The organism is Mycobacterium sp. NGS15, assembly GCF_059813245.1.
In genome coordinates this window covers 342,699-397,499 of sequence record NZ_JCALEF010000004.1, presented here as the reverse complement: position 1 = coordinate 397,499, position 54,801 = coordinate 342,699, and the positions used below count along the sequence as shown (strand labels likewise).

Genomic DNA, 54,801 nt, shown 5'->3' with positions numbered 1-54,801 from the left:
GATATCGGCATCGTGCTGGCTGACGGTTTGTCTCCGCGCGCCCTTGATGACCACGGTGTTCCGCTATTGCAGGCGCTACACCAGCGCCTTCGCGGATATTCGCTCGCACCGCTCGTCATCGCGACACAGGCGCGGGTGGCCCTGGGTGACCACATCGGTGCCGCGCTCGGTGTGGACACGGTCCTGATGCTCATCGGGGAACGTCCCGGCCTGTCCGTCGCCGACAGCGTAGGGATATACCTCACGCACAATCCTGTTGTCGGATGCAGTGACGCACAACGTAATTGCGTGTCCAACATCCATCCGCCGGAAGGGTTGGGCTACGACCAGGCGGCACAGGTCGTCGCTGCGCTGGTGGCGGGCGCACGTGAGATCGGTCGATCAGGCGTCGCCCTCAAGGACATGACGGGCGCGGGTAGTCAGATCGAGGGGTCCGGGCCCGCTCTCACCACGTAGCGGGATGGCCTTTCCGGGGCCAACCGGGTGGTTGGTTACCATCGGTTAATGGCCCTCGACCCTCGCACGCCGGTTCTCGTCGGTACCGGACAGGTCAACCAGCGGACGGACGCCGATACTGCGTTCTCGGAGATCCCCGAGCCCATCGATCTCATGGAGCGAGCGGGCCGGCTGGCGGCCGAGGATGCGGGGGCGGTTGAGCTGCTCACGGCCATAGACACGGTGTCGGTGGCGAACATCTTCTCGTGGAAGTACCGCGACCCCGGCGCGCTGCTCGGTGAACGTCTGGGTTCGGCGCCCAAGCGCACGTTCTACACCGGGCCCAGCGGCAACTCGCCGCAGCTGTTGGTCAACCATGCGGCCGCGGACATTCTGGCCGGGGATGCCGACGTGGTGCTCATCGGCGGGGCGGAGATGTGGCGGTCGCGCAACAAGATGATGGCCACCGGTGTGCAGCCCACGTGGACCACCCAAGACGAATCCATCACCGAACCAGCCATTCTCGGCGGTCGCATGGATCAAGTGGGCGGCGCCGAGACCACCATTGGCCTGATCTCTCCCGGTCATGTGTACCCGCTGTTCGAGCAGGCGATTCGGGTCGCCAATGGTGTATCCGTCGCCGACCATCGCGCTGCGATTTCTCAGTTGTGGCAGCGCTTCAACGCCGTGGCCGTGAACAACGTGCATGCCTGGTCCAACGATGCGTACACCGCCGAGCAGATCGCTACGCCCGGTCCCGACAATCGGTGGATCAGCTCGCCGTACACCAAGCTGATGAACTCCAACAACATGGTCGAACAGGGGGCGGTGCTGCTGCTCACCTCGCTAGAAACCGCGCAACGGCTCCGAATCTCCAAGGATCGCTGGATATTTCCGCTCGCCGGCAGCCAGGCCAACGACACCTTTGCGCTCAGTGAACGTAACGAGCTGCACCGGTCGCCGGCTATCCGTCTTGCGGGCAAGCGTGCGTTCGACATCGCCGGTTTGGGAACCGATGACGTGGACCTGATCGACATCTACTCGTGTTTCCCCTCGGCGGTGCAGGTCGCGGCGACCGAGCTGGGGTTGGCGCTCGATGACCCGGCGCGGCCGCTCACCGTCACCGGTGGACTCACGTTCGCCGGCGGCCCCTGGTGTAACTACGTCACCCACTCCATCGCCACCATGGCCGAGCGGCTGCGTGAGCGTCCCGGTGCGAAGGGGCTGATCACAGCCAATGGCGGATACCTCACCAAGCACGCATTCGGAATCTACGGAACCGAGCCGCCCACATCCGGTTTCAGGTACGAGGATGTGCAGCCCGCCGTCGATCGAGAGCCCAGAACCGCGGCGGCCGATGGCTATTCGGGTGCGGCCGCCGTCGAGGCCTGGACCGTCAACTATGGGCGAGACGGATCGCCGTTCCAGACGTTCGTGAGCGTACGTACCCCGACCGGGGCGCGCACCTTCGCCAAGCTCGACGACCGCGCTGTGGCGGCGCAGATCGGGGGCACAGATATCGCCGGTGCGTCAATCGAAGTCGCGGCGGATGGTTCCGCGCGGCTCGCTTGATCGCCGCCGTCACCGCAAGGAGTAGCGGATCGGCAGGTGTTTGATACCGCCGACGAATATGGTCGACGTCCGCTCGACGTTCCCGTCGATCTCGATGGACTCCAGCCGGGGGAGCAGTGCCGAGAAGAAGCTGTTGACCTCCATCCGGGCCAGTGCCGCTCCCAGGCAGAAGTGCACACCAAACCCGAATGCCAAGTGTTTGTTGGGGTCTCGTGCCACGTCGAAGGTGAACGGGTTGGCAAAGGTGTCTTCGTCGCGGTTCCCCGACGGGTAGGACAGCAGCACCGAGTCGCCTTGGGCGATGGATACTTTGCGAATCTCGGTGTCCGCGGTCGCTGTTCGCATGAACTCCTTGACCGGTGTCACCCAGCGGATCATCTCGTCGACCGCCAAAGGCATGAGGTCGGGGTTCTCGCGTAGGCGCGAGAGCTGGTCCGGATGCGCCAGAAGCGCTTCCAGGCCACCGGCAATCGTGGCGCTGGTGGTGTCGTGTCCGGCGGTGGCGATGATCGTGTAGTACGACGCGATGTCGACATCGGAGAGTGGCTCGCCATCGACCGTGGCATTCGCGATGGTCGAGGCCAGGTCGCCGGTGGGGTTTTCGCGCCGGGAGGCGGTGAGCCCACTGAAGTATCCGAAGAAGTCCAGCAGCGCCAGCAGCTGCTCCTCCGGAGTCGCGCCGCGCTGGAATTCGGTGTCGTCGCCGCCGAAGAGTTCCTGGGTGAGCTTGAGCATGCGGTCGAAATCCGATTCGGGAATGCCGAGCAGCGACATGATGACGTACAGGGGAAAGTGCACGGCCACGTCCTGGGCGAAGTCGCAGGTTCCACCGGCCTCCATCAGCTTGTTCACGTATCTGGCGGCCAGCTCGTCGGTGCGGATTTTCATGTCCCGCATGGCTTTTGGCCGGAACCAGTCGGCTCCGATGGCGCGCAGAACGCGGTGTTTGGGGTCGTCGATATGGACAAGGGTTTTGAGCTCGATGCCCATGGCCGCCTGCCGGTCCAGCTCGGCCTCCTGCTCGAGGTTCATCAGCAACGGACGCGGTTCGTTGATCCAGAGTGCGTTATCGCGCTCAACGTCCATGATGTCGTCGTGCTTGGTGATCGCCCAGAACGGCCGGTAGTTGTCGGTAACGACCTTCGCCACGGGCTGTTCGCGCCGTAGCAGGGTCAGTGCTTCGTGCAGACGGGGCTCGTCTGCGTACGCGGTCGGATCGGCCAAGAGTCGGCCGGCGTCTTCGATTTCGGATAGTGCAGTGGCCATAGCCGGAGTGTGCGCGCGGCGCACCATAGATTTGACCGTAACGGCTGAATTTTTGACCGCCGGATGCGGGCGATGCTGGCTAGGCGGGGGTCACCCAGGTGGTGATCTCTGCTTTCACCACTTCCTTGCCGTCACGGTCGGTGATGCTGATCGGCACCACGACATCGGTGCCCTCGGTGATCGAGGCGAAGTCGAGGCCTTCCAGTTTGGCGACCGCGCGCAGCGAGGTGGTGGCCTTGCCGAGGTACTGCACATTCATCGCCTTGGGGATCCAGCGATGCGAGGACGGGGTGGTGGCCTCCATCAGCATCCCCATCGCGACCTCGGCCAGGTTGCACGCGGCGATCGCGTGGAAGGTCTTGAGGTGGTTGTAGACGAAGTACCACTTGGGGGCGGTCACCTCGCAGTAGCCCGGTTCCATCCGGTGCACGTGCGGCACCACCGAGGCGAAGTAGGGGACGCGGGCCATCATGGCGGCGGAGAACAGGGCGGAGCCGCCCGGCTTGTTCTGCAGACGCTGCCAGATCTTGTAGGTCGGAGATGCACTCACGCCACGTACCTTACTCGAAAGTAAGGTACCTCCGGTCACGGGTGCTGATGGGAGCGAAAGGGCCGGAGAACCCGCGCGGCGTGAGGGTATTGAGGTCGGGGACATCATCGAACCCGCCACGGGTACCGCGCACCTGGTCGATGGCTGCCCCACATGCGAGGCCCGCCGTCACGGTGAGCCGCTCGACACCGACGACAACGACCCGAGCCTCCTGTGCGTCACCACCGACCGCGACTACGCCCGCATCTATGCCGCCGGATACCCGCGCGGCGCCCTGTACGTCGTCGAGCCGATCGGCGAGCTCGTCGACCGCTCCGAGCACGACCCGGTGCCGTCCTGGGGCTGCCCCTCGGCCCGCGTCGCCAGCGTCTACGACCCGCTGGTCAATCTGACCGACAAGCAGATCCGCCAACTGTTCCGGCGGTGGTGGCGGTGAGCGATTTCGAGGAAGACACCGGCCGCCGCGACAAACCAGGCCCGTACGACGTGAACGATCGGCAACGTCAGGGCCGCAGGAGCCCAGCAACGATTGAATGACGCCGCCCGGCTGTTTGGTGAAGCGGGCAGCAAGGTGGCGAACGAATTTCGCCATGAAATGCAGTCCCCCAAGGGATTTGGCGGTCTGATGTGAATCGGGCGCTAGTGGCATTGACGCCGAATTCGACGTATTGACGAAAGCCGATGCGGCGCAGCTGCGCCAGGACGCCGCAGAAGCCCCTGACGGCACCCGGATGGACCACGCACCCGGAACACCCGCGCCACCCCTGCCGCCAGAGCTGCGCGACGAGGTGTAACCAGCTACGGCCGTGTCCCGCTAGGCTGCTTACTGCCCCCGCGCTCACCTCACCCCCCGATGGTTCGAGTGCGGGGGCGTCTCTGTCGTTTCTCAGCGCGCCAACCACCGCGGCCATCCTGCTGCTCGCTGAACACCGATGGCCGTTGCTGGGCGCCGCTGTCGCGTTGGCTGGCCAGATAGTTCTGGATGTGATCACTTTCGGATTCCGCGACCGTTGGCACGTGGTGGGACCGCGCATAGCCCTGCTCGATGCCGCAGTGCTGGCGCGTCCGCCGGATTCTCCTGGTGCTGCTGGGTCCTGGCTTCTCGCCGCATCCCGCGTTAGCAGCTAGTCGAGGCCAGAAAGCGCGGAGAACTTAACGGGATAGATCACATTTACACTGGTAAAAGCGAAATTTATTGTTGCTGTATGAGTTGACGAGTTCGCTGTGTGTGCAGTAGTTTCTCTAGTCGGAGGAGATGCACGCCGACGTTTGGCGTCAGGTGATGGTCGGGGAAGGATGTGGTCGGGCCCATGGCACAGCCGGTGCAGGTGAGGAACTGCCGCGTGCTGGGAGACCGCCGCCTGCTGCCGGGAGCGCCGCGGTCCGGTCTGTCCATTCGCCGTCGCGTCGCAATGACAGCAGCCGCGTTACTCTTTGCCCTTGGTGCCGCGGATGCTGGGCAGGCATGCGCCGATCCACAGCCTGCTCCGCCGCCTGCTCCGCCGCCGTTAGCGGTCCCGCAGCCCGATAATCTCCCCCGCGCAGTCAACATTGGTGGGGCGCAAGCTAAAACGAATGTTCCGCAGGGCATGGGTGACGGAACGGGTCGGCCGCTGGCAGAGGCCCGGGAGCGCAATCTAGCTGCAGTGCCGCCGATCGTGACAGACGGTGTGCACGCCGCGACGGCCTGGCCGGGAAAACAGATCGTCATCCACTTACCGAACGAACGTGAACTGACCGCCGCTAACTGGGGCGAAGGCGGTGCGGCCGCCTACGGCTCGGGCCCGGTCGATTATGTGGTGATACCCGACGCAGGTGGCGGCGCTGATATCCGTATGGTCCGCAAGTCCTTCATTTCCCCGAGCGACTTTTCTCTGGGTATCCGCTATCCAGAAGGAACCCACCTGCGTCAAGCAGGCCAAGCCGTGGTGGTCGAGACCGACGCGTCTCCGGGCAAGCCTGCGGCGATTATCGGAGCGTTCAGCATCCCTGACGCACGTGACGGCGCCGGGAATCTAATCTCGGTCGCGCCGTCGCTGGGCGGCAGCTATCGCTATCAGCAATCGGGGCTGGACCTGAACGTCGGCGACGTGGGGCTGCTGAATTTTCCAGTGACCATCACGGTGGCCTACCGCGCCACCACCACCATGCCCGCAGTCGCCCAGGGCGACCCAGCCCCCAAAGCACCAGCCAACACTGCAGACGGGGACGGCGGCCGTTGTGTGTCCGGCCCACCACAGTTCCGTGGTGGCGAAAACCCGGGCAAGACAGCTGATTTCGCGGCGTCGTGCGGCAAGTTGGCCACATGCATGACGGCGGTACCTGCCCGCACCAGCGCACTGACGTGTGAGAACACCTTCCTGGCCGATCTGTCGAACGCCTGCGTCACTGCGTTCGGGCATGACGGCCCTGACTACGAGGGCTGCCTGTCCGTGGCTAACGGGCACACCCGCTGGGCCAAAGAGAACATGGCACCCGGCCCGCCTGCGGCAGGGTCCTGACATGGCAACCGTCACAACATCTTTTGCAGCAGCATTCTTCGGAGAAGAGGGGTAGCCGATGGCCAACACGACCACGGGAGGCGTCGGTGACGATGCGCCCACGCAGACCCTGCCCACAGCTGCCCCGTTACAGGTGCCGGAACTGACGGGTTTTGCAGCCGGTGCCACCGGCGCAGTGTTGGCTGTTGCTGGCGTGTGGGGTTTGCATGTGCTGACCCGCGGCGATGGTGTGGCCGCCTCGGTGGGGTGGGCGATCTTGCTGCTGGCGGCATTTACTGCTCTGGGCAAGGGCATCACCTTGCTACGCCGCGCACTGGCCCCGCTGTCCGTGGTGGTGTCAGCGTCGGTGGCCGGTATCCCGCCACTGGCGCGTGCAGTCACCGGGATTGGTGTCGGCGCAGCCGGGATCTGGTGGGTAATGCGCGGGCACGCCAACACATGGTGGGCCCAGATCACCGGGACCGGCACGGGGTGGACGCTGACCTCGGGGCTGGTGCAGGTGGCGATCATTGCGGTGGCCGGTGCCTTGCTGTTCGATGGCGGTAAAACCCTCGCTGCCCTGATTTTCGCCAATTCCGGTACCCGACAACATAAGCAGGAAAGCAGTCCAGACCGCTGGAGCCTGTGGTGGTCGAGCCACGCGGGCCTGGGTTTGACACTTTTGGCCGGCGGCACCGCTTTGGTGCTGCTGTCCGGTTACATCGTGCCGCGGGTGAGCGCATGGCTGACCGGCGTTGATCCGATGGCAGCCCTGGCCTCCATCGTTGCCGTCCTGACCGTCGCGTTCCTGGCCAACACCTGGTGGTGGCGTGCCCTGTCTGGGTGGTGGACGTGGGTGCACACCCCGCACACCCCGGGCGGTGGTGCTACCCCTATGGGGCAGATCTACGCCGGAGCCGGAATCGTTGCACTGCTGTTCTTCTCGGCTACTGCGTTCGGGCTCGCTACTCCCGATTCCTACACAGGCCCGGGCGCCGCGCCCCTGGCACGAGCTGCCTGCCCGCCCGATTGTGGCGGCGGCGGTAATGACGGCAGCCCGCAAGACGGCGGCGCTCAGTTCAGACCCCCGAACATGCCCGCCCAACAGCCCGACTACCAAGGCGGCTTCAACCAGGCTCCCCTGGATCAAAACGGCGGAATCTCCATCAACAACGGCAACAGCCCTCAACCGGCCCAACAGGCCCCGCAGACGTTAGGTCCGCAGATGCCCGGCCAGCGTGCCGCACACGGCGAACCCCTGCCCAACTACGGGCCCTGGCAACCCGACGCACAACCCCCAGCCCAAGCACCCGTACAACAGGCGCCACAGCCGGTCCAGCAGGCACCCGCACAGCCACCCGCGCAACAGGCACCCCAAGTTCCGCAGCAGCCAGCCCAAGCACCACAGAACCCTGCCGGCCAACAGCCACCCCAGCAGCCGGTGCAGCAAGCACCTCAACAACCGGGTCCGCAGCAGCCCCAGGGGCAGCCTGGTCAGCAACCGGGACAATCTGGTGAGCCAAATCAAGGACCGGTTCAGCAGCAGCCGCAGAACGACCCCGGGCTGCCGAATAGGGACAACAGCCCGATGAACCCCACGGACCTGGCGTCCGCGGCAACTCGTCGTGGATCACAGCAAGCAGGCGAGCAGGCTGCGCAACAGGGCACGCAACAAGCAGCTCAGCAGGCACCAAAATCTCCCACGCAGATTAACCAGGCACCGCAAACTACGTCGCAGCAAGCGCCGCAAACTCCAACGCAGACTAACCAGGGACCGCAAACACCGCAAACTCCAACGCAGACCAACCAGGGACCGCAAACACCGCAAACTCCAACGCAGGCCAACCAGGGACCGCAGACACCGCAAACTACGCAACAGTCGCAGCAAGCGCCGCAAACTCCAACGCAGACTAACCAGGGACCGCAAACTACGCAACAGTCCCAGCAGGCGCCTAAGAAAATCCAGAGTGCCGGTAAAGGGGAACCGCAAATCCAGAGTGCCGGTAAAGGGGAACAACCCTGGGATATCACCGGCGAATTGAAAACTATTAACAAGAGTTTCCCGGACGGTAGTCAGAAAATTGGGCTGGAGGGTCGGCACGGCCTGCAAAACCCGGATCCCATCGAAATCGGCAAAACTACTGTAGGTGAATACACCTTTGGTAGCACGTTCCAGCAAAAATTGGGTGGTGAGGTAGAGGCGTCAGCGGTGCTGAATGCACAAAGCCCCCAGGCTATGTCGAACTCACCCTCAGTGCTACCTAAAGCAGAAGCATTTGCAGGCTATAACCTTGAGAACAAGACCTTTATATCGGGCCCTGCAGTACAGGGAACTCTCACAAACACGCTGAAAATCGGCCCCAGCGCCAGTCAGGGTGCAAGCACGGGTACGCCTCTCGGTGCTACTACCACATTCCAAAATCTTGGTGGCGGCAATTTCTATATAAATCTGCCCTTGACTACATCTTGGCGTGCCGTCGAAGGGGGAACCGCCTTTCAGGGATTCGTCAATGTGCCGCAGCTTATCCAGGGCGCTCTCGGGCCAGCCGGCCAATGGATAACCAGTGGAATTCCCTCCGTATTCGGTCCGTAAAGTTGCTAAAGTCAAAGGATCGAGAGGTAGAGGCGGGAATGACAACTCTAGAAATTGGGATCGACGGTCACGCTCCCCCCGGCTGGAGTGCCAGGGTCGACGAGGCCCGACGTGGGGATACGTATCTGAGCGTTACAAGGGACACCGAAGTTGGCCAGCCAATTGTGCCAGAGATCACGGTTTCGGTCCTGGAAGTCCCTGATTTGGAGACGTCCTTGGAGGTGCTGGCCTCCGCGCGCCGCGCCGCCGTAGCTGAGGCCTACGAGGAGGTTAGGCTTCGTCGTGGTGAGTTCATCTCTCACCGTGATCCTGAGATGTACGGTCAAGAAATCCGGTTCGAGACCGAGATGTCTTCAGGCGATCGCGTTGCGATAATCCAAAGCGAAATTCTCGTTACTTTCGCCGGATTCAAGACGCGTGTCTTGAGTTTTCTCCTAACAGCACCGGAATCGATATTTGAAATCTGCGCACAGGATTTTCGAATGCTATTCGATTCGATCGTCGTGAAAGAAAGCGGGTAAGTAACGAAATGCATTACAGACCGGCAATGGCGGCTCTTATATCGTCAGCTTTTGTGGTGTCAGGGTGCTCAGTCACGTCGACATGGCATGCCGGGCCCGCAACATCTGAACCGCCACCAACTTCATCCGTAAGAAAGATTCCGAAAGAAGAGGCCGGGAAGATTGCGGCGGCGCGCCTTGAGGCTCAGTATGGCGGCAACGTGGAGTCGGTCGTATGCGACGGGCCTCTCGAAGCGACGGTGGGCTCTACCCAACGATGCGTATTGACCGAGGATGGACAGAGGGCAGGTCTAACCCTCACCGTCACAAAAATCGAGGGCGATAAGGTCGACTTCAAAATAAAGGTCGATGACCATCCGCTCCCGGAGTAGTCGCGAATTAAGATTTACACATGCTCGCGGGTTTTGAGCACGGCGGGCCGGCATACTTGACAAAATCGCCAGTCGAATCACTTAAGCGCATCGCCTGAAAGACCGGCCAAGCGTGGGCCTACGGCGAAGTGCGTATCGGCGATCAAGGTAACTGGCTGCACATCGTGGACATCCTGGCACGGCTGCCTGTTGACGGCCGCCCCGCTACTGGCCGCACATGGTGCCGCACGCCCGCGCCAGAGTTAGTGGGGGTAACCGGATGTACAGCTGGCGGGGATTGAGACCAGCAACATGATGATTAGCAACGCCGCGCTTAACATGCCGTAGGCGAGGAATGGAAAGAGGGCCGCGTTCTGCCAGAAGCCCTTTGGGCGCCAATGGGCTACCTGCTCGGGGAGCTTCGTCCACGCATACATGAGCACGGCACCAATGGGCTACCTGCTCGGGGAGCTTCGTCCACGCATACATGAGCACGGCACCAATGGCGAGGATTGCCGGAAGCGTCAAGTACCAATCATCGGCGAGGGTCAATGGGGTGACCCATAGCAGTATCAGCGCGCCCAAACCGTGGTCCCTCGCCGTGGAATCCGTTGCAGTGAATAGGAACCCGATCGCGAACACGAGGTAGTACACCACGCACAGCAGCCCGCCTGCCACAACGACGAGCTTGCCGTAACGCTTGGCGTTGTCCTTCATCACTTGCCAATCTCGATGCGCGGCACAGGATCTACGGGAACGGGTGGTGCCATCGGGGTAATCGTCGGTACGTGTGAGCCCGGGGGCACCAGCTCGGTCATCTGCGCACCGTTCATAGAGTTCGTTATCCCCTGATCGCCGACGTTCTGCGTGAACGGCAATCCGAGCATCGGGCCCCATTGGTCGGTGTGTACGGGCCACATCTGAGCAATCTGCGAGATGTCGCCGGATGGCGTGTTGTGGTAGGCCTCGAATGCCGGGAAGCTCGTCATCTGTCCAGCCACCGTGGGTCCGGCCGTGCCGGGTTGGACCACGATGTTGCCGTTCACCGAGTAGTTCGTTCCCCACGAGAGACATAAGTACAGGTTGTTCTTTCGTTAGGGAACGGACCGGTCGGACTTGTTGCAGGCTAGATACCTCTCCGATGAGAAGCGGTGATTAGAGCGCAAACGCCGTTTCTGAGCAGGGGATTTACAGATTCGCTTGCCGTACTCGAAAGTAAGATGACGTCGAACGCACACGTCAGCAGCTCCTCGATCACGGCCAGAGCTGAGTACGCTCCCAGCGCTCCTCAACGCGCTGATAGCCGAGACGCAGGTGCTTGCGTTCGGGGGAGCCCTGCCAGAACTCCACCCGCGTCGGCTGCACTGCATACGACACCCACTCCCCGGGTACGAGATCGGGATCGTCCGTGAGCTTCCGGTGCGCCTTCTCGATCTCGGCGTCGATTTCCGCAGCATCCACCAGCGGCTGGCTCTGTCGCAGCGTCAGTGCCATGGCCCGGGATCCGATGGGTCTGCCCAGGAAGTCTTCAGCGCTTGCCCGCGCACCGTCGTCGACGACCGGGCCCGTCACCCGTACCTGCCGGACGACCGCCTGTCAATGGAAAGTCAGTGCGGCAACGGGGTGGGCAGAGAGGTCCCGCCCCTTCTGGCTCACCGAGCTCGCCGCGAAATGCCAGCCGTTCGCATCGATGGCCTTCAAAATCAGCACTCGTGCGCGCGGTGCGCCCTGGGCATCGACCGTCGAGATCGTCATGGCATGCGGCTCCGGTATGCCGGCCCGCGCAGCCTGCTCGATCCATTCGACGAACAAGGGGAGCGGTTCGGCGGGAGCATCGCCGATGTCAAAGGGTGGGGCACTACCGGCCAGGACCGGCAGTGCCCGCAGAAATGAGCGCTCTCCGTCGGCTTCCGACCAGCGCACTCGCAACCTCCTCGACGGACCTTGAACTAGCGTTCCAGAGGTCCTCGGATTCACAGGTCAGGGGCTCCGCGTTGTTGCCGCAGAGTGGTTACACCAGGGATTTGGCCGCAGCCGCGGGATGAGGCATACTGTTCGGGTTGCCGTGAACCGGTTGCGACGCCTTTTGTGGCGCGCGAACGGAGACGGCGAACTACAGCGCCCTTACGGGCGCGTCGGCCCAGTCCAAGCGACGAGAATTTTCGACGCGGACGACTGCGCGCGAGGGCGACACGCCCGACCGCGGGGGTCGGTGAACTACGACAGGTAAACAGCGGCGGTATCGGGTTGTGCGCTTCGGCGTGCACCGGACCAGTGATAGTAGAGGTAGGAAGCGTGGCGGGACAGAAGATCCGCATCAGGCTCAAGGCCTACGACCATGAGGCCATTGATGCCTCTGCGCGCAAGATTGTTGAGACGGTGACCCGTACCGGCGCGAGTGTCGTTGGACCTGTGCCGCTGCCAACCGAGAAAAACGTGTATTGCGTTATTCGGTCGCCGCACAAGTACAAGGATTCGCGCGAGCATTTCGAGATGCGCACCCACAAGCGGCTCATCGACATCCTCGACCCGACGCCCAAGACGGTTGACGCGCTCATGCGCATCGACCTGCCGGCCAGCGTCGACGTGAACATCCAGTAGGAGAACCAGAAACCATGGCAAGAAAAGGAATTCTGGGCACCAAGCTGGGTATGACACAGGTGTTCGACGACAACAACCGGGTTGTCCCGGTGACCGTCGTCAAGGCCGGACCCAATGTGGTGACCCGCATCCGCACCCAGGAGCAGGACGGCTACAGCGCCATCCAGCTCGCATTCGGTGAGATCAGCCCGCGCAAGGTGACCAAGCCGGTCACCGGTCAGTTCAGTGCTGCGGGTATCAACCCGCGTCGCCACCTGGCCGAGCTGCGTCTGGACGACGAGGCTGCTGCCGCCGAGTACGAGGTGGGCCAGGAGCTGACCGCGGAGATCTTCAGTGACGGCGCCTACGTCGACGTCACCGGAACCTCGAAGGGCAAGGGCTTCGCCGGAACCATGAAGCGTCACGGCTTCAGCGGTCAGGGCGCCAGCCACGGTGCGCAGGCTGTGCACCGTCGTCCCGGCTCGATCGGTGGCTGTGCCACCCCGGGCCGTGTCTTCAAGGGCACCCGGATGTCGGGACGCATGGGTAGCGATCGCGTCACCACCCAGAACCTGGTGGTGCACAAGGTGGATGCCGAAAATGGCGTGCTGCTGATCAAGGGTGCCATCCCCGGACGTAAGGGTGGCCTGGTTGTGGTCCGCACCGCTGTCAAGCGAGGTGAGAAGTAGTGTCTGAGAATCTTTTGACAATCACGGTCAAGGCTCCGGGTGGCAAGACGGACGGCTCCATCGAGCTGCCCGCCGAGTTGTTCGACGCCCCAGCCAACATCTCGCTGCTGCACCAGGTGGTGACCGCTCAGTTGGCGGCCGGCCGCCAGGGCACGCACTCCACGAAGCGTCGTGGCGAGGTGTCCGGTGGTGGCAGGAAGCCGTACCGGCAGAAGGGAACTGGCCGCGCCCGTCAGGGCTCGACCCGTGCCCCGCAGTTCACCGGTGGTGGCGTCGTCCACGGCCCGCAGCCGCGTGACTACAGCCAGCGGACGCCCAAGAAGATGATCGCCGCTGCGCTGCGCGGTGCGCTGTCGGACCGGGCCCGCAATGGCCGCATCCACGCCGTCACCGAATTGGTTGCCGGGCAGGAGCCCTCGACCAAGAGCGCCAAGGCGTTCCTGGCCGAGATCAGCGACCGCAAGCAACTGTTACTGGTGCTGGGCCGCGACGACCTGGCCGCGGTGAAGAGCGTCCGGAACCTGCCGAATGTGCATGTGCTGGCCTACGACCAGCTCAACACCTATGACGTGCTGAAGGCCGATGATCTGGTGTTCAGCGTCGAGGCCCTCAACGGCTTCATCAACGCCAAGAAGAAAGAGGAGGTGTCGGCCTGATGGCAACTATCGCTGACCCCCGCGACATCATCCTGGCCCCGGTGATCTCGGAGAAGTCGTACTCGTTGATCGAAGACAACGTGTACACCTTCGTCGTCCACCCGGACTCGAACAAGACGCAGATCAAGATCGCCATCGAGCAGATCTTCAGCGTCAAGGTCACCTCGGTGAACACCGCCAACCGGCAGGGCAAGCGCAAGCGCACCCGCACCGGTTTCGGACAGCGCAAGAGCACCAAGCGCGCCATCGTCACCTTGGCACCGGGTAGCAAGCCGATCGACCTGTTTGGAGCCCCCGCGTAGTCGGGGAGTAGAGGACTAGAGAAGACATGGCTATTCGCAAGTACAAGCCGACGACCCCCGGTCGCCGCGGCTCGAGCGTCGCCGATTTCTCGGAGATCACTCGCTCGACTCCCGAGAAGTCGCTGGTTCGCCCGCTGCACGGCACCGGTGGTCGTAACGCCCACGGCCGCATCACCACTCGTCACAAGGGTGGTGGCCACAAGCGCGCCTACCGGCTGATTGATTTCCGTCGCCACGACAAGGACGGTGTCAACGCCAAGGTCGCGCACATCGAGTACGACCCCAACCGCACCGCGCGCATCGCGCTGCTGCACTTTCTTGACGGCGAGAAGCGCTACATCATCGCGCCGGTCGGGCTTTCGCAGGGTGACGTGGTGGAGTCGGGCGCCAACGCCGACATCAAGCCGGGTAACAACCTGCCGTTGCGCAACATCCCGACGGGTACCACCGTGCACGCCGTCGAGCTGCGTCCCGGTGGTGGAGCCAAGATGGCCCGCTCTGCCGGTGCCGGTATCCAGCTGCTGGGCAAGGAAGGCGCCTACGCCTCCCTGCGTATGCCCAGCGGTGAGATCCGCCGCGTCGACGTGCGCTGCCGCGCCACCGTCGGCGAGGTCGGCAACGCCGAGCAGGGCAACATCAACTGGGGTAAGGCCGGCCGTATGCGGTGGAAGGGCAAGCGCCCCACTGTCCGTGGTGTCGTGATGAACCCGGTCGACCACCCGCACGGTGGTGGTGAAGGTAAGACCTCCGGTGGTCGTCACCCGGTGAGCCCGTGGGGCAAGCCCGAAGGCCGCACCCGCAAGCCGAACAAGGCGAGCGACAAGCTCATCGTCCGTCGCCGGCGCACCGGCAAGAAGCGCTAGGAGTAAGCGATGCCACGCAGCCTTAAGAAGGGCCCGTTCATCGACGACCATCTGCTGAAGAAGGTCGACGTACAGAACGAGAAGAACACCAAGCAGGTCATCAAGACCTGGTCACGTCGGTCGACCATCATCCCCGACTTCATCGGCCACACCTTCGCGGTGCACGACGGGCGCAAGCATGTCCCCGTCTTCGTCACCGAAGCGATGGTCGGTCACAAGCTGGGCGAGTTCGCCCCGACGCGCACCTTCAAGGGTCACATCAAGGACGACCGAAAGAGCAAGCGGCGATGACCACTACTACCGAACTACCCGCCTACCCAACGGCCAAGGCTGTTGCCCGCTTTGTGCGGGTATCGCCGAGCAAGGCACGCCGGGTCATCGACCTGGTGCGCGGTAAGCCCGTCGCCGTCGCCATCGACATTCTGCGGTGGGCGCCGCAGGCGGCCAGCGAGCCGGTGGCCAAGGTCATCGCCAGCGCTGCCGCCAACGCGCAGAACAACGACGGTCTGGATCCCTCCACCCTGGTGGTGTCGGAGATCTTCGCCGACGAAGGCCCCACTGCCAAGCGTATCCGTCCCCGCGCGCAGGGTCGTGCGTTCCGGATCCGCAAGCGCACCAGCCACATCACCGTGGTGGTGGAGAGCCGTCCCAAGTCCGAGCAGGGCGGTAAGGCCGGAACCTCGCAGGCTGCTTCTCGTGCCCGCCGGGCCGAGGGCTCGAAGGCTGCCGCCACCAAGACCACCGCTGAGGCGAAAGTGACGGCGTCGAGCGCCCCTAGCGCCGCGACGGACAAGACTGATGCGAAGGGAGGCTCGCGCTAGTGGGCCAGAAGATCAATCCGCACGGTTTCCGGCTCGGTATCACCACCGACTGGAAGTCCCGCTGGTACGCCGACAAGCAGTACGCGGACTATGTCAAGGAAGACGTGGCGATCCGCCGCCTGCTGGCCACCGGCCTGGAGCGCGCCGGCATCGCCAAGGTGGAGATCGAGCGCACCCGTGACCGGGTTCGCGTTGACATCCACACCGCACGTCCCGGAATCGTCATCGGCCGTCGTGGCACCGAGGCCGACCGCATCCGCACCGATCTGGAGAAGCTCACCAAGAAGCAGGTGCAGCTGAACATCCTGGAGGTGAAGAACCCCGAGGCCGAGGCGCAGCTGGTTGCCCAGGGTGTCGCCGAGCAGCTCTCGAATCGTGTGGCGTTCCGTCGCGCGATGCGTAAGGCCATCCAGTCGGCCATGCGTCAGCCGAATGTCAAGGGCATCCGGGTGCAGTGCTCGGGCCGCCTCGGCGGTGCTGAAATGAGCCGCTCGGAGTTCTACCGCGAGGGTCGGGTGCCGCTGCACACGTTGCGTGCCGATATCGACTACGGCCTGTACGAAGCCAAGACCACCTTCGGCCGTATCGGTGTGAAGGTCTGGATCTACAAGGGCGACATCGTCGGTGGTAAGCGTGAGCTCACCGCCGCGGTGGCCGCACCTGCCGGTGACCGTCCGCGCCGTGAGCGTCCGGCCGGTGCCCGTCCGCGTCGCAGTGGCGCCTCGGGTACCACCGCGACGAGCACCGAGGCCGGCCGTGCCGCCGTGGAAAACACCGCGACCCCGGACGCATCTGCGGCCGACACAAGCACTACGCAAGATTCAGGGAGCTAACGATGCTCATCCCCCGTAAGGTCAAGCACCGCAAGCAGCATCACCCGAAGAAGAAGGGCACCGCGTCCGGCGGTACCACTGTCGCCTTCGGTGATTACGGCATTCAGGCGCTGGGCCATGCATACATCACGAACCGGCAGATCGAGTCCGCTCGTATCGCCATCAACCGGCACATCAAGCGTGGCGGCAAGGTGTGGATCAACATCTTCCCCGACCGCCCGCTGACCAAGAAGCCCGCCGAAACCCGCATGGGTTCCGGTAAGGGTTCGCCGGAGTGGTGGGTTGCGAACGTCAAACCCGGTCGTGTGCTGTTCGAGTTGAGCTACCCGAACGAGGAGACCGCGCGCGAGGCGTTGACGCGTGCGATCCACAAGCTGCCGATCAAGGCGCGCATCATCACACGAGAGGAGCAGTTCTGATGGCAGTGGGAATTTCCGCTGGCGAACTGCGGGAAAGCACCGAGGACGAGCTGATCACCAAGCTGCGTGAGTCCAAGGAAGAGCTGTTCAATCTGCGCTTCCAGATGGCCACCGGTCAGCTCGCCAACAACCGTCGGCTGCGTGCGGTGCGCCAGGAGATCGCGCGCATCTACACGGTGATGCGTGAGCGCGAGCTCGGATTGGCCGCAGGACCCGATAGCGAGGACAGCAAGTGAGCGATACCAAGAAGGCCGCCGGGCCTAAGCACACCCCGGCCACCGAGCAGCCCCGTGGGCGTCGTAAGACCGCCATCGGTTACGTCGTGTCGGACAAGATGCAGAAGACCATCGTGGTCGAGCTCGAGTCCCGTGCACGGCATGCCCTGTACGGCAAGATCATCCGCACCACGTCTAAGGTCAAGGCCCACGACGAGGACAGTGTCGCCGGTGTCGGCGACCGTGTCTCGCTGATGGAGACTCGTCCGACGTCGGCCACCAAGCGGTGGCGCCTGGTCGAGGTCTTGGAGAAGGCTAAGTAAAGGCTGCCTCACGTCAAACGCATAAAGCGCGCCGTTTCCCGAAAGGGGCGGCGCGCTTTTGCGTTGGGGGAGTGTGCGGTTGAGGACGGCGTGCCGCGCACGACGCGTACGTCAACCGCACACTCGATGCTTAGCGCCGCAGGAAGTCCACGACGGTCTGCTCGAAGGCCTGCTTGGCCTCGATCATCACCCAGTGACCGCTGTTGGGGAAGATGTGTAGCTCGGCGTTGGGGATGAGCCGCATCGGCACGATCGCCATATCCGGCGGGCTGACCCTGTCGTCGCGACCCCAGGTGAGCAGGGTCGGGCACTTAACCTTGTGCATCATCGCCCAGTACGGCGCGATATCGGAGTTCGCAAGGAACTGCTGTTGCATCGCAAAGGCTTTGGAGCCGTACATCAGCTGCGCGGTCTTGTGCGCGTCCGGGTTGATCGCGGCTTCCCAACGCTCCTCGATGAGCTCCTCGGTGACGACGGCGGGATTCCACACCATCGAGTTGAGCCAGCGGACCAGCTTGTCGCGGTCGGGGTTGTCGGTGAACTCCTGCAGCAGGCGCAGGCCCTCGCTGGGGCTCGGGCTGAAGATGTTCGGTCCGACACCGCCGATGGTGACGAGCTTGGTGATGCGGTCGGGGTGCTTGATCGCCAGGTTGATGCCGACGACCCCGCCCATCGAATTTCCGACGATGGCGGCGGATTCGATGCCGAGGCCGTCCATGAACCGGATCACCGAGGCGCCGGCTGTCAGGACGGGGTGCCCCTGCACGGCGTCGCTGACGCCGAACCCGGGGAACTCCAGGACGTAGGTGTGGAAGTACTTCGCGAACACCTCGAGGTTTCCGCGGTAGTTACGCCATCCCGTCACCCCGGGGCCAGAGCCGTGGAGCAAGATCAGCGGCTCGCCCTCGCCCGCTTCGTGGTAGCGCAGCGTCCCCTCGTCGGTGGCCAGTTCTTTCTTGGTGCCCTCGTATGTCACGTCCACGACATAAGAGTAGAACGTGTTTCAGTTTTGGGTGGCGGCGGTGTCCGCTGAGCGGGTCGGGCGTATGCGGGCCCGGCATGGATTAGGTGCGAATAAGGGCCCGGTAAGAGTCGTTTCCGGATGCCGCCAACCTCTGTCAATGTGCGGGCAGACCTGTCTACGCTGGACGAATGAACCGATACGTCAAGCGTGGATCGGTCGGGGTTTCGATTTTCGCGTTATCCGCGGCAGCCGCCGCGGTGCTCGCCACACAAACAGAGAGCTCTCCAACCGCAACGGCAGCGGGCTGTCCCGATGTGGATGTGTCCTTCGCCCGCGGGACCAACGACTCACCGGGGCTCGGCGATGTCGGGAAGGCGGTCACCGACGAAATGGTCGACCGCCTCCCCGGCAAGAGCGTCGACATCTATGCGGTGAACTACCCGGCCAGCTTCGATTGGGTCCGCGCCGGCGACGGAGCCAATGACATGAGCTTCCACGTCCAAGAGGTCGCGCGGAACTGCCCGAACACCCAGTTCGTGCTCGGCGGCTTTTCTCAGGGCGCGGCGGTCGTGGACGTGTTGTTCGGCAAGAACGGGACGGGGCTCACCTTCAACAATCCGCTTCCGGCCGATCTCGAAAAACGGGTCGCCGCAATCGTATTGATCGGGAATCCGAAGAACTGGCAGGTCAACGGCATGAACCTGGACTTGGAGATCAGGGACGACCAGCGCGGCAAGGTCATCGACATCTGCAATCCCGGTGACGGGATCTGCGATCCGGCCGGCGGCGGTCTGGGTCCGCATATGCAGTACAAATCGGACGGTTCCGCCGATCGTGCCGCCGACTTCGTCGTCAACCGACTGACCGCCATTGCTGCCAGCAGTAGTGCTGCTGCCGCTTCCAGCAGCACATCCACGAGCGCTTCCGGCGTCCCGGCCTCAACGTCGAAGAGCGCCAGTCCGCTGAGCGGAACGACGACGCCGCCCACAATGGCACCGTCGCCCGCCACATCCGCGCCGCCGCAACCCTCGTCGTCCGCACCAAAACCCGTGGCGGCGACACCGACTCGAAAGGCGCCGGCGTGGATGATGCCGGCGACCGACGGTCCGGCACCCGATGCTCCTGCCGCTGTGGCGTCAACCAGCAGCATCACTGCGCCCGATCCGGGCCCGCACGGCGCACCGCCGGGCCCGGCATCCGGCGGTCAGTAAGCCTGTATGACCGTTTCGACGGCTGACACGCCAGCTCCTTCGGGCCGGGCCGACACTCGCCGCGCCATCTGGAACACCATCAGAGGGTCGTCCGGCAACCTCGTCGAGTGGTACGACGTCTACGTTTACACCGTCTTCGCGATGTACTTCGAGAAGCAATTCTTCGATGAGGCCGATCAGAACTCGACGGTCTACGTGTACGCGATCTTCGCGGTCACGTTCATCACCCGGCCAGTGGGATCGTGGTTCTTCGGCAGGTTCGCCGACCGGCACGGGCGCCGTGCCGCGCTGACCATCAGCGTCTCGTTGATGGCGGCCTGCTCCATGGTGATCGCCCTGGTGCCCTCGCGCACCAGCATCGGAATGGCCGCGCCGATCGTGCTGATCCTCTGCAGACTCGTCCAGGGTTTCGCCACCGGTGGCGAGTACGGCACCTCGGCCACCTACATGTCCGAGGCGGCCACCCGTGAGCGGCGCGGATTCTTCTCATCGTTCCAATACGTGACGCTGGTCGGCGGCCATGTGCTCGCCCAGTTCACCCTGCTGATCATTCTGACGGTCTTCGACAAGGAGCAGGTTCAGGAATTCGGTTGGCGCATAGCCTTTGCCGTCGGAGGCGTGGCTGCGATCGTCGTGTACTGGTTGCGGCGCACCATGGACGAATCGCTCAGCGATGAACAGCTGGCGGCCATCAAGGCCGGTGAGGACACCAGCTCCGGGTCGATGCGTGAGCTGCTCACTCGGTACTGGAAACCGCTGGTGATGTGCTTCCTCATCACCATGGGGGGCACCCTCGCGTTCTACACCTATAGCGTCAATGCACCGGCGATGGTCAAGACCGCCTACAAGGACCAGGCCATGACCGCTACCTGGATCAACTTGGCGGGACTGATCTTCCTGATGCTGTTGCAGCCCATCGGCGGAATCATCAGCGACAAGGTGGGGCGCAGGCCGTTGCTGCTGTGGTTCGGCTTCGGAGGACTCGTCTACACGTATGTCCTCGTCACGTATCTGCCCCAGACACGGTCGCCGATCGCATCATTTCTGTTGGTCGCCGGCGCTTACGTGATCTTGACCGGATACACCTCGATCAATGCGCTGGTTAAGTCCGAGCTGTTTCCGTCTCATGTGCGCGCGCTCGGTGTGGGTGTGGGCTACGCGCTGGCGAACTCGGTGTTCGGCGGGACGGCGCCGCTGATCTACCAGGCACTCAAGGAGCACGGTCAGGTGCCGCTGTTCATCGGGTACGTCACTGTATGCATCGCGATTTCGCTGGTGGTCTACCTGTTCTTCCTCAAAAACAAGTCCCAGACCTATCTGGACCGCGAGCAGGGCTCGGCCTTCACCCCGTAGTCCGGCGCCGAGACCGAGGTTTCGGCGAGGGGTGGGCGAAGTGGCGCGGATTTGTATCCGACCTGCGGGTTCACCTACACTAGGGCGGTTGTCTTGTGGGTGCTTTGCGCCCAGGGGCAGGTAGGCATCCCCACCAGGTGAAAACCCGGAGGTGACGCGTGCCCTGGAGACAACATGACCGCGTGTGTCGGGTCGGAATCCGCCACACATCCACTTCCAGGTCACGTAGGAGAGACCAGTGATTCAGCAGGAGTCACGGCTGAAGGTCGCCGACAACACCGGTGCCAAGGAGATCTTGTGCATCCGCGTGCTCGGTGGCTCGTCGCGACGCTACGCCGGGATCGGGGACATCATTGTGGCGACCGTCAAGGACGCCATCCCCGGAGGCACCGTCAAGCGTGGTGACGTCGTCAAGGCCGTCATAGTCCGTACCGTCAAAGAGCGTCGCCGCCCAGATGGCAGCTACATCAAATTCGATGAGAACGCCGCCGTCATCATCAAGGCCGACAATGACCCGCGTGGTACCCGTATCTTCGGGCCCGTCGGTCGCGAGCTTCGCGAGAAGAAGTTCATGAAGATCGTTTCGCTCGCCCCGGAGGTGCTGTAAATGAAGGTGCACAAGGGCGACACCGTTCTCGTCATCGCAGGCAAGGACAAGGGTGCCAAGGGCAAGGTCATTGCGGCCTACCCGGAGCGCAACCGTGTCCTCGTCGAGGGCGTGAACCGTATCAAGAAGCACACCGCACAGTCGGCCAATGAGCGTGGCGCGCAGTCCGGCGGAATTGTTACCCAGGAGGCCGCCATCCACGTCTCGAACGTGATGGTGATCGACTCCGACGGCAAGCCGACCCGCATCGGCTACCGCATCGACGAAGAGACCGGCAAGAAGGTCCGTATCTCCCGCCGCAACGGGAAGGACATCTGATGACCACCGTAGAGAACGCTGCGAACGCTCAGCCCCGTCTGAAGACTCGCTACCGCGAAGAGATCAAGACCGCGCTGAACGAAGAGTTCAAGTACGCCAACGTGATGCAGATCCCGGGCGTCGTGAAGGTCGTCGTCAACATGGGTGTGGGCGACGCCGCGCGTGACGCCAAGCTCATCAACGGCGCCGTCACCGACCTGGCCGCCATCACTGGCCAGAAGCCGGAGATTCGCAAGGCCCGTAAGTCCATCGCACAGTTCAAGCTGCGCGAGGGCATGCCGATCGGTGCCCGCGTCACGCTGCGTGGAGACCGCATGTGGGAGTTCCTGGACCGCCTCGTGTCCATCGCACTGCCGCGTATCCGCGACTTCCGCGGCCTGTCGCCCAAGCAGTTCGACGGCAAGGGCAACTACACCTTCGGTCTCACCGAGCAGTCGATGTTCCACGAGATCGACGTGGACTCCATTGACCGCCCGCGGGGCATGGACATCACCGTCGTCACCTCGGCGACCAACGACGACGAGGGGCGGGCGCTGCTGCGGCAACTCGGCTTCCCCTTCAAAGAACTTGAGCAGGGAGCGAAGAAGTAGATGGCGAAGACTGCGCTGGTCAATAAGGCCAACAAGAAGCCGAAGTTCGCGGTGCGCGGGTATACCCGGTGCAACCGGTGCGGACGTCCGCACGCCGTGTTCCGCAAGTTCGGCCTGTGCCGAATCTGCTTGCGGGAGATGGCACACGCCGGCGAACTGCCCGGCATCCGCAAGAGCAGCTGGTAAACCTCTGCACAATAGGCCGGGACTCGAGAGTCCCGGCCTATTGGCGTCTCCGCGTCTTGGAGCCCTGCGCGGCCCCACGGCCATTACGCTTGCGGCCGTGCCAGTGAAGGGTGACATGACGGGGCGGTTGTTGGTTGTGCTGGTTGTTCTCGCCGCCGCCGTGATGTCGTGCAGTCCCACCACCGCTGCAGATCCGACGATCGTCAACATCCGCGCGGGCGCGGTGCGTGGGCACATCGACGATGAGGTGCGTGTCTTCACCGCCATTCCTTATGCGGCGCCACCGGTCGGCCCGCGACGATTCACCGAGCCGGAGCCTGTCGCGCCGTGGCCGGATACCCGTGATGCGACGGGCCCCGGCGTTGAATGCCCGCAACCGGGAGCCGAGAGCGATCTGACCCAGAACGAGGACTGCCTGGTTCTCAACGTCACCATGCCGCGGCACACCCAAGGGAAAGTGCCTGTGCTGGTGTGGATCCACGGCGGTGCCTTCATCTCCGGCAATGGTGTCGGCTACAACGCGCGAAAGCTCGCCGCCCAGGGCGGAATCGCGGTCGTCACCATCAACTACCGACTGGGGACGTTGGGGTTCTTGGCCGCGCCGGGCCTGTCCGATGTGATCGGCAACTACGGGCTGCTGGATCAGGAGGCGGCGTTGCGGTGGGTGCGCGACAACATCGCCGCGTTCGGCGGCGATCCCGGGCAGGTGACTATCGGCGGCCAATCAGCGGGCGGTGTATCGGTGTGCGACCTCATGGTGGCGCCGAGCGCCTCCGGGCTGTTCCGGTCTGCCATCATGGAGAGCGCTCCATGCCAGGCGCAGGCTCCTGTCTCCTCAGCCGTCCGCGATAGCGCGGCCTATGCGGCCGAGGTGGGTTGCCCGGCCGGGCCCGGCACCGCCGGCTGCTTGCGCGCATTATCAGTTGACGCGCTGCGGGATTCACCGCAGTTCACCGGCATTGGGCTACCGGTGAGCCCGGTAACCGGGACGCCAGAGCTTCCGGCGCCGCCACTGGATGCATTCACCAGCGGCTTAGCGTCTACCGTCCCTGTCCTTATCGGCAGCAATGCCAACGAGGCCACGGTTTTTGAGGCCCAGCAGTACCAGCACAAGCCCGCGCCGAGCACCGCCGAGGAGTACCAGGGCGTGCTCGAAAGCAAGTACGCGGACAGGGCCACGGAACTCGCACGGCGATACCCCCTGTCCGCCTTCGGTGGAAATGTGCTCGCCGCGCTTGCGGCGATCGACACCGATAACAGCTACGCGTGCCCGACCCTCGGGCTGGCGGAGGCGTTGGTCAGAAAGACGCCCGTGTACGCGTACGAATTCGCCGACCCGACCGCCCCGGTAGAGCAGCAGTATCGGGACGCGCCGTTGCCATTGGGGGCCTCGCACGGTTCGGAATTGGGATATCTGTTCGATCTGTCAAGGTCGTTGAGTCAGGAATCCGCTGCACTGTCCACGCGCATGATCCAGTACTGGACTCAGTTTGTGAAGACCGGGGATCCGAACGGCGACGGCCAGCCAGAATGGCCGAAATATCTGTCCGGGGGAGCGTTCCTGCGCTTGGCGCCACCGACGCCACAGCCGATGGAAGGTTTCACCACCAGCCACCAGTGCGGTTACTGGCGCTAGCCGCCGCTGTCGGCAAATCTGGAAACGCTCGTCATCTAGAATCGGCCGGTGGTTGACCGCCGTCGCGACATTCAAGGGTTGCGCGCGGTGGCCGTTCTGTTGGTAGTCGCCTATCACAGCGGTCTGCCTGTTCCCGGCGGATTCATCGGCGTCGATGTCTTCTTCGTCATCTCCGGATTTGTGATCACCCGACTACTGCTGCGTGAAACCGACAGGGCGGGGCGCATCAACGTTCGTCGCTTCTATGCCCGCCGGGTGCGGCGTCTGCTGCCCGCGCTCGCCGTCCTGATTGTCGTGGTGCTTCCGGTGACCGCCGTCATCCAGAGTCCGCTGGGATCAATGCAGGTTGCGGCGCGAACCGCGGCTGCCGCGGCACTGTTCGTCTCGAACGCGGTGCTTTTCCTGGAACCCTCCGGCTACTTCGCCGCGCCGGCGGCAATGAATCCGTTCCTACACACCTGGTCGCTGGCAGTCGAGGAGCAGTTTTATCTGATGTTCCCGGGCCTGATGCTGCTGGCCGCCTATGTGGCAACGCGGCGGCGAACCAGCCGGCTGGTCGTCACCTTCTCGGTGCTTCTCCTGCTATCGGTTGCATCATTGCTGCTCGCGATCTACCTGACGGCCAGCGATGGTCTCCCGTTCCATGCGCACAATGCGGCGTTCTCGTTTTACAGCTCGCCCACGCGCGCATGGGAATTCGGTGTCGGTGCGCTGATTGCCCTGGGGGAGGCCCGGATCCGCCGATGGAGCAGTGGCGCGGCGCTTCCGGTCGCGGTCCTGGGCGCGGCCGGTGTCGCTTGGGGTGCCGTTGCGATATCCGCGGCAGACCCCTTTCCGGGAGTCAATGCGCTGATCCCGGTGCTGGGCTCGGGCCTGCTGATCGTCGCCGGGTCCGTATCGGCGCAGCAGCCCATCGGCTGGTTGTTGTCGTCGACACCGATGCAGTGGCTCGGGGATCTGTCCTACAGCTGGTACCTGTGGCACTGGCCGGTGATCGTTTTCGCCCACAATCTGTTGAGCGCGGAGTATCAGTGGGTGGTGCCCTGTGCGGGCGTGCTCTCGCTGTTCCCGGCCTGGGTGTCGAAACGCTACGTCGAAGACCCGATTCGGGCGGGGCGAAGACTGGCCGATCTTCGCGCGCCGCGGCTCGCGGTGACCTCCGTCGGACTGGCAGTACTCGTTTCGGCCGCGACATTCAGTGCCGCACAGATAGCCACGCCGGCGATTCGCGATGCGCGTGCGCAGCGAGCGGCTCACGCGGATGTCGTGAATGGGTGCATCGGCAACATGCCGGATGACGACAAGACCCGTCTGGACTGCCTATGGCCGGGAGGCGGAGACGTCGATTCACGGTCGGTCGTTCTCGTCGGCGATTCCAATGCTGGACAGTTCGCCGAGGCGCTCATCCCGGCGGCTACACAGCAAAACCGGACGACGATCCTCGCGACAAACGCCGCCTGCCCGTTCGTTGAGCTCGTCCTCGACCCGTCACCACCTGGCTGCATCGACTTCGTGCGGCATTGGACGAGCGCGCTGGCGGCCATCCGGCCGGGGTTGGTGGTGATCGCCTCCGCATCAAGCGATTACTTCCTGGCCGACCAACATGTCCGGTTCCGGCTCCCGTACGCACAGGAATGGGTCGGGGACGACGCCGGTAAGAGCCGGTTGTGGCAGCAGGGGATGGCGGCAGTGCTGCAGAAGCTGTCCGGGGCGGGTGTCCCGGTCGTCGTCGTGCATACCCTGCCGCATTTCGTGAACTGGGATCTATACACATGCCCGGGTTACGAGGTCTGGACATCGCTCTCCCGCTGTGGCCGCACCATTGCGTTGGCGGATATTCAGCGGCAACAGAACATCGCCCTGGCAGCCGAGCGGCGCGCCGCCGGTGGACTCCCCGGGGTTTCTACCGTTGATCTGGGGTCAGCGATGTGTCTGGACGACGTATGCCGCACCAATATCGGTTCGCGATGGGTAGCGCGCGACGGTGGGCACATCACCGTGGGCGAAGCTCAACGGCTACAACCGGAATTCACTCGCCTCATCGCTGAGCGCGCCCGTCCGTGAGACGACGAGCATGGCACGGAACGTGGTCTCCGGACCAACCTCGACGGCCCGTCTGATTCCGAGTCAGCAACCTTCGCTGCTGTGCCGGAGAGGGCCCGTGGGCCGAGGCTGGCGTTCGTATGGATTCCGGGTCGTCTGATCGGACACTTTGCTGTCCACCCGGCGAGGCGAGTGCGTCGTGACGTCAGGAGCGTTCGGGGGCTGTGGCCTGTGCTGGCGTTCTGTGCGCAGTGTTGTGCATCTCGCAACGGACGGCTGAGTTAGCGACGATGGTCCAGCTGGTATACCTTTGTGGTGCCGCATTGCTGATAGTCCGGCAGTGGCTCGACAAACTCGCTGATCTGGAGGGTTGGGTAGCGAGGGGGGTCGAAGAAATCATGTCTGAGCAAATTATGACGAATGGACACACCGATGCAGATCTCGCAGGGTCGACGAGAAATCACCAAGGTGCGGTTGCGCACAACCGGGGTGGCAGCGCTCGCAGCGCTGGCCCTTGTGGCACTTCCCGGTGTGGCCGGCGCCGACCCCGAAGTACTGCAGTCCGCTGATCAGCTCGGCCTGCGGTTCGAGAAGACCAGCACACCCCAGCCGGAGGGGGCAACCACCACCATCACGGTGCGCACCGGCGACGGCAAGGTTGTGCAGACGATCTCCGAGCCCTTCAAGGGCTGGCTCAGTGGCGCAGAGGTCGAGTTGCGCGACATCGATCAGGACGGGCGCGACGATCTGCTCGTTCAGGTAGATGCGCGCGTGAAGGACGGGAAATGGGCGATCTGGCACGCATCGGGTAGCAACCCGAAGCTGTCACGCGTCGGCGTCGTGGACGGGCATCCGGTGCCTGCTGGACCCGGTGTGATCGAGACGGAGACCGAGCAGGGCACGTTCTTCTACACCATCAAGGGCAACGCACTGGTCACGGCGCCCGCGCCTGCTGCATAACCTGAGGTTCTGATGCCGCATCGTTAGCCAAATGTGCTGTGGTGCACTCTATTAGGTATGCCAGAGGCCCTGCACCCCGTCTTTCAGCCGCGTTTCGAGACCGTTCTCGCACGTAACCCTGGAGAGGCGGAATTTCAGCAGGCTGTTTACGAGGTGATGGCCAGTCTGACTCCGTTGGTCGGCAAGACACCTGACTACGACCGCTGGTCGATTCTGGAACGGATCTGTGAACCGGAGAGGCAGATCATCTTTCGCGTCCCATGGATCAGGGACGACGGCGCTGTCGAGATCAACCGCGGCTACCGGGTGGAGTTCAACTCCGCGCTGGGCCCGTACAAGGGTGGACTGCGCTTTCATCCCAGCGTGAATCTGTCGATCGTGAAATTCCTTGGCTTTGAGCAGATGTTCAAGAACGCGCTCACCGGGCTTCCCATCGGCGGCGGCAAGGGCGGATCCGATTTCGACCCCAAGGGGCTTTCCGACGCCGAGATCATGCGTTTCTGTCAGTCCTTCATGACCGAGCTCTACCGGCACATCGGCGAATACACGGATGTGCCCGCCGGCGATATCGGCGTGGGCCAGCGCGAGATCGGGTATCTCTTCGGGCAGTACAAGCGCATCACCAATCGCTACGAATCCGGCGTACTGACGGGTAAGGGGTTGCCCTGGGGCGGATCTCAGGTGCGCACCGAGGCAACCGGCTATGGTGTCGTGCTTTTCGCCCAAGAGATGCTCGCGATGCGTGCGCAATCGCTGGCCGGGAAGACCGTGGTGGTCTCCGGCGCGGGGAACGTCGCGATCTACGCCGTGGAGAAGGCCCAGCAGCTGGGCGCGAAGGTCATCGCCTGCTCGGACAGCGACGGTTACATCGTCGACGAACGGGGCCTGAATCTCGACCTCCTCAAGGAGATCAAGGAGGTCCGGCGGGGCCGGCTCTCCGAGTATGTCGAGGAACACGGCGGGGGAGCACGCCAGGTCACCGCCGGCAGCCTCTGGGACGTGCCTTGTCAGGTCGCGCTGCCCTGCGCCACGCAGAACGAGCTCGACGGCAAGGATGCCCGCAGGCTCATCGACAACGGTGTGCAGCTTGTCGCGGAGGGTGCCAACATGCCCTGTACACCCGAGGCGGTGAAATACCTCCAGGACGCGGGCGTGCTGTACGCCCCCGGCAAGGCGTCGAACGCCGGTGGGGTAGCGACGAGCGCGCTCGAAATGCAGCAGAACGCCAGCCGCGACTCATGGTCGTTCGAGCAGACCGAAAGCCGCCTGCAGGCGATCATGCGATCCATCCACACCACCTGCATCGAAACCGCCGATCACTATGGCGACCCGGGGAACTATGTGACGGGCGCGAACCTGGCCGGATATACGCGCGTCGCCGACGCGATGGTCGCCCTCGGCGTCATCTGAGGATCGTGTTCGATCGTTCGGCTCCGGTCGTGTGCGTGCTGTGTTATCAGTGACGTATGCGCAGGTACGGTGGGCTTGTACTCGCGGTCATCGCGGCATTGCCTGGCGCCGGGGTGGCACGCGCAGACCGGCCCGAGCCGGTGCCGCTGTACGGCGCCTACGACACCTACCTGGATCATTCGCGGCAGACTTTTGAGGGCAGGCCGGACGCGTCGGACCCCTCAACGCAGGCGGCGAACTTCACCACCACCTGCGGCGCGCAGGGATGCGTGGCGCATTGGTTGCGACTGGCCGAGCTTGCCGACAATCCCCATGCGCCCGCGCTGTTCGACTATCGGTGGAACGGTGATCGGTGGGAGTCGGCCTCGGACTACCCATTTCGTTGCAGCGACGGCGGCACGGTGATCGCGGCCAGAGCCGACTTCCTGGTGCCGAACGGCGATGGCAGCTTTTCGGGGGAGCGCACGTTCACGGTCGGTGCGCCGGGATGCCCGGACGACGGGCCCGGAACCTACTGGCTGCCGTTCACGCTGATACCCACCGCCTGACCGACCACTGGCCGTCGTCACCGATTTGGTCCATACGTCCAGGCCCCCTACACTTAACCGGTTGCCTGGGCTGTGTTTCGCCCATGGCCGGTCGGCATGTGCTTTCGGGTTCTCGTTCGAGTTCCATGGATAGCACTACCGATGCACGACCCCTGACCGAACCCGGTCAGATACGGAAGATCACTTCGCAGTAGGCCCACCACGGGATGTACCAGGCCCTTTACGGGAACCGGTACGAGCGTGCTGTATGGGAACCGCGGCGAGAAAGGTTGATGGACTCTGTCATGACTATGACTGATCCGATCGCAGACTTTCTGACACGTCTGCGCAATGCCAACTCGGCATACCACGATGAGGTGACTCTGCCGCATTCGAAGATCAAGGCCAATATCGCCGAGATCCTCAAGCGCGAGGGCTACATCACCGATTACCGCACCGAGGACGCCCGCGTGGGCAAGAGCCTGGTTGTCTCGCTCAAGTACGGCCCCAGTCGTGAGCGCAGCATCGCCGGCCTGCGACGCGTGTCGAAGCCCGGTCTGCGTGTGTACGCAAAATCCACCAATCTGCCCAAGGTTCTCGGTGGTCTCGGCGTGGCGATTATCTCCACGTCCACTGGCCTGCTCACCGACCGTCAGGCGTCCCGACAGGGCGTGGGCGGCGAAGTCCTCGCGTACGTCTGGTAGAGGAGGACTAAAAACATGTCGCGTATTGGTAAGCAGCCCGTGCTGGTTCCCGCCGGAGTGGACGTCAACATCGACGGCCAGAACGTTTCGGTCAAGGGTTCCAAGGGCACTCTCGAACTGACAGTCAGCGAGCCGATTTCGGTGTCGCGCAACGACGATGGCGCCATCGTGGTCACCCGTCCCGATGACGAGCGGCGCAACCGCTCGCTCCACGGATTGTCTCGCACCCTGATCGCCAATCTGGTGACCGGTGTGACGCAGGGTTACACCACCAAGATGGAGATCTTCGGCGTGGGTTACCGCGTCGTCGCCAAGGGATCGAACCTTGAGTTCGCGCTCGGATACAGCCACCCCGTGCTGATCGAGGCGCCCGAGGGCATCACGTTCGCGGTCGAGACCCCCACCAAGTTCTCGGTCAGCGGAATCGACAAGCAGAAGGTTGGCCAGATCTCGGCCAACATCCGCCGCCTGCGTCGTCCCGACCCCTACAAGGGCAAGGGCATTCGCTACGAGGGTGAGCAGATCCGCCGCAAGGTCGGAAAGACAGGTAAGTGACCATGGCTCAAACTGGAACGTCGAAGACAGCCGAAGGCAGGCAGCACGAGCCCGTCGGCAAGAGTGTTTCGGAGGTGCGCCGCACCTCGCGTCTGCGCCGCCACGCACGTCTGCGCAAGAAGGTGTCCGGTACGGACGGGCGGCCGCGCCTGGTCGTCAACCGTTCGGCCCGCCACATCCACGTGCAGCTGGTCAACGATCTCACCGGCACCACTCTGGCAGCGGCCTCGTCCATCGAGCCCGATGTGCAGGCAGTGGAGGGCGACAAGAAGGCACGCAGTGCTCGGGTCGGTCAGCTGATCGCCGAGCGTGCGAAGGCTGCCGGCGTGGACACCGTGGTATTCGACCGCGGTGGCTACACCTACGGTGGCCGGATTGCCGCACTCGCCGACGCCGCCCGCGAGAACGGGCTGGTGTTCTGATGTTCGGACTTAACGAGATTTTTGAAGAAGGGACAGCATGATGGCGCAGCGCAATTCTGGCGCTCCCGACAATGCGGGCGGCGCCAACGAGGGTCGCGATGGCGGCCGTGGACGTCGTGACAACCGCGACGACCGTCGTGGTGGGCGTGACAACGCCGAGAAGAGCAACTACCTGGAGCGCGTTGTCACCATCAACCGCGTCTCCAAGGTCGTCAAGGGTGGTCGCCGGTTCAGCTTTACCGCACTGGTGATCGTCGGCGACGGCAACGGTCTGGTCGGCGTCGGCTACGGCAAGGCCAAGGAAGTTCCGGCTGCCATCGCCAAGGGTGTGGACGAGGCTCGCAAGAACTTCTTCCGCGTTCCGCTCATCGGCGGCACCATCGTCCACCCGGTTCAGGGCGAGGACTCCGCCGGCGTCGTCATGCTGCGTCCGGCCTCGGCCGGTACCGGTGTGATCGCCGGTGGCGCTGCTCGCGCGGTGCTGGAATGCGCGGGCGTGCACGACATCCTGGCCAAGTCGCTGGGTAGCGACAACGCCATCAACGTGGTCCATGCAACCGTCGCGGCGCTCAAGCAGCTGCAGCGCCCCGAAGAGGTTGCGGCCCGCCGCGGTCTGCCCATCGAAGATGTGGCACCGGCCGGCATGCTCCGGGCACGTGCAGAGTTCGCAGCTGCGGCAGCACAGGGAGGCAGCCATGGCTGATCTGTTGATCACCCAGGTGCGCAGCACCATCGGATCCCGGTGGAAGCAGCGCGAATCGTTGAAGACACTGGGCCTGCGCAAGATTCGCCAGACCGTTGTCCGCGAGGACAACGCGCAGACCCGCGGCCTGCTCCAGGTGGTTCGCCACCTGGTCACCGTCGAGGACGTGAAGTAAATGACCATCAAATTGCATCATCTGCGCCCGGCCCCGGGCTCCAAGACCGAGCGCACCCGCGTCGGTCGTGGTGAGGGGTCCAAGGGTAAGACCGCGGGTCGCGGTACCAAGGGCACCAAGGCACGCAAGAACGTGCCGGTGACCTTCGAGGGTGGGCAGATGCCCATCCACATGCGGCTCCCGAAGCTCAAGGGCTTCAAGAACCGCTTCCGCACCGAGTACCAGGTGGTGAACGTGGCCGACATCGAGCGGCTGTTCCCCGAGGGTGGCGACGTCACCATCGAGGCCCTGGTCGCCAAGGGTGCGGTACGCAAGAACGAGCTGGTGAAGGTGCTCGGCAACGGCGACCTCAAGGTCAAGGTGTCGGTCACTGCCAACAAGTTCAGCGATGCGGCCCGCGAGAAGATCACCGCCGCAGGCGGATCGGTCAGCGAGGCCTAGTAACTGTTTTCTGCGAAAGGGCGTCCACCTTCGGGTGGGCGCCCTTTCTGTTTCGCCGAGTGTGAACCGAGGGCCGCAATTCGGCAGATTTTCCGCCATGGATTCACACTCGGTGTCAGATCAGCTGGGGGATGACCTCGGCGGCAAGGCGTTCCATCTGCTCGCGATCGGCCGCGACGTCATCGCCGACGGGATTGAGCAGGATCATCTCGGCGCCGGCGTCGGCCACTTCACGCAAACCGGCGGCAACCTCATCGGGAGTGCCCCAGACGGGCACGGCGTCAATGCCCTTCATCTCGCCGTAGATCCGGCGCAGCCCTGCCTGTACGCGCGTGTGGGCGAGGCCCCGGTCGTCGTCGACCATCAGATAAACGCGCTTGCCGATCGGAAAGCCGGCCGCGTTCTTCCCCTGACTCTGCAGGGCACTGTGAAGCAGCGTGACCTCCCCGGCGAAGGCGGCCGTGGTGGAGGATCCCGCGCCGAGGAACGCATCGCCATGGCGTACCGCTCGGGCAAGCGCAGCGGGCGCGTGGCCACCGAACCAGATGGGCGGATGTGGACGCTGCACAGGCTTGGGCTGGATCGCCAGATCATCGACGTTCCGGAAGCGGCCACGAAAGCTGATGCGCTCGTGGTCCGACCACGCCAGTTTCATCAGATCGAGTCCCTCGGTGAAGCTTGCGATGAAGGTCGCCTTGTCCACGCCGAATGCCGCGAAGTTGCGGAAACCTCCGCCCGGAGCGACTCCGATATCCAGACGGCCGTGGCTGAGACGGTCCACCGCGGTGACGGCGGAGGCCAGCTGTAGCGGATCATGCTGTGAGGCAACGAGCACCGCGACGCCGAGACGCAAGCGCGTGGTACATGCCGCCGCGTATGCCAGTAGCTCCAGTGGGGCAATGATCGGTGAAGATCCGATGGTCTGTTCCAGAGTCCAGCCGCCCTCGAAGCCGAGCTCTTCGGCACGTCTCAGATAGGAGCGGACGCCTTCGGCATCGAAGCTACCGGTGTCGAACTGTGGAATGGAGATCGAGAACCGCATCCCACCACGGTACGTCCGGCTAGCGTTTCCGGTAGAGGTCGGCGACCCAGGCTTGCTTGCAGAATCGATCCTGTGCGGACGGCGGGTCGATGCCCGCCTCCGTCAAGGCCAGGTTTCTTTGCGCGATCCTGCCAGGCGGATCATCATCGAAATTGAATGAGCACAATGTATTTCCGTTGGTGTACCAGCTGCGGGCGGGATCCGGTGGGTCGGGCCAGTCCGCAGCCCGCACGAAGAGGGAGCCGACGTCCACCACCTTGTCATTGACGAATCGGTAGAGGGAAACCCTTCCCGATCCAGCACCGGTACTGGCGTAGAAGGCGGTGAAGTGTTCATCGGTAGTCCGGAAATCCGGATAGCCGACTACCTGTCCCGCCGAAGAGAACTTCCCCGAATCCCTGTTGGCCCGCCACACATCCAGGACATCGCCGTCGGAGCCCACAGAGTGCACCACCACCAACTCATCGCGGCCGTCGCGATCCAAGTCGGCGAGAAGCGGCGGAGTTCGTTCCGGTTTGTCGACGGGAACGGTAAAGGTCTGCCGCTCAGCCCCATTGGGCTCGTAGACCTTGACGGTGACGGGGGGAGTGCCCAGCACCTCGAACGTCAGCTTCGCCGAATCCTTGGATCGCAACACACAGTCCAGGGCGGGATCTGGATCTGGTTCGATTGCTTGTGGCTTGATCGATGAGCACATCGGTAGCGCGTCCAGGTGGCTGGGCGCCGAGCTGGCCGGGGTTTCGGCGCGGTGAATACCCCCGTGTGTGCATGCCGTGAGGGTCGTCCCCATGACGAAAAGTGCAGTGGCACCCCACTTCTTCATGTGTGCCTCACCGTGCGCCCTGCCGGTACAACGTCGCTACCCAGGGCTGCAGACAGAAATGCTCCTCGGCCGTCGCCGGGTCGACACCGGCGGCCCGCAGCGCGTCCATCCGCGCACCGAGTGCTCCTGGCGGATCATCGGAGGTGTTCATCGCGCATTTGACGTTGGCATTGAGGCGCCACTTCGGATCGAGTGGTTTGTTGTCGACACGCCTTTCGGTGTCCAACAGTGCCAGCACCGCCAGCTTGTTGTCGACGAACCGGAACAGCGCCGCTACGCCGGCGTCGGCGCCGTTGCGCGAGAAGATTCCGATGAATCGATCGGAGGTCATCCAGAACCGCGGGACCCCGAAAATCGTTCCGGTCATGTCGAATTGATCGGAGTTCGGGCGCGAGCGCCACACGTCCATGAGGTCCCCGGCAGGGTCTCCGGTCGCTGTGACCACTAACAGCTCTTCGTGCTTGTCCTGATCCAAATCCTGCAGAAAGGGGAGACGCTGCTGAAAGATCGGATGGGGTACGCGAATGGACTGCGACTGTGCGCCATTGCCGTTGAACACACGGACGGTCCCGGCTGGGGTGCCCAGCACTTCGAAGACGACACCGCTGCCGTCCGAGGTACGGATCGTGCAGTCGAGTGCCGGATCCGCTTGCGGATTCCCGGGCTGGGTCGGGGCGGTGTCGCAGGTGGGAAGTGCGGCCAATCGCCCGGCGTTCTGGTCGGGGGGTGGCGGGGCGTGCTTGGCGTTCGCGATGGTGGTGGCCATGAGCTGATCCAGCAGGCCGGGGTCTACCTGGTCGGTGCCTTCGACCTCGAACACGACAGAACGCACCCTGGCAAGCAGAATGCGCTGTCCCTGCACTCCTGACGGCTGCTTATTGGCCGATGCGTCATCCAGGTCGGTGCTGGTGCTGGTGTACACGTAGGTTTGCACGCCGTCGACGTTCGGGCCAGCTGCGAACGTGTCGGTGACATGCCGATCACGCACCTCGGGATTGGCGAAGGTCGGGAAGGCCTTGTCGTACTGGCCGCATTTCTTGATCCAGGTGCTGGTCAACGCGAACACGTCGGCGTCTTCGCGTTCACGATTCACCGTGACGATGATGTGGTTACCGTCCGGGTCCGCCTCATGGAATGTCGACGCTGCGTAGTACAGGTTCCAGTCCGCGCCGTCGGTTGCCCTCGAAAAGGACTTGCCGAAGGGCGTGTACAGGCATTCGGGTAGGCGAGTTTCACCATCGGTTTGGCCGTGCATGCCCAGCCCCGACCCGTCGTCAGCGGCGATATCGGGCGGGCGGGTCACTCCTTGTGCGGGGAAGTCAGCCTCCACCGGCAGCAGACTGGCCAGTTCGGCATTGTTCCGAGCACCCAGATCGGTGTGGTTGGGATGGAATTTGCCGCGGTATTCGGGAAACAAACCTGGGTAGCTGCGGGTGGGTGCTGCCGCTGTCGATGACGTCGATGGTGACGGTGTGAGTTCGCGTGTCCCGGATGTGTCGATACACCCGGACACCCCCGGTGCCACGGTCACTGCGAGTAGCGCAGCGACCTGGGCCAATACCTTTTTGGCTGTCGTCTTTTGTGCACGTGTCATCGTTGCCCCTCCACCAGCGAATGGATTCGACCCTACGCGCCGAGCAGTACGGCAGCACGGATTTGTGGCCGGGAGCATTGCCACTTTCGTCGGTACGCTCAAGGCATGTTCGCTTTCACCACGCCCACGGACGTCCACGATCTGCTGGCCAAGGTCGACACCGCGCGTCACCGGGGTGTGCCACGGGACTGCATCCTGGAGCTCGATTTACTCGAGGTCCCGCCGGAAACTGTCAGCTTCGACCCGCTGGGTCTCGTGTTCTCCGGGGCGAGTAGGCCGCTGTCACTGCGGCACACCATCGCAGCCATCCACCGGGCGATTGACGATCCGCGGGTGGCCGGTCTCATTGCCCGTGTGCAGATCCCGCCCGCCGCCGCGGGAGCTGTCCAAGAGCTGCGGGCTGCCATCGAGGCCTTCAGCGCGGTTAAGCCGAGCCTGGCGTGGGCCGAGACCTACCCGGGCACCCTCGCCTACTACTTGGCATCGGCCTTCGGTGAAGTATGGATGCAGCCCTCCGGCACGGTGGGACTCATTGGATTCGCGGCCAACGGGACCTTCCTGCGCGGCGCGCTCGACAAGGCCGGGGTAGAGGCGCAATTCCTCACTCGCGGTCAATATAAGTCGGCGGCAAACCTTTTCACGGAGGACGGCTACACCGAGGCGCAACGGGAAGCCGACGGGCGGCTGCTGGAGAGCCTGTCCGAGCAGGTTCGCGATGGCGTTGCCACAGCACGCAAGCTCGAACCGGCCGATGTGGACGCCCTGGCAGACCGGGCGCCGCTGCGGCGCACCGAGGCGGTGACTGCCGGATTGGTAGATCGCATCGGATATCGGGACGAGGCGTATGCGCGCATCGGTGAAGTGACCGGCGTACAGGCCGATAAGGAGCCTCCGCTGCTGTATCTGGCGCGCTATGCCCGGGCCACCCGGCCACAGGTGCCGAGCCTGCCCGCTTTGCCCGGCCGTCCGACGCGGCGGACCATCGGCGTGGTCACCCTGACGGGACCGATCGTGAGTGGCCGCAGCGGGCCCCGGCTCTTTCCGCCGGGGCCGGCCAGCGGAGGAGACGTGATCGCCGAGGCGCTGCGCGATGCCGTCGCCGACGATTCGGTGGTCGCCATCGTGTTGCGTGTGGACAGCCCCGGCGGTTCGGTCAACGGTTCGGAAACCATTTGGCGAGAGGTGATCCGGGCGCGCGAGGCGGGTAAGCCGGTGGTGGCGTCCATGGGTGCCGTCGCCGGATCGGGTGGCTACTACGTCGCCATGGGTGCGGATGCGATCGTCGCCAATCCGGGAACCATCACCGGGTCCATCGGCGTGATCACCGGAAAGTTCATCACCCGGGGACTCAAGGAGAAGCTTGGTGTCGCGTCGGCCACGCTGCGCACCAATGCAAACGCCGATGCCTGGTCGAGTAATGAGCCGTTCACCGACGAGCAACGCGATCTCGTCGAGGCCGAGATCGACATGCATTACGACGATTTCGTTCAGCGGGTCGCCGACGGGCGAAACCTCACCGTCGATGCCGTGAAAGCCGTTGCACAGGGCAGGATCTGGTCGGGCAGGGATGCGCAGGAGCACGGTCTCGTCGACGAGCTTGGCGGGTTCCGCCACGCGGTGGACAAGGCCAAGGAGCTGGCGGGCATAGATGCCGACGAGGACGTTCGGATTGCGAGCTTCCCGAGCTCACCGCTGACCTCGATGCTGCGGCAGCGCGCGTCGTCGCAGCCCGCTGCCGCGGCCGTGACCGATGCGGTGCTGGGGCGGGCGGCGCAGCTCGCGCTGGAGACGGTGCAGCGCGCCCAGCGCTCGATCGGCAGCGCCCAGACCATGATGACGGGCGACTATCGCTTCTAGCCGCGCGGCACCAGCATGTTTCGCTGGAGCCGGGGCTGACACCGACTAACGTGTCGGGTGCAGCTGCCGGCGAAAGGGCGTGGCGTGAACACCGAACTGACTGTATTTCAGAAACGTGTGCTCGCCATCCTTACCGGCGTGGGCATCGCCGTCGGCATCTATTTTCTGCGCGGCTATTTCATCCTGATCGTCGTCGCGGCGGTCGCCGCGTACCTGTTCACGCCGCTGTATCGGCGCCTGGGCCGGCGATTCGGATCGGGCGTGGCTGCCACGCTGACGTTGCTGTGCGCGCTGGGATCGGTGGTGGTTCCGGTCGGTGCACTGGTTTACGTTGCGACGGTTCAGATCACCCGCATGGTCGACAGTGTCTCGAACTGGGTGGGAGAGACCGATATGACCACGCTCGGGCAGAAGGCGTTCGCTGTGGTCAACGACGTCTTGGCGCGGATCCCGTTCGTGCATGTCCAGTTGACCCCGGAGACCTTGCGGCAGTCCATCGCTTCGTTGGCTGAGAATGTGGGACAAGAGCTGCTGCAGGTGTTGCAGAGCGCCGTGGGCAGCGTTGCCGCGGCCGTCGCGGCGTGCATCATCTTCCTGTACGTGTTCGTCTCACTACTGGTCAAACAGGACAAGGTGCTCACCCTGGTGCGGCAGCTCAACCCGCTGGGGGAAGAGATTACGGACCTGTATCTCGACAAGATCGGCGCAATGGTGCGCGGTACGGTCAAGGGACAGTTCGTGATTGCCATGGCGCAGGGTGTCGCGGGCGCCGCGTCGATCTACGTCGCAGGCTTCCGGCAGGGTTTCCTCTTCTTCGCCATACTGCTGACCGCGTTGTCGATCATCCCGCTCGGGGGCGGCATCGTGACGATTCCGTTCGGTATCGGCATGATCCTGTTCGGCCACCCCGTCGGTGGACTGTTCGTCATCGCGTGGCACCTCCTGGTGGTGTCCAATATCGACAATGTGCTGCGCCCCTTCCTCGTACCGCGCGGCGCACGCCTGGACCCCGCGTTGATGCTCCTGGCGGTCTTCTCGGGGATTGCGGCGTTTGGGTTCTGGGGAATCGTGCTGGGCCCGGTGTTGATGATCGTCATCGTGACCACGATCGACGTGTATCTCGCTGTTTATAAAGGGGTTCCGTTTGAGGACTCCGATACCGACGAGCCCGAGGCGCCGAGGCGGACCTGGTGGAAATGGGCACGTTCGCGCGTGGTGAGCTAGCCCAGCGTCGCGTCGACGTACACGATGTTGGGGAATATCGTGCGCAGCAACGGGTTCGCTGGCTCCAGGTTTAGCCTGGCGTAGAGTGCGTCGTTCTCTTCGGTGACCACCGACCAGCCGTGTTCGGCCAGCCAGTCCGCGGCCATTTGGCGCTCTTCGGCGTAGACGAGCGACTCCATGTCCAAATCCAGTGTCTCTCCGGCGAATTGACGGGTGAGTTCGCGTACTTTGGAAAAGTCGGCGGTCTCCAGGCCGGGCACCTGCTCACATACGAGGCGGCTGCCCGGTGCGCTGAGCTCGGTGACCGACGCAAACAACCGATCCTGTGCTTCCGGGGGCAGATAGATCAGTAGCCCCTCGGCGGACCACACCGTCGGTTGTCCTGGGTCGAAACCCGCGGCTTTCAAGGCGGTTGGCCAGTCATCGCGCAAGTCGATCGCGACGGTCCGCCGGTCGGCACTCGGCGAGGCCCCCAGCCCGGCCAGGGTGTCGGTCTTGAACGCGATCACATCCGGCTGGTCGAGCTCGTACACGGTGGTGCCGGCCGGCCAATTCAGGCGGTAGGCCCGGGTGTCCAGCCCCGACGCGAGGATGACGACCTGGCGCACTCCCGCAGCAGTGGCGGCCTCGAACGCGGTGTCGTAGTACCAGGTGCGGCTTGCCATCCCGTTGGCCATGCCGTCGGCAGTCATGCCCAGCTGCACCAGACCGGCCATCTGTTCGGCGTCGAAATCACCCGAGGCCAGTTTGGTGAAGTACTCGATGCCGACAGCACGCACCAGCGGCTCTGCGTAGGGATCGTTGATCAAGGCATTGGGAACATGGCTGGCCAACGCACGCTGTGCGGCCACCATCGTCGCCGTCGCTCCGACGCTTGAGGCCAAATCCCAGCTGTCGTCATCGGTCCGCGTCATCGAGGCTCCTTGTAGAGGTTGTCGGGGTGCCCCGACCATAGTGCGCCGCGGTCCGCGATTGCGCACCCCCGGGCCTGTGGCCTGCATAGATTCAGTGGCGCGCGATACGGATCAAGCTGTTTGATATTCCTGAACTACCCCCGCGGGGCCACCATCGCGAGACAGGCGAGAGCCGATATTTGTCCGCGCCGCAGCCCACCGATATCGCGCAACGGCGAGAACACATTTGGCTGCGGACAGCGTATATCCGGGCTCAACAAACAGGAAATGCCGATGAACGCTCGGTGACCGTCCCCGAATCACGGACGCGCGGTGGTAATTTCGGCCGGTGAAGGCGCTGACGTGGATTGCTGCTGTCGTTTTGTCCGTCGCGGCCTGGACCGTGAGCGCCCCCGTTACGCAGGCGGCACCCGGATGCCGCCAGCTGGACGCCGCGTTGCCCTGGTACGGCGATGTCAGGGAGCGGCTGCAGACCGCGATCGACGCCCACAGCACATGCACCGGCACCTGGAAGCGCTCGACCAAGGCGGTCGCGCTTTTCGACTGGGACAACACCGAGGTCAAGAACGACATCTCCGATGCGACCCTGGCGTGGATGCTGCGGCACAACAAGATCCGCCAGCCCGGCGACTGGCACGCCACCAGCCGACACATCACCGAGGTGGCGGCCACCGCGCTGCGTGAGGCGTGTGGCACCGCAACCCCCGCCGGGCAGCCGCTGGCCACCTCGACCAACGCGGCATGCGCAGACGAGATCCTGGCGGTGAGAGAAGGCAAGACCCGCGGTGCAGATTCCGGGGAACAAGAAGCGTTCGCCGGATACAACCAGCGCTGGAGCAACGGCGCCTACGTGTGGACGGTCGCGCTGACCGCCGGCTACACCGCCGACGAGGTCACTCAATTCGCACAGGCGGCCAAGCGCGAGAACCTGGACGCACCGATCGGAGCCACCCAGACCATCGGCACCACCACTCTGCCGGGATATGTGCGGGTCTACCCACAGATCAAGGACCTCATTGCCACCCTGCAGGCCCACGGTGTCAGCACCTGGGTGATCTCGGCATCCTCGGAGGCGGTGGCCAAGGTGTGGTCACCGGAAATCGGAATCCCGACAAACCAGGTAATCGGGGTGCGCAGCGTCTACGACGCCAACGGAAGGCAGACTGCGCACGTCAAGGGTTGCGGCGGACAGCCCGACGGTGCCGACACCGTCATCACCTACGTCGACGGTAAACGCTGCTGGGCCAACCAGGTGGTCTTCGGCGTGCAGGGACCCGCCGCGTTCGAGCCCTATGACATCGACAAACGGCAGATTCTCGCGGCCGGGGACTCGACCACCGACGTCACCTTTGTCGACGACGCCACCGCCGCGCACCTCGTCATCAATCGGAACAAGACGGAGCTCATGTGCCGGGCCTATGACAACGCCGACGGCAAATGGTTGATCACCCCGATGTTCATCGATCCCTATCCGCAGCATCTTGACCCGTACCTGTGCGCAACCGACGGCCGGACCGACCCGGACGGCAGCACGGGGCCGCTGCTGCGCTCCGATGGCACCGTCATCCCCGACCAGAAGGACACCGTCTTCTCCACGGGTATGTAGCGAACTGTTAGTCTCGTATCCGGCCCGGGCGTGCCCTGACGGCCGCCGAAACGGTTACCCAACGCTGGGATCACCAGCTGATTCATCTAGCAGATCACATGGCGAGCTGCAGGATGCGCAGGAGGATGTGTGCTTTCCGCTTTTGTCTCTGCTCTCAGGACAGCTGACCTGAGGCGGAAGATCCTCTTCACGATCGGGATCGTCTTCATTTATCGGCTTGGTGCGACGCTGCCGTCTCCCGGGGTGAACTACGCCAACGTGAAGTACTGCGTGGAGCAGGTCAGCAGTGGCGATTCGGCGCAGCTCTACTCGCTGATCAACCTGTTCTCGGGTGGCGCGCTGCTACAGCTGTCAGTTTTCGCGGTCGGCGTCATGCCGTACATCACCGCCAGCATCATCGTTCAGCTGCTCACGGTGGTTATTCCCCGGTTCGAGCAGCTGCGCAAGGAAGGCCAGTCGGGCCAGGCCAAGATGACGCAGTACACCCGCTACCTGTCGGTCGCGCTGGCACTGCTGCAGTCCACCTCGATCGTTGCGCTCGGCGCCAGCGGAAATCTGCTGCAGGGCTGTGACCGCAAGGACGAGATTGTCTCGGACCAGTCGATCTTCTCGCTGAGCGTGATGGTTCTGGTCATGACCGCCGGATCCACCTTGGTGATGTGGCTCGGTGAAATGGTCACCGAACGCGGAGTCGGCAACGGCATGTCGCTGCTGATCTTCGCCGGTATCGCGGCGCGGATTCCCGCAGAGGGCAAGACCATCCTCGACAGCCGTGGCGGTGTCACCTTCGCCGCGGTATGTGTGGCGGCGCTGCTCATCGTGATCGGTGTCGTGTTCGTCGAACAGGGCCAGCGCCGCATACCCGTCCAGTACGCCAAGCGCATGGTGGGCCGGCGCATGTATGGCGGCACCTCCACCTACTTGCCGCTGAAGGTCAACCAGGCCGGTGTTATCCCGGTCATTTTCGCCTCATCGCTGTTGTACATCCCGGGTCTCGTTACGCAGCTCGTGCGCAGCGGCGGCAAGGACAAGACCGGCTGGTGGGATCGATTTGTCAGCACGTACCTGACCGACCCCAGCAACTACTGGTACGTCACGATCTACTTCACGCTCATCGTGTTCTTCACGTTCTTCTACGTGTCGATCACCTTCAACCCCGACGAGCGCGCCGACGAGATGAACAAGTTCGGTGGCTTCATTCCCGGTATCCGTCCCGGACGCGCCACCGCCGACTACCTGCGTTACGTGCTCAACCGCATCACGTGGCCAGGCTCGATTTACCTGGGTGTCATTGCGATCTTGCCGAACCTGTTCCTGCAGATCGGGAACTCCGGCGGTATGCAGAACCTGCCATTCGGCGGAACTGCGGTGCTGATCATGATCGGCGTCGGCCTCGATACTGTGAAGCAGATCGAAAGCCAGTTGATGCAGCGTAACTACGAAGGGTTCCTGAAGTGAGAGTGGTGTTACTCGGCCCGCCAGGGGCAGGCAAAGGTACGCAGGCGCAACTGATTTCGGAGAAGTTCGGCATTCCGCAGATCTCCACGGGCGACCTGTTCCGGTCGAACATCAGTGAGGGCACCGAGCTGGGAATCCAGGCCAAGCAGTACCTGGACGCCGGCGATCTGGTGCCCAGCGAGGTGACCAACAAGATGGTGGAGGCGCGCCTCGACGAGGCCGACGCCGCGGACGGTTTCATTCTCGACGGATTCCCGCGCACCGTGGACCAGGCGGATGCGCTGGCCTCGATGGAAGAGGCGCGCGGAGTCAAGATCGACGCCGTGCTGGAGTTCCGGGTGCCGGTAGAAGAGCTCGTGCAGCGACTGCTGGGCCGTGGGCGCGCCGACGACACCGAGGACATCATTCGTAATCGGCTCAACGTGTACCGCGCCGAGACCGCGCCGCTGCTGGAGTACTACCAGAGCGTGCTGCAGACCATCGATGCCGTGGGCACGGTGGACGAAGTGTTTGCGCGGACATCGCAGGCTCTGGGCCGGTAGTAGGCGTGGGGCTGTTCGGCCGCAAGAAGACGGTGGAGCAGCGCACCACCGGGGAGCTCGATGCCATGGCTGCCGCCGGCTCCATCGTGGGCGCCGCTCTGGTCGCCGTGCGTGACGCCGCGAAGGCCGGTGTCTCGACGCTGGAATTGGACCAGGTCGCCGAGGCCGTGATCCGGGATGCCGGCGCGGTGCCGTCGTTCCTGGGCTACCACGGTTTCCCGGGCTCCATCTGCTCCTCGGTCAATGATCAAGTGGTCCACGGAATACCTTCGGCGACAGCTATTTTGGCCGAGGGGGACCTGGTTTCCATTGACTGCGGTGCGATCCTGGACGGTTGGCACGGAGACTCCGCGTGGACATTTGCGGTGGGCACCGTCATTCCTGTTGATGACGCGCTGTCGGAAGCCACTCGGCTGTCCATGGAGGCGGGTATCGCGGCGATGATCCCGGGGAACCGGCTCACCGATGTGTCCCACGCCATCGAGCTGGGCACCCGGGCGGCGGAGAAGCAGTTCGACCGGACCTTCGGAATTGTGGACGGCTATGGCGGCCATGGCATCGGGCGCTCGATGCATCTGGACCCGTTCCTGCCCAACGAGGGAGCACCCGGCAAGGGGCCGCTTCTCGGGGTGGGGTCGGTGCTTGCCATCGAACCGATGCTTACGCTGGGTACCACTCAGACCCGGGTGCTTGCCGATGATTGGACCGTTGTGACTACCGACGGATCCCGAGCCGCGCATTGGGAGCATACGGTGGCCGTCACCGAGGACGGCCCCCGCATTCTGACGCTGCGCCCGTAGGCTAAACGCCTATTTGCCCCTGATCGATTGGGTGCGATCGGTGGCGAAGACGGCCACGCAGGCGATCGCATGATCACCTTTCGCCCACGAACGTTTGGTGGGGTAGAGGTAGGTAATCTCGACCCCGTCATCCTCGAATGCTCTGGGGGAGTAGCTTTCCAGCGCGGTGCTGCAGCCCTCATTGCCCTTTTCGTCCAGCTCGGACTGTGTGGGCACCGAGGCTCCGTACAGCGGTAGCAGTGCGTAGACCTCTGCCTTATGCGGCTGTGCACACGGGATGGCCTTGGTGGTCGTGTAGTAGTCCTTGTCGCCGATATCGGCAACGCAGTCACCGACGCGCAACTTGGTGACGTCCATATCGCCGGACTGCGTGAGGTGGCCGGATTCGTCGCGTTTTGGTTGGTTACTGACGCCCACCGCGATGACGACAATCGACGCGACGACCCACAGGGAGCCGAGCACTATGCCCGCGATGGCCATTCCGCGGCCGTTCTGACCGGTTCGTTTGATCTGGTTCAGGCCCAGGAAGCCGAAGATGATGCCCAGGATTCCGCCCAGGCAGGGAACGATGCCGAAGATCAGTGCCGTAATGGCGAATCCGTTGGTGCTCCGTGCGCTTTCGACGGGCGGATAGGCGCCGGCTGCGGGATAGCCGTAGGGCGCAGCTGGGTATCCCGGAGGTGGGGGCGGGTATCCCGCGGGGCCAGCCTGGGGATACGCCGGGTACGGCTCGGCACCCGCGGGTCCGGCCGGCGGAACGGGTGGATATCCGCCTGTCGGCGGCGGCCCGACCGGTGGGTATCCGGGGCCCGTCGGCGCCGGGTACGGCGGAAACTCCGGCGGCCCGGGATCCGAGGGCGGCGGCCCGGAAGGCGGTTGCGTCATGTAGGGACCTTAGCAAACACGTGGTGGTGTGGGTAGATTCGCTGATCAGCCGGAGAGGCCTTCCAGAAAAGCTTGAACTTCGCTAGCGACGGGGAGCAGGCCGGAGTCCCTGGCATCGAGCAATGATGGTGCAGCACCATCTTTTTCGGAAACAACCAGTGGCAACTCGGTGCCGTCGGACCGCCTGGTCGGCCAGTGGATCCCGACGGTGGAATCCAGCGGATCGATGCCATGTTCGCGTCCCGGGGCGTATCCAGCAGAGCACAGGTAGACCACCGTCGAGGCATCCTCGAGTGCCAGGAAACCGTGGCCAACCCCCTCGGGCACGTACACGGCACGGCGGTCTTGAGGATCGAGAAGTACTGCGTCCCAAGCGCCGAACGTTGCCGACCCCACGCGGATGTCGACCACGACGTCGTACACCGATCCGGTCAGGCAGGTGACGTACTTGGCTTGTCCGGGTGGCACATCGGCGAAGTGTATCCCGCGCAGTGACCCGGCCGCCGATACCGAGCAATTGGCCTGCTGCAGGTCGAACGGGTGGCCAATGGCCTCGGCAAGCGCTGAGCCCTTGAACAGTTCGAGGAAGACGCCCCGGCTGTCGTGATGCTGCACCGGGGTGATCTCGAAGGCGCCGGGCACAGACAGTTCTCGGATCTGCACGTCACTGCCCCCTGCTTGCATACTGTGATTCCACCGCATCCTTGATGGGGCGCCACCAATCCTCGTTGTCCCGATACCAGTCGATAGTGGCCGCCAGGCCGCCGGTGAAATCGCCATGTGTTGGCTTCCAACCCAATTCATCGCGCAGCGGTGTCGGATCGATGGCATAGCGCAGGTCATGGCCGGCGCGATCGGTGACATGGTCGAAGTCGTCGGGCGATTTACCCATCAGTTCGAGAATGGTGCGCAGCACCGACAGGTTGTCTCGTTCTCCATCTGCCCCAATGAGATACGTACGTCCGATGGTGCCTGCCTCGATGATGCGCCATACCGCGCTGTTGTGGTCGTCGACGTGAATCCAGTCCCGGACATTGGCGCCGGCTCCGTAGAGGCGTGGCCGGCGGTCCGTGAGGATATTGGTGATCTGACGCGGAATGAACTTCTCCACATGCTGATAGGGCCCGTAGTTGTTGGAGCAGTTGGAGATCGTCGCACGGATTCCGAACGATCGCATCCACGCGCGTACCAGCAGATCCGCTGAGGCCTTGGTCGCCGAGTACGGGCTCGACGGGTTGTACGGGGTGCTCTCGGTGAACCGATTCGGGTCATCGAGTTCGAGATCGCCGAATACCTCGTCGGTGGAAATGTGGTGCAGCCGGACGCCGTGGCGGCGCACCGCCTCCAGCAGCGTGTAGGTACCAATGATGTTGCTGCGCAAGAACGGTGACGGGTCGGCCAGGGAGTTGTCGTTGTGCGTTTCCGCGGCGAAATGGACCACCACATCAGTGCTGGCGACCAGCCGGTCCACCGTCTCGGCATCGCAGATATCGGCCTGTACCAGCTCGACCGACGCCGCGACCGGGGCCAACGATTCGCGGGTGCCGGCGTAGGTCAGCGCGTCAAGGACCGTCACCGAGACGTCGGGGCGCTCGTGGACGGTCGCGTGTACGAAGTTGGCTCCGATGAAACCGGCGCCGCCGGTCACCAAGATTCGCATGCACTCACCCTAGTAGGGGATTACCGAAGCGCGTCCGCCAATGAGGTCAACGTGTCGACCAGCCCCTTGTCGCCCAGGACTTGGATGAGCACCTGGTCCGCACCGGCGTCAAGGTGTTCGTGCAAACGCACCGCGATTTCCTCGGCGGTTCCGTGCGCCACCACGGCATCGATGAATGCGTCACTTCCCGGAGATGTGACGTCCTCGTCACTGAAACCGAGTCTCTTCCAGTTGTTTACGTAGTTGCTCAACTGGAGATAAAAGTCCACGGTGCGCCGGCCGATCTCACGTGCACTCTCCGGGTCGGTGCTGAGCACCACCTTGTGCTCGGGAACGAGCAGGGCGTCTGGACCGATGATCGCTCGAGCCTCTCGGGTGTGTTCAGGTGTCGTCAAATACGGGTGCGCGCCGGCGGTGCGGTCCGCGGACAGCTTCAACACCTTGGGCCCCAACGCGGCCAGCGCCCGACGTTCCTTGGGGACGCCCGCGGCATCCAACCCGTCCAAGTATTCGACAAGGGCGTCGTACGGCTTGCGGTATTCGGCCGATGCCTCGGGATGGCCGGCACCCACCCCGAGCAGGAATCGCCCGGGATAACTCGCCTCGATGCGATGGAACGCAGCGGCGATCTCGTCGACGGGGGAGGTCCAGATGTTGACGATGCCGCTCGCAACCGTGAGGTTCTCTGTCGCCTCGAGCAGCGGCTCTACATATGCGAGATCCGAGGTGAATACGCCGCCGATCCACACCGAGCCGTAGCCGAGATCCTCGATGGCCTTGGCCTGCTCCGGTGTGACCGGGCCGCCCTTCCATATTCCATACCGGCTGAGGTTCGTTTCGCCCATGTCGCGTCCCAACTTCGCAGGAGGTGTCGCTATTCCTCCGCAGATCCTTCCGGATACACCGCAGGGGCGGGGGCGGGGGACGAGGATTCCTTGGCCTGCGGCGCGCGGTTCAGGAGCTCGGCCACGTCGATGCCTGAAATCTTAAGGCTTTCAACCACTTTCGCTACTGCCTGCGGGCTTACCCCTAAAAGCGTGCCCAACGCGTCCCGGGTATCGCCGGAGCCGCCGATGATGGACAGCCTTTCGATCTCCCCGATCGGTTTTGATGCGGCTTCGGTTGCCTGTACCACCGACGCCAGGATGTCCGGCAGTGTGAGCAGTCGGGCGGCCTCCGGCGTGTAGGCGTTGAGTGCCGCGGCGACTTCCTTCTTGCCGTCGGCCTCGGCCAGCAGCTTGGCCTTGATGCCGTCCGCCTCGGCGATCAATTTCGCCTTGGCGCCGTCGGCCGCAGCCTGCTGCTCTACGCGGAATGCGTCGGCGGCGGCCTTGCGGGCGTCAGCTTCCGCGGAGCCCTTCTGCCGTTCCGCCTCGGCATCGGCCTGCGCCTTCAGGATCGTGGACTGTCGACTGCCCTCCGCGATCGCGATATCGGCCTGACGGCGTGCTTCGGCCGGGGCGATGACATCGGCCTGCAACGCGGCCTGAGCCTGCTCGGTGCGCCGCAACTCCACCTCGGTGCGGGCTTGCACGCGCGCGGCCTCCGCCTGCTCGCGGGCGATTCCCACGTCCTTCTCGGCCCGTGCCTGCGCCAACGGGCCCGCCTGATCTGCCTGGGCGTTCTCGGCTTCGGTCTGTGCGCGCAGCCGTGCCAGCTCCACGTCGCGCTTCTGGTTGGCGGAGGCGATCGCGGTATCGGCCTCGGCCTGTGCGATGGAGCCGGCCTGCCGGGCCTGCGCCGACTGAATCTGCGCGTCCCGCTCGGCCTGGGCCGTGCCGACCGTTGCATCGCGCCGGACCTCGGCGATACGACGCTGCCCCAGCGACTCCAGATATCCGTTGCGGTCAGAGATGCCCGCGATCTTGAGAACGTCGACCTCCATACCGATGCGGGCGAGGTCGCCGCCCGCTTCCTCCACCACGCTGCGCGCCAGCGAATCACGGTTCGAGTTCAGGTCCTCGACGGTCATCGTTGCGGTGATGCCGCGCAGGCTGCCCGCCAGGATCTCATTGATCTGCCGCTGCAATTCGCTCAGATCCGCGGTCAGGAAGCGTTGGACGGCGGTCTGCACGGCCTCGTCGTTCGAGCCGATGCGGACCAGTCCTACGGCCTCGACATTGACCGGAACGCCATTGTTGGACAACGCGTTCTGCAGGTTGATGTTTACGTTGAACGGTTCGAGCGACATGATGTCCACCCGCTCGATGCCGGGCATCTTGAAACGGGCGCCGCCGCGCACCACCTTCGGCTGACCGCGCCCGGTGAACACGGCGACCTCGTTCGGCGGCACTTTGACGTAGTTGCGCACGTAGACCAGTGGCAGTGCCACGAAGAGCACCAGGGCCGCGATGGCGATGATGACGATGATGAGAAGCGAGCTCATGCGGGGTCCTTATTGGTGTGAAGTTGGTGTGAAAGTGGGTGAACTAGCGGTGTGAACGGGAAGTGCATCAGAGAGTTGCCTCGGGAATGCTGACTACGTGCAGGTATTCGGAATCCACGTCAGCGATGTAGACCGCGGTGTTCTTGGCCAGCCCCTCGGGCTCATCGGTGATCGCCCGCGAACGCACCCGGTTACCGTCCGCGTCGGTGAATGCGATCTCGCCCCAGCCGCCTTCCGGGGGCACCTCCAGGGTCACCGTGCCGAGCCTGCCGACATAGGACGCACGACCCGCGTGTGAGTTCGCCTGCTGGCGTCGCAGATACGTCAGAAAAAGTTGCAGGATCGACACCAGCGCAACAGCGCACACACCCGCGATGACTGCTGTCGGCAGCGCTGCGAAGCCCAGGGCGGAGCCGACGAATCCGCCGGCGCCGGCTCCGGTCAGCGCGGCAGAAATCGAGGTCAGGCTAAGAAATGGCATCCCGTCGCCGTGGCCGATATCGGTGAGCAGCAGCGCCGAGAGCACCGCTATTCCGCCGACCGCGAAGGCCGCTAGATACCCGATCGTCAGACCGTCCACTGGACCCCCTCCCCGTTGTCCCCGTTGCTGCTGGCGATGTTCGCCACTACCGACATAGGTACCATGAATCGATCGTGCTGGCTACGGTCTGCCTGGTTGGCTGGCCGGGTTCAGCACGCGCCCGATTGGTCCTGCGCGGTACCGTCATGAGGTGCCTCACCTAGCGGCAGTATCCGCGGATGCGCGTCGGGACATTACCGACGACGCCGTGGTCATCGTCGGCGGCGGTCCTGTCGGGTTGCTCGCTGCCACACTGCTGGCGCGTCGGGGAATTCGCGTGGTGGTGCTGGAGGCCGCCGGTTCGAAGGAACGCCAGCGGCACCGGAACTGCGCGACGTTTGTCGGGCACTCGACATTGCGGCGATACGACCGGGTGGCACCCGAACTGGGCGCGCGGCTGCGCAAATCGGCGCTTGCCGTCCATGGCGTCCAAACCTTCTACCAGGGCCGTCCGGTCTTCGTCATGTCCTCGTACGCCCCGTCGCGAATTCCTGGTCCATGGAACCCCGCGGCATGGGGAATGAGCTTGTCGCAGCGCAGTATCGAGGACGAGACACTTGCCGAGGCGCTGAATCTCGGCGTGGAGTATCACTCCGGGATCGCCGTCACCGACATCAGCACCGACCACACCGGCGCGCGGCTCACCCTCTCCAGCGGTGACCGGCTGCGCGCGAGCTACGTCATCGCCGCCGACGGCTCCAAGTCGGCCATTCGCCAGGCGCTGGGCATCGGTGTGTCGGAACGCCCACCGTCGCCGCCTGCTGTGGTGATCGACGTCGAACCGCACCCGGACGGTGTCACTGTCGATCTGCCCGTACAGATCCAGTACCACCACCCCGATCTCGGCGGGCGCCACGCCATCCGCTTGCCCTACCCGGACGGTCTGCGTCTTGATATCCAGTTCCTGCCCGACGACGAGGCGACACCGACGACCGACCAGGTGCACTCCTGGGTAACGGTGCTTACCGGTGACGCCTGGTATGCCGACCACATCAGGTCGGTCGAGGTGCATCAGACCGTTCAGGGAGTAGCTGCGAGCTACACCGATGTCAATCGCCGGGTGCTGCTCGCGGGCGAGGCCGCGCATCAGTTCGCGCCGCTGGGTGGACGCAGCCTCAACTCGGGCGTGGCCGACGCCTCCGCGGCCGCCGAGGCCATCGCGGAGGCGCTGGGCGAGTCGAGTGATCTCGCCGCCGCCTGGTTGGCGATCAACCGCAGTGCTCGTGAGCGGCGGCGGTCGGGAGTGCGTAACCGGATGCTGTCCGTGCGGGCGCAGCGAGTTCTCGACGGTTCGGACGTATCGATGCGGGCCAGACGCACGATGGCCGCCAAATCCGCGCCGCATATCTGGATCGCGGGTGCCTGGCTGACGGCGGGTCTGGTGCGACCCACGGCGATTCCGCATATCAGCAGGTCGGGAGTCACCTGGTCCTGAGGCGCCCGGGGGAGTGGCGGCCCTCTTCGCCGGTTTGGTTTGGGGGCGCTACGCGGGTATCCTTGACCAACGGTGCGGCTTACGTGCCGACTATCTGCGTGCCCAGTCCTGGACTTTCCTGTTACCGGCTCACGTTCGAGGGTCGGTAAAGTTTGCCGTGTCATGCCGGCGACAGCCGGAGCAGGCAATCAGAATCGCGGAGGATATGGCTAAGAAAGACGGAGCCATCGAGGTCGAGGGACGGGTGGTCGAGCCCCTGCCCAATGCGATGTTTCGCATTGAGCTGGAGAACGGTCACAAGGTGCTCGCCCACATCAGCGGCAAGATGCGGCAGCACTACATCCGCATCCTGCCCGAGGACAGAGTGGTGGTGGAGTTGTCTCCCTACGACCTGTCCCGCGGTCGGATCGTTTACCGGTACAAGTAACTACAACCGCAAGACAGGATCGAAGAACGTGAAGGTGAACCCGAGCGTCAAGCCGATCTGCGACAAGTGCCGCGTTATTCGCCGGCACGGGCGGGTCATGGTGATCTGCCAGGACCCACGCCACAAGCAGCGGCAGGGCTAGTCAGGATTTCCGTAAGGACCTGGCTGACTAGCTACACAACTGAATGATGACCTCCCAGAACCACTGACCGGGTACGCCGGACAGACACCCCCGGAACGAAGGCCGGGGCCCCAACCTAGAGGGGACGGACTGGGAACAGACCTTCGTTGAATGAAAGAGGAACTGCCGCATGGCACGTCTCGTAGGCGTCGACCTACCGCGCGATAAGCGTATGGAAATCGCGCTCACCTATATCTATGGCATTGGCCGGACCCGCTCCAAGGAGATCCTGGCCGCCACGGGCATCAGCCCCGAGCAGCGCAGCAAGGACCTGACCGATGATCAGGTGACTCAGCTGCGTGAATACATCGAAGCGTCTCTCAAGGTGGAGGGTGACCTGCGCCGCGAGGTCCAGGCCGACATCCGCCGCAAGATTGAGATCGGCTGCTACCAGGGCCTGCGCCACCGTCGTGGCCTGCCGGTGCGCGGTCAGCGGACCAAGACCAATGCGCGTACCCGCAAGGGGCCGAAGCGCACCATCGCCGGCAAGAAGAAGGCCAGGTAAAACCATGCCACCAGCAAAGAAGGGCGCTGCGGGCCCCAAGAAGGCGCAGAAGACCCGTCGCCGGGAAAAGAAGAACATCCCGCTCGGCGCCGCTCATATCAAGAGCACGTTCAACAACACGATCGTGTCGATCACCGACCCCCAGGGCAACGTGATCGCCTGGGCATCGTCCGGTCACGTCGGCTTCAAGGGCTCGCGCAAGTCGACCCCGTTCGCCGCGCAGCTGGCTGCCGAGAACGCGGCTCGCAAGGCTCAGGAACACGGCGTCAAGAAGGTCGACGTGTTCGTCAAGGGTCCCGGCTCCGGCCGTGAGACCGCCATCCGTTCGCTGCAGGCCGCAGGCCTCGAAGTGGGCGCGATTTCCGATGTCACTCCACAGCCGCACAACGGTTGCCGTCCGCCCAAGCGGCGCCGGGTCTAAGGGAGGTTTGAACTAAATGGCTCGTTATACCGGACCCGTCACTCGCAAGTCCCGTCGTCTGGGCGTCGACCTCGTCGGTGGCTCCAGCGCGTACGAGAAGCGTCCTTACCCCCCCGGCCAGCACGGCCGCGCGCGGGTCAAGGAGAGCGAATACCGCACGCAGCTGCAGGAGAAGCAGAAGGCTCGCTTCACCTACGGCGTCATGGAGAAGCAGTTCCGTCGCTACTACGCCGAGGCCAACCGGCACGCCGGCAAGACCGGTGAGCAGTTGCTGCAGATCCTGGAGACCCGTCTCGACAACGTCGTGTACCGGGCCGGCCTGGCCCGCACCCGCCGGATGGCTCGTCAGCTGGTCAGCCATGGGCACTTCACGGTCAACAACGTGAAGGTCGATGTGCCCAGCTACCGGGTGTCGCAGTACGACATCATCGACGTCAAGGAAAAGTCGCTGAACACCTTGCCGTTCGAGGTCGCACGTGAGACCGCAGGCGACCGGCCCATCCCGGGCTGGCTGCAGGTTGTTGGCGAGCGTCAGCGCATCCTGGTTCACCAGCTCCCCGAGCGTGCACAGATCGATGTGCCGCTTACCGAGCAGCTGATCGTCGAGTTCTACTCGAAGTAATTGCCTGTAGCGATCCTGCTACAGGCCCACTGACCGGCATCAAATAGCGGGTGCCGAGAAGGAGATAGAAAAAGAATGCTGATTTCTCAGCGACCCACCCTGTCCGAGGAGGCGCTGGCCGAGAACCGGTCGCGTTTCGTCATCGAGCCCCTGGAGCCGGGATTCGGCTACACCCTGGGCAACTCGCTGCGGCGCACCCTGCTGTCGTCCATTCCGGGCGCGGCTGTCACCAGCATCCGGATCGACGGTGTGCTGCACGAGTTCACGACCGTTCCCGGGGTGAAGGAAGACGTCACCGACATCATCCTGAACCTCAAGAGCCTCGTGGTGTCTTCGGAAGAGGATGAGCCCGTCACCATGTACCTGCGCAAGCAGGGACCGGGCGCCGTCACCGCCGGTGACATCGTGCCGCCCGCCGGAGTGACCGTGCACAACCCCGATATGCACATCGCGACCCTGAACGACAAGGGCAAGCTGGAGATCGAGCTCGTCGTCGAGCGCGGTCGCGGTTACGTCCCGGCCGTGCAGAACAAGGCCTCGGGTGCCGAGATCGGTCGTATCCCCGTCGATTCCATCTACTCGCCGGTGCTCAAGGTCACCTACAACGTCGACGCCACCCGCGTCGAGCAGCGCACCGACTTCGACAAGCTGGTGCTGGACGTGGAGACCAAGAACTCGATCACCCCGCGTGACGCGCTGGCCTCGGCCGGCAAGACGCTGGTTGAGCTGTTCGGGCTGGCGCGCGAGCTCAACGTCGAGGCCGAGGGCATCGAGATCGGGCCGTCGCCGGCCGAGGCAGACCACATCGCCTCGTTCGCGCTGCCCATCGAGGACCTGGACCTGACCGTCCGGTCGTACAACTGCCTCAAGCGCGAGGGTGTGCACACCGTCGGCGAGTTGGTTGCCCGCACCGAGTCGGATCTGCTGGACATCCGCAACTTCGGTCAGAAGTCCATCGACGAGGTGAAGATCAAGCTGCATCAGCTCGGCCTGTCGCTCAAGGACAGCCCGACCAGCTTCGATCCGTCCGAGGTCGCCGGATACGACGTGGCCACCGGCACGTGGTCGGACACCGGTTCGTACGATTTCGACGGCGATCAGGACTTCGCCGAAACCGAACAGCTCTAACACAATCCGTCCCGGTCCTACCTGATACGGGGGCCGGCCCCGAATAGGAGATAGTTGCAATGCCAAAGCCCACTAAGGGTCACCGGCTCGGTGGATCGTCTTCGCACCAGAAGGCGCTTCTGGCCAACCTGGCCACCGCGCTGTTCGAGCACGGCCGGATCAAGACCACCGAGACCAAGGCCCGCGTGCTGCGGCCGTATGCCGAGAAGCTGATCACCCACGCCAAGAAGGGTGACCTGCACAACCGGCGCGAGGTGCTCAAGAAGATTCGTGACAAGGATGTCATCCACGCCCTCTTCGAGGAGATCGGTCCGTTTTACGCCGATCGCAACGGCGGCTACACCCGCATCATCAAGGTCGAGAACCGCAAGGGCGATAACGCGCCCATGGCGATCATCGAGCTGGTGAAGGAGAAGACGGTCACCTCCGAGGCCGACC

At 63.9% G+C, this 54,801-nt stretch carries 65 protein-coding genes and 1 pseudogene (2 of these 66 running past the window's edge); 49 read left to right on the top strand and 17 right to left on the bottom strand.

All coding sequences use genetic code 11. From position 1 onward, the window contains the following. Both eutC and AC5Y5C_RS13050 read left to right on the top strand, forming a co-directional pair. Positions 1-456, top strand: partial view of an ethanolamine ammonia-lyase subunit EutC gene (gene eutC, locus AC5Y5C_RS13055; protein ID WP_499972651.1) — the 3' portion only. It extends 330 nt beyond the left edge of the window; the window shows 456 of its 786 coding nt (coding positions 331-786); the start codon falls outside the window, past its left edge; the stop codon is at positions 454-456. Between the two features lie 48 nt (positions 457-504). After that, positions 505-2,007 carry an acetyl-CoA acetyltransferase gene (locus AC5Y5C_RS13050; protein WP_499972649.1) on the top strand — a complete coding sequence of 501 codons (1,503 nt, stop codon included), beginning with the start codon at positions 505-507 and terminating at the stop codon, positions 2,005-2,007. Between the two features lie 9 nt (positions 2,008-2,016). Here the strand turns inward: AC5Y5C_RS13050 and AC5Y5C_RS13045 are convergent, their stop codons facing one another. From AC5Y5C_RS13045 to AC5Y5C_RS13035, 3 genes are all read right to left on the bottom strand, one after another. Then, the gene (locus tag AC5Y5C_RS13045; RefSeq protein ID WP_499972645.1) at positions 2,017-3,273 is read right to left on the bottom strand and encodes a cytochrome P450; all 1,257 of its coding nucleotides are present in this window, start codon (positions 3,271-3,273) and stop codon (positions 2,017-2,019) included. A gap of 79 nt (positions 3,274-3,352) precedes the next feature. Beyond that, a complete protein-coding gene (locus AC5Y5C_RS13040; RefSeq protein WP_078288748.1) occupies positions 3,353-3,823 on the bottom strand; it encodes a hotdog fold domain-containing protein in 471 nt (156 codons plus the stop codon). 10 nt (positions 3,824-3,833) lie between these two features. After that, entirely contained in the window at positions 3,834-4,145 is a 312-nt protein-coding gene (locus AC5Y5C_RS13035; RefSeq protein ID WP_499972640.1) for a hypothetical protein, read from the bottom strand. A gap of 346 nt (positions 4,146-4,491) precedes the next feature. On the opposite strand from AC5Y5C_RS13035, the gene AC5Y5C_RS13030 reads away from it, so the two are divergent. From AC5Y5C_RS13030 to AC5Y5C_RS13010, 5 genes are all read left to right on the top strand, one after another. Then, a complete protein-coding gene (locus AC5Y5C_RS13030) occupies positions 4,492-4,617 on the top strand; it encodes a hypothetical protein (protein WP_499972639.1) in 126 nt (41 codons plus the stop codon). A 618-nt stretch (positions 4,618-5,235) separates the two neighbouring features. Further along, positions 5,236-6,324, top strand: a complete 1,089-nt coding sequence (locus AC5Y5C_RS13025) for a hypothetical protein (protein ID WP_499973199.1) — start codon at positions 5,236-5,238, stop codon at positions 6,322-6,324. A 58-nt stretch (positions 6,325-6,382) separates the two neighbouring features. After that, on the top strand, positions 6,383-8,896 hold the full coding sequence (locus AC5Y5C_RS13020) for a hypothetical protein (RefSeq protein WP_499972637.1): 2,514 nt from the start codon (positions 6,383-6,385) through the stop codon (positions 8,894-8,896). 38 nt (positions 8,897-8,934) lie between these two features. Further along, positions 8,935-9,417: a hypothetical protein gene (locus AC5Y5C_RS13015; protein ID WP_499972636.1), complete on the top strand. Its 483-nt coding sequence runs from the start codon at positions 8,935-8,937 to the stop codon at positions 9,415-9,417. An 8-nt stretch (positions 9,418-9,425) separates the two neighbouring features. Beyond that, positions 9,426-9,788, top strand: a complete 363-nt coding sequence (locus AC5Y5C_RS13010) for a DUF4333 domain-containing protein (protein ID WP_499972634.1) — start codon at positions 9,426-9,428, stop codon at positions 9,786-9,788. A gap of 204 nt (positions 9,789-9,992) precedes the next feature. Here AC5Y5C_RS13010 and AC5Y5C_RS13005 read toward each other — a convergent pair whose 3' ends face one another. The 3 genes and pseudogenes from AC5Y5C_RS13005 to AC5Y5C_RS12995 form a co-directional block, all read right to left on the bottom strand. Beyond that, a complete protein-coding gene (locus AC5Y5C_RS13005) occupies positions 9,993-10,484 on the bottom strand; it encodes a hypothetical protein (RefSeq protein ID WP_499972632.1) in 492 nt (163 codons plus the stop codon). Beyond that, a complete protein-coding gene (locus tag AC5Y5C_RS13000) occupies positions 10,484-10,813 on the bottom strand; it encodes a hypothetical protein (RefSeq protein ID WP_499972629.1) in 330 nt (109 codons plus the stop codon). The genes AC5Y5C_RS13005 and AC5Y5C_RS13000 overlap by 1 nt, the downstream gene beginning before the upstream one ends. 208 nt (positions 10,814-11,021) lie before the next feature. Further along, positions 11,022-11,690, bottom strand: a pseudogene (locus AC5Y5C_RS12995) (pyridoxine/pyridoxamine 5'-phosphate oxidase). A gap of 372 nt (positions 11,691-12,062) precedes the next feature. Here AC5Y5C_RS12995 and rpsJ point away from each other — a divergent pair. Genes rpsJ through rpsQ form a run of 11 tightly spaced genes read left to right on the top strand, consistent with a single transcriptional unit; the run spans position 12,063 to position 17,468 of the window. Next, entirely contained in the window at positions 12,063-12,368 is a 306-nt protein-coding gene (rpsJ, locus tag AC5Y5C_RS12990; RefSeq protein ID WP_003883485.1) for a 30S ribosomal protein S10, read from the top strand. A gap of 14 nt (positions 12,369-12,382) precedes the next feature. Continuing rightward, positions 12,383-13,036: a 50S ribosomal protein L3 gene (gene rplC, locus AC5Y5C_RS12985; protein WP_078288398.1), complete on the top strand. Its 654-nt coding sequence runs from the start codon at positions 12,383-12,385 to the stop codon at positions 13,034-13,036. 14 nt (positions 13,037-13,050) lie between these two features. Then, a complete protein-coding gene (rplD, locus tag AC5Y5C_RS12980; protein ID WP_078324077.1) occupies positions 13,051-13,692 on the top strand; it encodes a 50S ribosomal protein L4 in 642 nt (213 codons plus the stop codon). Beyond that, complete coding sequence (gene rplW / locus AC5Y5C_RS12975; protein WP_078297713.1) at positions 13,692-13,994, top strand: 50S ribosomal protein L23; 303 nt, start codon at positions 13,692-13,694, stop codon at positions 13,992-13,994. Before rplD ends, rplW begins: the two co-directional genes overlap by 1 nt. A gap of 26 nt (positions 13,995-14,020) precedes the next feature. Further along, positions 14,021-14,857 carry a 50S ribosomal protein L2 gene (gene rplB, locus AC5Y5C_RS12970; protein WP_078288397.1) on the top strand — a complete coding sequence of 279 codons (837 nt, stop codon included), beginning with the start codon at positions 14,021-14,023 and terminating at the stop codon, positions 14,855-14,857. Positions 14,858-14,866: 9 nt separating this feature from the next. Continuing rightward, on the top strand, positions 14,867-15,148 hold the full coding sequence (gene rpsS / locus AC5Y5C_RS12965) for a 30S ribosomal protein S19 (protein ID WP_030096696.1): 282 nt from the start codon (positions 14,867-14,869) through the stop codon (positions 15,146-15,148). Then, complete coding sequence (gene rplV, locus AC5Y5C_RS12960; RefSeq protein ID WP_499972627.1) at positions 15,145-15,678, top strand: 50S ribosomal protein L22; 534 nt, start codon at positions 15,145-15,147, stop codon at positions 15,676-15,678. Before rpsS ends, rplV begins: the two co-directional genes overlap by 4 nt. Continuing rightward, entirely contained in the window at positions 15,678-16,511 is an 834-nt protein-coding gene (rpsC, locus tag AC5Y5C_RS12955; RefSeq protein WP_499972625.1) for a 30S ribosomal protein S3, read from the top strand. Before rplV ends, rpsC begins: the two co-directional genes overlap by 1 nt. 2 nt (positions 16,512-16,513) lie before the next feature. After that, positions 16,514-16,930 carry a 50S ribosomal protein L16 gene (rplP, locus tag AC5Y5C_RS12950; protein ID WP_030096699.1) on the top strand — a complete coding sequence of 139 codons (417 nt, stop codon included), beginning with the start codon at positions 16,514-16,516 and terminating at the stop codon, positions 16,928-16,930. Continuing rightward, the gene (rpmC, locus tag AC5Y5C_RS12945; protein ID WP_030096700.1) at positions 16,930-17,166 is read left to right on the top strand and encodes a 50S ribosomal protein L29; all 237 of its coding nucleotides are present in this window, start codon (positions 16,930-16,932) and stop codon (positions 17,164-17,166) included. The genes rplP and rpmC overlap by 1 nt, the downstream gene beginning before the upstream one ends. Next, entirely contained in the window at positions 17,163-17,468 is a 306-nt protein-coding gene (rpsQ, locus tag AC5Y5C_RS12940; RefSeq protein ID WP_499972621.1) for a 30S ribosomal protein S17, read from the top strand. The genes rpmC and rpsQ overlap by 4 nt, the downstream gene beginning before the upstream one ends. 130 nt (positions 17,469-17,598) lie before the next feature. On the opposite strand, the gene AC5Y5C_RS12935 is transcribed toward rpsQ, so the two are convergent. Next, entirely contained in the window at positions 17,599-18,450 is an 852-nt protein-coding gene (locus AC5Y5C_RS12935; RefSeq protein ID WP_499972620.1) for an alpha/beta fold hydrolase, read from the bottom strand. A 170-nt stretch (positions 18,451-18,620) separates the two neighbouring features. On the opposite strand from AC5Y5C_RS12935, the gene AC5Y5C_RS12930 reads away from it, so the two are divergent. The 17 genes from AC5Y5C_RS12930 (at position 18,621) to rplO (ending at position 32,273) form a co-directional block, all read left to right on the top strand. After that, entirely contained in the window at positions 18,621-19,643 is a 1,023-nt protein-coding gene (locus AC5Y5C_RS12930) for a cutinase family protein (RefSeq protein WP_499972619.1), read from the top strand. Positions 19,644-19,649: 6 nt separating this feature from the next. Beyond that, a complete protein-coding gene (locus AC5Y5C_RS12925) occupies positions 19,650-20,996 on the top strand; it encodes an MFS transporter (protein ID WP_499972617.1) in 1,347 nt (448 codons plus the stop codon). Between the two features lie 238 nt (positions 20,997-21,234). Then, positions 21,235-21,603 (top strand): 50S ribosomal protein L14, encoded by a 369-nt coding sequence (rplN, locus tag AC5Y5C_RS12920; RefSeq protein ID WP_078297707.1) that lies wholly within the window; start codon positions 21,235-21,237, stop codon positions 21,601-21,603. Continuing rightward, on the top strand, positions 21,604-21,921 hold the full coding sequence (gene rplX / locus AC5Y5C_RS12915) for a 50S ribosomal protein L24 (RefSeq protein WP_030096705.1): 318 nt from the start codon (positions 21,604-21,606) through the stop codon (positions 21,919-21,921). Continuing rightward, positions 21,921-22,511, top strand: coding sequence for a 50S ribosomal protein L5 (gene rplE, locus AC5Y5C_RS12910; protein WP_499972615.1), 591 nt, complete (start codon positions 21,921-21,923; stop codon positions 22,509-22,511). The genes rplX and rplE overlap by 1 nt, the downstream gene beginning before the upstream one ends. Then, complete coding sequence (locus AC5Y5C_RS12905; RefSeq protein ID WP_078297704.1) at positions 22,512-22,697, top strand: type Z 30S ribosomal protein S14; 186 nt, start codon at positions 22,512-22,514, stop codon at positions 22,695-22,697. It abuts the gene before it with no gap. Between the two features lie 115 nt (positions 22,698-22,812). After that, positions 22,813-24,333: a carboxylesterase/lipase family protein gene (locus tag AC5Y5C_RS12900; RefSeq protein WP_499973196.1), complete on the top strand. Its 1,521-nt coding sequence runs from the start codon at positions 22,813-22,815 to the stop codon at positions 24,331-24,333. 48 nt (positions 24,334-24,381) lie between these two features. Then, positions 24,382-26,397, top strand: coding sequence for an acyltransferase family protein (locus tag AC5Y5C_RS12895; protein ID WP_499972611.1), 2,016 nt, complete (start codon positions 24,382-24,384; stop codon positions 26,395-26,397). Positions 26,398-26,808: 411 nt separating this feature from the next. Continuing rightward, positions 26,809-27,336 (top strand): hypothetical protein, encoded by a 528-nt coding sequence (locus AC5Y5C_RS12890; protein ID WP_499973193.1) that lies wholly within the window; start codon positions 26,809-26,811, stop codon positions 27,334-27,336. A gap of 57 nt (positions 27,337-27,393) precedes the next feature. Then, on the top strand, positions 27,394-28,746 hold the full coding sequence (gene gdhA, locus AC5Y5C_RS12885; RefSeq protein ID WP_499972610.1) for an NADP-specific glutamate dehydrogenase: 1,353 nt from the start codon (positions 27,394-27,396) through the stop codon (positions 28,744-28,746). A 56-nt stretch (positions 28,747-28,802) separates the two neighbouring features. Next, positions 28,803-29,294 carry an MBOE_33420 family protein gene (locus AC5Y5C_RS12880; RefSeq protein WP_499972607.1) on the top strand — a complete coding sequence of 164 codons (492 nt, stop codon included), beginning with the start codon at positions 28,803-28,805 and terminating at the stop codon, positions 29,292-29,294. Between the two features lie 284 nt (positions 29,295-29,578). Continuing rightward, a complete protein-coding gene (gene rpsH / locus AC5Y5C_RS12875; RefSeq protein ID WP_078288382.1) occupies positions 29,579-29,977 on the top strand; it encodes a 30S ribosomal protein S8 in 399 nt (132 codons plus the stop codon). Between the two features lie 15 nt (positions 29,978-29,992). Further along, positions 29,993-30,532 (top strand): 50S ribosomal protein L6, encoded by a 540-nt coding sequence (gene rplF, locus AC5Y5C_RS12870; RefSeq protein WP_078288381.1) that lies wholly within the window; start codon positions 29,993-29,995, stop codon positions 30,530-30,532. 2 nt (positions 30,533-30,534) lie between these two features. Beyond that, positions 30,535-30,954 (top strand): 50S ribosomal protein L18, encoded by a 420-nt coding sequence (rplR, locus tag AC5Y5C_RS12865; protein ID WP_499972604.1) that lies wholly within the window; start codon positions 30,535-30,537, stop codon positions 30,952-30,954. A gap of 37 nt (positions 30,955-30,991) precedes the next feature. Further along, positions 30,992-31,657, top strand: coding sequence for a 30S ribosomal protein S5 (rpsE, locus tag AC5Y5C_RS12860; protein WP_030096715.1), 666 nt, complete (start codon positions 30,992-30,994; stop codon positions 31,655-31,657). Beyond that, positions 31,650-31,832, top strand: a complete 183-nt coding sequence (gene rpmD, locus AC5Y5C_RS12855) for a 50S ribosomal protein L30 (protein ID WP_078297698.1) — start codon at positions 31,650-31,652, stop codon at positions 31,830-31,832. The genes rpsE and rpmD overlap by 8 nt, the downstream gene beginning before the upstream one ends. After that, positions 31,833-32,273: a 50S ribosomal protein L15 gene (gene rplO, locus AC5Y5C_RS12850; protein WP_499972600.1), complete on the top strand. Its 441-nt coding sequence runs from the start codon at positions 31,833-31,835 to the stop codon at positions 32,271-32,273. Positions 32,274-32,388: 115 nt separating this feature from the next. On the opposite strand, the gene AC5Y5C_RS12845 is transcribed toward rplO, so the two are convergent. The 3 genes from AC5Y5C_RS12845 to AC5Y5C_RS12835 are packed head-to-tail and all read right to left on the bottom strand — an operon-like array spanning position 32,389 to position 35,732. Then, the gene (locus AC5Y5C_RS12845; protein ID WP_499972598.1) at positions 32,389-33,315 is read right to left on the bottom strand and encodes an LLM class flavin-dependent oxidoreductase; all 927 of its coding nucleotides are present in this window, start codon (positions 33,313-33,315) and stop codon (positions 32,389-32,391) included. 19 nt (positions 33,316-33,334) lie between these two features. Beyond that, entirely contained in the window at positions 33,335-34,138 is an 804-nt protein-coding gene (locus AC5Y5C_RS12840) for a hypothetical protein (RefSeq protein ID WP_499972597.1), read from the bottom strand. Between the two features lie 7 nt (positions 34,139-34,145). Beyond that, on the bottom strand, positions 34,146-35,732 hold the full coding sequence (locus tag AC5Y5C_RS12835; protein WP_499972595.1) for a sensor domain-containing protein: 1,587 nt from the start codon (positions 35,730-35,732) through the stop codon (positions 34,146-34,148). A 105-nt stretch (positions 35,733-35,837) separates the two neighbouring features. Between AC5Y5C_RS12835 and sppA the strand changes: the two genes are divergently transcribed. Together sppA and AC5Y5C_RS12825 are read left to right on the top strand one after the other, a co-directional pair. After that, positions 35,838-37,589, top strand: coding sequence for a signal peptide peptidase SppA (sppA, locus tag AC5Y5C_RS12830; protein ID WP_499972594.1), 1,752 nt, complete (start codon positions 35,838-35,840; stop codon positions 37,587-37,589). An 84-nt stretch (positions 37,590-37,673) separates the two neighbouring features. Next, positions 37,674-38,813 (top strand): AI-2E family transporter, encoded by a 1,140-nt coding sequence (locus AC5Y5C_RS12825; RefSeq protein WP_499972593.1) that lies wholly within the window; start codon positions 37,674-37,676, stop codon positions 38,811-38,813. Here AC5Y5C_RS12825 and AC5Y5C_RS12820 read toward each other — a convergent pair. Continuing rightward, complete coding sequence (locus tag AC5Y5C_RS12820; protein ID WP_499972591.1) at positions 38,810-39,727, bottom strand: class I SAM-dependent methyltransferase; 918 nt, start codon at positions 39,725-39,727, stop codon at positions 38,810-38,812. The genes AC5Y5C_RS12825 and AC5Y5C_RS12820 overlap by 4 nt on opposite strands. A 328-nt stretch (positions 39,728-40,055) precedes the next feature. Between AC5Y5C_RS12820 and AC5Y5C_RS12815 the strand changes: the two genes are divergently transcribed. The 4 genes from AC5Y5C_RS12815 (at position 40,056) to map (ending at position 44,133) form a co-directional block, all read left to right on the top strand. Further along, positions 40,056-41,333 (top strand): HAD family hydrolase, encoded by a 1,278-nt coding sequence (locus AC5Y5C_RS12815; RefSeq protein WP_499972589.1) that lies wholly within the window; start codon positions 40,056-40,058, stop codon positions 41,331-41,333. Positions 41,334-41,462: 129 nt separating this feature from the next. Then, positions 41,463-42,791, top strand: a complete 1,329-nt coding sequence (gene secY, locus AC5Y5C_RS12810; protein ID WP_499972588.1) for a preprotein translocase subunit SecY — start codon at positions 41,463-41,465, stop codon at positions 42,789-42,791. Beyond that, a complete protein-coding gene (locus tag AC5Y5C_RS12805) occupies positions 42,788-43,333 on the top strand; it encodes an adenylate kinase (protein WP_499972586.1) in 546 nt (181 codons plus the stop codon). The genes secY and AC5Y5C_RS12805 overlap by 4 nt, the downstream gene beginning before the upstream one ends. Before the next feature lie 5 nt (positions 43,334-43,338). Further along, positions 43,339-44,133: a type I methionyl aminopeptidase gene (map, locus tag AC5Y5C_RS12800; RefSeq protein ID WP_499972585.1), complete on the top strand. Its 795-nt coding sequence runs from the start codon at positions 43,339-43,341 to the stop codon at positions 44,131-44,133. Positions 44,134-44,142: 9 nt separating this feature from the next. Here map and AC5Y5C_RS12795 read toward each other — a convergent pair whose 3' ends face one another. The 6 genes from AC5Y5C_RS12795 to AC5Y5C_RS12770 form a co-directional block, all read right to left on the bottom strand. Beyond that, positions 44,143-45,018 carry a DUF4190 domain-containing protein gene (locus tag AC5Y5C_RS12795; RefSeq protein ID WP_499972584.1) on the bottom strand — a complete coding sequence of 292 codons (876 nt, stop codon included), beginning with the start codon at positions 45,016-45,018 and terminating at the stop codon, positions 44,143-44,145. 45 nt (positions 45,019-45,063) lie between these two features. Continuing rightward, positions 45,064-45,681: a dTDP-4-dehydrorhamnose 3,5-epimerase family protein gene (locus AC5Y5C_RS12790; RefSeq protein WP_499973191.1), complete on the bottom strand. Its 618-nt coding sequence runs from the start codon at positions 45,679-45,681 to the stop codon at positions 45,064-45,066. A gap of 1 nt (position 45,682) precedes the next feature. After that, positions 45,683-46,678, bottom strand: a complete 996-nt coding sequence (gene rfbB, locus AC5Y5C_RS12785; protein WP_499972582.1) for a dTDP-glucose 4,6-dehydratase — start codon at positions 46,676-46,678, stop codon at positions 45,683-45,685. 20 nt (positions 46,679-46,698) lie between these two features. Then, a complete protein-coding gene (locus AC5Y5C_RS12780; RefSeq protein WP_499972580.1) occupies positions 46,699-47,523 on the bottom strand; it encodes an LLM class F420-dependent oxidoreductase in 825 nt (274 codons plus the stop codon). 29 nt (positions 47,524-47,552) lie between these two features. After that, positions 47,553-49,064 (bottom strand): flotillin family protein, encoded by a 1,512-nt coding sequence (locus AC5Y5C_RS12775; protein WP_499972578.1) that lies wholly within the window; start codon positions 49,062-49,064, stop codon positions 47,553-47,555. 67 nt (positions 49,065-49,131) lie between these two features. Further along, positions 49,132-49,644: an NfeD family protein gene (locus tag AC5Y5C_RS12770; protein WP_499972577.1), complete on the bottom strand. Its 513-nt coding sequence runs from the start codon at positions 49,642-49,644 to the stop codon at positions 49,132-49,134. A 151-nt stretch (positions 49,645-49,795) separates the two neighbouring features. On the opposite strand from AC5Y5C_RS12770, the gene AC5Y5C_RS12765 reads away from it, so the two are divergent. The 8 genes from AC5Y5C_RS12765 to rplQ all read left to right on the top strand — a co-directional run. Then, positions 49,796-51,079, top strand: coding sequence for an FAD-dependent oxidoreductase (locus AC5Y5C_RS12765; RefSeq protein WP_499972575.1), 1,284 nt, complete (start codon positions 49,796-49,798; stop codon positions 51,077-51,079). Between the two features lie 205 nt (positions 51,080-51,284). Beyond that, positions 51,285-51,506, top strand: a complete 222-nt coding sequence (infA, locus tag AC5Y5C_RS12760) for a translation initiation factor IF-1 (RefSeq protein ID WP_003418601.1) — start codon at positions 51,285-51,287, stop codon at positions 51,504-51,506. Between the two features lie 28 nt (positions 51,507-51,534). Continuing rightward, positions 51,535-51,648, top strand: a complete 114-nt coding sequence (gene rpmJ, locus AC5Y5C_RS12755) for a 50S ribosomal protein L36 (RefSeq protein WP_003886927.1) — start codon at positions 51,535-51,537, stop codon at positions 51,646-51,648. 169 nt (positions 51,649-51,817) lie between these two features. Next, positions 51,818-52,192, top strand: a complete 375-nt coding sequence (gene rpsM, locus AC5Y5C_RS12750) for a 30S ribosomal protein S13 (RefSeq protein ID WP_030096736.1) — start codon at positions 51,818-51,820, stop codon at positions 52,190-52,192. Between the two features lie 4 nt (positions 52,193-52,196). Further along, positions 52,197-52,613: a 30S ribosomal protein S11 gene (gene rpsK, locus AC5Y5C_RS12745; RefSeq protein WP_078308581.1), complete on the top strand. Its 417-nt coding sequence runs from the start codon at positions 52,197-52,199 to the stop codon at positions 52,611-52,613. 16 nt (positions 52,614-52,629) lie between these two features. Then, the gene (gene rpsD / locus AC5Y5C_RS12740) at positions 52,630-53,235 is read left to right on the top strand and encodes a 30S ribosomal protein S4 (RefSeq protein WP_499972571.1); all 606 of its coding nucleotides are present in this window, start codon (positions 52,630-52,632) and stop codon (positions 53,233-53,235) included. A gap of 75 nt (positions 53,236-53,310) precedes the next feature. Then, the gene (locus tag AC5Y5C_RS12735; protein WP_134081730.1) at positions 53,311-54,363 is read left to right on the top strand and encodes a DNA-directed RNA polymerase subunit alpha; all 1,053 of its coding nucleotides are present in this window, start codon (positions 53,311-53,313) and stop codon (positions 54,361-54,363) included. A 59-nt stretch (positions 54,364-54,422) separates the two neighbouring features. Next, positions 54,423-54,801: the 5' portion of a 50S ribosomal protein L17 gene (gene rplQ / locus AC5Y5C_RS12730; RefSeq protein ID WP_499972569.1), read on the top strand. Its footprint extends 164 nt past the window's final position; only the first 379 of its 543 coding nucleotides appear in the window; the start codon lies at positions 54,423-54,425; its stop codon lies off the right edge, out of view.

Excerpts from the sequence above, each read along its gene's own strand:
- AC5Y5C_RS13050 (WP_499972649.1), top strand. The coding sequence starts at position 505 with ATGGCCCTCGACCCTCGCACGCCGGTTCTCGTCGGTACCGGACAGGTC.
- AC5Y5C_RS13045 (WP_499972645.1), bottom strand. The coding sequence starts at position 3,273 with ATGGCCACTGCACTATCCGAAATCGAAGACGCCGGCCGACTCTTGGCC.
- AC5Y5C_RS13025 (WP_499973199.1), top strand. The coding sequence starts at position 5,236 with ATGACAGCAGCCGCGTTACTCTTTGCCCTTGGTGCCGCGGATGCTGGG.
- AC5Y5C_RS13020 (WP_499972637.1), top strand. The coding sequence starts at position 6,383 with ATGGCCAACACGACCACGGGAGGCGTCGGTGACGATGCGCCCACGCAG.
- AC5Y5C_RS13015 (WP_499972636.1), top strand. The coding sequence starts at position 8,935 with ATGACAACTCTAGAAATTGGGATCGACGGTCACGCTCCCCCCGGCTGG.
- AC5Y5C_RS13010 (WP_499972634.1), top strand. The coding sequence starts at position 9,426 with ATGCATTACAGACCGGCAATGGCGGCTCTTATATCGTCAGCTTTTGTG.
- AC5Y5C_RS13005 (WP_499972632.1), bottom strand. The coding sequence starts at position 10,484 with ATGAAGGACAACGCCAAGCGTTACGGCAAGCTCGTCGTTGTGGCAGGC.
- rplC (WP_078288398.1), top strand. The coding sequence starts at position 12,383 with ATGGCAAGAAAAGGAATTCTGGGCACCAAGCTGGGTATGACACAGGTG.
- rplW (WP_078297713.1), top strand. The coding sequence starts at position 13,692 with ATGGCAACTATCGCTGACCCCCGCGACATCATCCTGGCCCCGGTGATC.
- rplB (WP_078288397.1), top strand. The coding sequence starts at position 14,021 with ATGGCTATTCGCAAGTACAAGCCGACGACCCCCGGTCGCCGCGGCTCG.
- rpsS (WP_030096696.1), top strand. The coding sequence starts at position 14,867 with ATGCCACGCAGCCTTAAGAAGGGCCCGTTCATCGACGACCATCTGCTG.
- rplV (WP_499972627.1), top strand. The coding sequence starts at position 15,145 with ATGACCACTACTACCGAACTACCCGCCTACCCAACGGCCAAGGCTGTT.
- rplP (WP_030096699.1), top strand. The coding sequence starts at position 16,514 with ATGCTCATCCCCCGTAAGGTCAAGCACCGCAAGCAGCATCACCCGAAG.
- rpmC (WP_030096700.1), top strand. The coding sequence starts at position 16,930 with ATGGCAGTGGGAATTTCCGCTGGCGAACTGCGGGAAAGCACCGAGGAC.
- AC5Y5C_RS12930 (WP_499972619.1), top strand. The coding sequence starts at position 18,621 with ATGAACCGATACGTCAAGCGTGGATCGGTCGGGGTTTCGATTTTCGCG.
- AC5Y5C_RS12925 (WP_499972617.1), top strand. The coding sequence starts at position 19,650 with ATGACCGTTTCGACGGCTGACACGCCAGCTCCTTCGGGCCGGGCCGAC.
- rplX (WP_030096705.1), top strand. The coding sequence starts at position 21,604 with ATGAAGGTGCACAAGGGCGACACCGTTCTCGTCATCGCAGGCAAGGAC.
- rplE (WP_499972615.1), top strand. The coding sequence starts at position 21,921 with ATGACCACCGTAGAGAACGCTGCGAACGCTCAGCCCCGTCTGAAGACT.
- AC5Y5C_RS12905 (WP_078297704.1), top strand. The coding sequence starts at position 22,512 with ATGGCGAAGACTGCGCTGGTCAATAAGGCCAACAAGAAGCCGAAGTTC.
- AC5Y5C_RS12900 (WP_499973196.1), top strand. The coding sequence starts at position 22,813 with ATGACGGGGCGGTTGTTGGTTGTGCTGGTTGTTCTCGCCGCCGCCGTG.
- AC5Y5C_RS12890 (WP_499973193.1), top strand. The coding sequence starts at position 26,809 with ATGCAGATCTCGCAGGGTCGACGAGAAATCACCAAGGTGCGGTTGCGC.
- gdhA (WP_499972610.1), top strand. The coding sequence starts at position 27,394 with ATGCCAGAGGCCCTGCACCCCGTCTTTCAGCCGCGTTTCGAGACCGTT.
- AC5Y5C_RS12880 (WP_499972607.1), top strand. The coding sequence starts at position 28,803 with ATGCGCAGGTACGGTGGGCTTGTACTCGCGGTCATCGCGGCATTGCCT.
- rpsH (WP_078288382.1), top strand. The coding sequence starts at position 29,579 with ATGACTATGACTGATCCGATCGCAGACTTTCTGACACGTCTGCGCAAT.
- rplF (WP_078288381.1), top strand. The coding sequence starts at position 29,993 with ATGTCGCGTATTGGTAAGCAGCCCGTGCTGGTTCCCGCCGGAGTGGAC.
- rplR (WP_499972604.1), top strand. The coding sequence starts at position 30,535 with ATGGCTCAAACTGGAACGTCGAAGACAGCCGAAGGCAGGCAGCACGAG.
- rpsE (WP_030096715.1), top strand. The coding sequence starts at position 30,992 with ATGATGGCGCAGCGCAATTCTGGCGCTCCCGACAATGCGGGCGGCGCC.
- rpmD (WP_078297698.1), top strand. The coding sequence starts at position 31,650 with ATGGCTGATCTGTTGATCACCCAGGTGCGCAGCACCATCGGATCCCGG.
- rplO (WP_499972600.1), top strand. The coding sequence starts at position 31,833 with ATGACCATCAAATTGCATCATCTGCGCCCGGCCCCGGGCTCCAAGACC.
- AC5Y5C_RS12845 (WP_499972598.1), bottom strand. The coding sequence starts at position 33,315 with ATGCGGTTCTCGATCTCCATTCCACAGTTCGACACCGGTAGCTTCGAT.
- AC5Y5C_RS12840 (WP_499972597.1), bottom strand. The coding sequence starts at position 34,138 with ATGAAGAAGTGGGGTGCCACTGCACTTTTCGTCATGGGGACGACCCTC.
- AC5Y5C_RS12835 (WP_499972595.1), bottom strand. The coding sequence starts at position 35,732 with ATGACACGTGCACAAAAGACGACAGCCAAAAAGGTATTGGCCCAGGTC.
- sppA (WP_499972594.1), top strand. The coding sequence starts at position 35,838 with ATGTTCGCTTTCACCACGCCCACGGACGTCCACGATCTGCTGGCCAAG.
- AC5Y5C_RS12820 (WP_499972591.1), bottom strand. The coding sequence starts at position 39,727 with ATGACGCGGACCGATGACGACAGCTGGGATTTGGCCTCAAGCGTCGGA.
- AC5Y5C_RS12795 (WP_499972584.1), bottom strand. The coding sequence starts at position 45,018 with ATGACGCAACCGCCTTCCGGGCCGCCGCCCTCGGATCCCGGGCCGCCG.
- rfbB (WP_499972582.1), bottom strand. The coding sequence starts at position 46,678 with ATGCGAATCTTGGTGACCGGCGGCGCCGGTTTCATCGGAGCCAACTTC.
- AC5Y5C_RS12780 (WP_499972580.1), bottom strand. The coding sequence starts at position 47,523 with ATGGGCGAAACGAACCTCAGCCGGTATGGAATATGGAAGGGCGGCCCG.
- AC5Y5C_RS12775 (WP_499972578.1), bottom strand. The coding sequence starts at position 49,064 with ATGAGCTCGCTTCTCATCATCGTCATCATCGCCATCGCGGCCCTGGTG.
- infA (WP_003418601.1), top strand. The coding sequence starts at position 51,285 with ATGGCTAAGAAAGACGGAGCCATCGAGGTCGAGGGACGGGTGGTCGAG.
- rpsM (WP_030096736.1), top strand. The coding sequence starts at position 51,818 with ATGGCACGTCTCGTAGGCGTCGACCTACCGCGCGATAAGCGTATGGAA.
- rpsK (WP_078308581.1), top strand. The coding sequence starts at position 52,197 with ATGCCACCAGCAAAGAAGGGCGCTGCGGGCCCCAAGAAGGCGCAGAAG.
- rpsD (WP_499972571.1), top strand. The coding sequence starts at position 52,630 with ATGGCTCGTTATACCGGACCCGTCACTCGCAAGTCCCGTCGTCTGGGC.
- AC5Y5C_RS12735 (WP_134081730.1), top strand. The coding sequence starts at position 53,311 with ATGCTGATTTCTCAGCGACCCACCCTGTCCGAGGAGGCGCTGGCCGAG.